Annotated in this window: 57 protein-coding genes (1 of these 57 only partly in view); 30 read left to right on the forward strand and 27 right to left on the reverse strand. The window is 60.5% G+C overall.

The genetic code is table 11. From position 1 onward, the window contains the following. Positions 1 to 170: 170 nt before the first annotated feature. Both ABAC402_RS21175 and ABAC402_RS21180 read right to left on the reverse strand, forming a co-directional pair. The gene (locus tag ABAC402_RS21175) at positions 171 to 503 is read right to left on the reverse strand and encodes a hypothetical protein (RefSeq protein WP_235079884.1); all 333 of its coding nucleotides are present in this window, start codon (positions 501 to 503) and stop codon (positions 171 to 173) included. A 131-nt stretch (positions 504 to 634) separates the two neighbouring features. Continuing rightward, positions 635 to 964 (reverse strand): DUF1491 family protein, encoded by a 330-nt coding sequence (locus tag ABAC402_RS21180; RefSeq protein ID WP_023447594.1) that lies wholly within the window; start codon positions 962 to 964, stop codon positions 635 to 637. Positions 965 to 1,046: 82 nt separating this feature from the next. Between ABAC402_RS21180 and ABAC402_RS21185 the strand changes: the two genes are divergently transcribed. Further along, positions 1,047 to 1,991 (forward strand): hypothetical protein, encoded by a 945-nt coding sequence (locus tag ABAC402_RS21185; RefSeq protein ID WP_023447595.1) that lies wholly within the window; start codon positions 1,047 to 1,049, stop codon positions 1,989 to 1,991. A 190-nt stretch (positions 1,992 to 2,181) separates the two neighbouring features. On the opposite strand, the gene ABAC402_RS21190 is transcribed toward ABAC402_RS21185, so the two are convergent. After that, positions 2,182 to 3,960, reverse strand: a complete 1,779-nt coding sequence (locus ABAC402_RS21190) for a HAMP domain-containing sensor histidine kinase (RefSeq protein ID WP_023447596.1) — start codon at positions 3,958 to 3,960, stop codon at positions 2,182 to 2,184. Between the two features lie 383 nt (positions 3,961 to 4,343). Here ABAC402_RS21190 and ABAC402_RS21195 point away from each other — a divergent pair, with 383 nt between their 5' ends. From ABAC402_RS21195 to ABAC402_RS21220, 6 genes are all read left to right on the forward strand, one after another. Continuing rightward, positions 4,344 to 5,129, forward strand: coding sequence for a HAMP domain-containing sensor histidine kinase (locus tag ABAC402_RS21195; RefSeq protein ID WP_023447597.1), 786 nt, complete (start codon positions 4,344 to 4,346; stop codon positions 5,127 to 5,129). A gap of 79 nt (positions 5,130 to 5,208) precedes the next feature. Continuing rightward, positions 5,209 to 5,622: a SufE family protein gene (locus ABAC402_RS21200; RefSeq protein ID WP_031234962.1), complete on the forward strand. Its 414-nt coding sequence runs from the start codon at positions 5,209 to 5,211 to the stop codon at positions 5,620 to 5,622. A gap of 52 nt (positions 5,623 to 5,674) precedes the next feature. Next, the gene (locus ABAC402_RS21205) at positions 5,675 to 5,869 is read left to right on the forward strand and encodes a hypothetical protein (RefSeq protein WP_023447599.1); all 195 of its coding nucleotides are present in this window, start codon (positions 5,675 to 5,677) and stop codon (positions 5,867 to 5,869) included. Positions 5,870 to 6,084: 215 nt separating this feature from the next. Further along, positions 6,085 to 6,741, forward strand: a complete 657-nt coding sequence (locus ABAC402_RS21210; protein ID WP_023447600.1) for a pyrimidine 5'-nucleotidase — start codon at positions 6,085 to 6,087, stop codon at positions 6,739 to 6,741. Between the two features lie 134 nt (positions 6,742 to 6,875). After that, entirely contained in the window at positions 6,876 to 7,724 is an 849-nt protein-coding gene (gene dapD / locus ABAC402_RS21215) for a 2,3,4,5-tetrahydropyridine-2,6-dicarboxylate N-succinyltransferase (protein WP_023447601.1), read from the forward strand. Next, on the forward strand, positions 7,724 to 8,215 hold the full coding sequence (locus ABAC402_RS21220) for a DinB family protein (protein WP_023447602.1): 492 nt from the start codon (positions 7,724 to 7,726) through the stop codon (positions 8,213 to 8,215). Before dapD ends, ABAC402_RS21220 begins: the two co-directional genes overlap by 1 nt. On the opposite strand, the gene ABAC402_RS21225 is transcribed toward ABAC402_RS21220, so the two are convergent. Together ABAC402_RS21225 and clpB are read right to left on the reverse strand one after the other, a co-directional pair. Beyond that, complete coding sequence (locus ABAC402_RS21225; RefSeq protein WP_023447603.1) at positions 8,206 to 8,559, reverse strand: hypothetical protein; 354 nt, start codon at positions 8,557 to 8,559, stop codon at positions 8,206 to 8,208. The two genes, ABAC402_RS21220 and ABAC402_RS21225, sit on opposite strands and share 10 nt — an antisense overlap. A 262-nt stretch (positions 8,560 to 8,821) precedes the next feature. Then, positions 8,822 to 11,401 (reverse strand): ATP-dependent chaperone ClpB, encoded by a 2,580-nt coding sequence (gene clpB / locus ABAC402_RS21230; RefSeq protein ID WP_023447604.1) that lies wholly within the window; start codon positions 11,399 to 11,401, stop codon positions 8,822 to 8,824. A gap of 160 nt (positions 11,402 to 11,561) precedes the next feature. On the opposite strand from clpB, the gene ABAC402_RS21235 reads away from it, so the two are divergent. Then, positions 11,562 to 11,846: a hypothetical protein gene (locus tag ABAC402_RS21235; RefSeq protein ID WP_023447605.1), complete on the forward strand. Its 285-nt coding sequence runs from the start codon at positions 11,562 to 11,564 to the stop codon at positions 11,844 to 11,846. Further along, a complete protein-coding gene (locus ABAC402_RS21240; RefSeq protein WP_023447606.1) occupies positions 11,843 to 12,649 on the forward strand; it encodes an SDR family oxidoreductase in 807 nt (268 codons plus the stop codon). Before ABAC402_RS21235 ends, ABAC402_RS21240 begins: the two co-directional genes overlap by 4 nt. Here ABAC402_RS21240 and ABAC402_RS21245 read toward each other — a convergent pair. From ABAC402_RS21245 to ABAC402_RS21255, 3 genes are read right to left on the reverse strand one after another with little or no spacing between them, the layout of a single operon-like run. Next, positions 12,646 to 13,026: a type II toxin-antitoxin system VapC family toxin gene (locus ABAC402_RS21245; protein WP_023447607.1), complete on the reverse strand. Its 381-nt coding sequence runs from the start codon at positions 13,024 to 13,026 to the stop codon at positions 12,646 to 12,648. The genes ABAC402_RS21240 and ABAC402_RS21245 overlap by 4 nt on opposite strands. Beyond that, the gene (locus ABAC402_RS21250) at positions 13,023 to 13,319 is read right to left on the reverse strand and encodes an AbrB family transcriptional regulator (protein ID WP_155847256.1); all 297 of its coding nucleotides are present in this window, start codon (positions 13,317 to 13,319) and stop codon (positions 13,023 to 13,025) included. The genes ABAC402_RS21245 and ABAC402_RS21250 overlap by 4 nt, the downstream gene beginning before the upstream one ends. Before the next feature lie 54 nt (positions 13,320 to 13,373). Further along, positions 13,374 to 14,135 (reverse strand): carboxylesterase, encoded by a 762-nt coding sequence (locus tag ABAC402_RS21255; RefSeq protein ID WP_023447609.1) that lies wholly within the window; start codon positions 14,133 to 14,135, stop codon positions 13,374 to 13,376. Between the two features lie 41 nt (positions 14,136 to 14,176). Here ABAC402_RS21255 and ABAC402_RS21260 point away from each other — a divergent pair, with 41 nt between their 5' ends. From ABAC402_RS21260 to ABAC402_RS21280, 5 genes are all read left to right on the forward strand, one after another. Then, the gene (locus ABAC402_RS21260) at positions 14,177 to 15,373 is read left to right on the forward strand and encodes a glycosyltransferase family 4 protein (RefSeq protein WP_023447610.1); all 1,197 of its coding nucleotides are present in this window, start codon (positions 14,177 to 14,179) and stop codon (positions 15,371 to 15,373) included. Between the two features lie 129 nt (positions 15,374 to 15,502). Further along, positions 15,503 to 16,024, forward strand: a complete 522-nt coding sequence (gene infC, locus ABAC402_RS21265) for a translation initiation factor IF-3 (protein ID WP_031234966.1) — start codon at positions 15,503 to 15,505, stop codon at positions 16,022 to 16,024. Positions 16,025 to 16,460: 436 nt separating this feature from the next. Further along, on the forward strand, positions 16,461 to 16,748 hold the full coding sequence (locus tag ABAC402_RS21270; protein ID WP_023447612.1) for an RNA-binding S4 domain-containing protein: 288 nt from the start codon (positions 16,461 to 16,463) through the stop codon (positions 16,746 to 16,748). A gap of 87 nt (positions 16,749 to 16,835) precedes the next feature. Then, positions 16,836 to 17,174, forward strand: coding sequence for a ferredoxin FdxA (gene fdxA / locus ABAC402_RS21275; protein ID WP_023447613.1), 339 nt, complete (start codon positions 16,836 to 16,838; stop codon positions 17,172 to 17,174). Positions 17,175 to 17,616: 442 nt separating this feature from the next. Then, a complete protein-coding gene (locus ABAC402_RS21280; protein WP_023447614.1) occupies positions 17,617 to 18,135 on the forward strand; it encodes a CarD family transcriptional regulator in 519 nt (172 codons plus the stop codon). Between the two features lie 55 nt (positions 18,136 to 18,190). Here ABAC402_RS21280 and ABAC402_RS21285 read toward each other — a convergent pair whose 3' ends face one another. Next, complete coding sequence (locus ABAC402_RS21285; protein WP_023447615.1) at positions 18,191 to 19,231, reverse strand: sigma-54-dependent Fis family transcriptional regulator; 1,041 nt, start codon at positions 19,229 to 19,231, stop codon at positions 18,191 to 18,193. Between the two features lie 305 nt (positions 19,232 to 19,536). Between ABAC402_RS21285 and ABAC402_RS21290 the strand changes: the two genes are divergently transcribed. The 4 genes from ABAC402_RS21290 to ABAC402_RS21305 all read left to right on the forward strand — a co-directional run bounded on the left by ABAC402_RS21290 (position 19,537) and on the right by ABAC402_RS21305 (position 23,751). Further along, positions 19,537 to 21,054 carry an aldehyde dehydrogenase family protein gene (locus ABAC402_RS21290; RefSeq protein WP_023447616.1) on the forward strand — a complete coding sequence of 506 codons (1,518 nt, stop codon included), beginning with the start codon at positions 19,537 to 19,539 and terminating at the stop codon, positions 21,052 to 21,054. A 311-nt stretch (positions 21,055 to 21,365) separates the two neighbouring features. Further along, on the forward strand, positions 21,366 to 21,785 hold the full coding sequence (locus tag ABAC402_RS21295; RefSeq protein ID WP_031234967.1) for a hypothetical protein: 420 nt from the start codon (positions 21,366 to 21,368) through the stop codon (positions 21,783 to 21,785). Positions 21,786 to 21,923: 138 nt separating this feature from the next. After that, positions 21,924 to 22,214, forward strand: a complete 291-nt coding sequence (rpmB, locus tag ABAC402_RS21300; protein ID WP_023447618.1) for a 50S ribosomal protein L28 — start codon at positions 21,924 to 21,926, stop codon at positions 22,212 to 22,214. A gap of 127 nt (positions 22,215 to 22,341) precedes the next feature. Next, positions 22,342 to 23,751, forward strand: coding sequence for a glycoside hydrolase family 140 protein (locus tag ABAC402_RS21305; RefSeq protein ID WP_023447619.1), 1,410 nt, complete (start codon positions 22,342 to 22,344; stop codon positions 23,749 to 23,751). 431 nt (positions 23,752 to 24,182) lie between these two features. Here the strand turns inward: ABAC402_RS21305 and ABAC402_RS21310 are convergent, their stop codons facing one another. The 4 genes from ABAC402_RS21310 to cobS all read right to left on the reverse strand — a co-directional run bounded on the left by ABAC402_RS21310 (position 24,183) and on the right by cobS (position 29,274). Continuing rightward, positions 24,183 to 24,557 carry a hypothetical protein gene (locus tag ABAC402_RS21310; RefSeq protein WP_023447620.1) on the reverse strand — a complete coding sequence of 125 codons (375 nt, stop codon included), beginning with the start codon at positions 24,555 to 24,557 and terminating at the stop codon, positions 24,183 to 24,185. Between the two features lie 228 nt (positions 24,558 to 24,785). Continuing rightward, positions 24,786 to 25,703, reverse strand: coding sequence for an esterase-like activity of phytase family protein (locus tag ABAC402_RS21315; RefSeq protein ID WP_023447621.1), 918 nt, complete (start codon positions 25,701 to 25,703; stop codon positions 24,786 to 24,788). Positions 25,704 to 26,201: 498 nt separating this feature from the next. Continuing rightward, entirely contained in the window at positions 26,202 to 28,067 is a 1,866-nt protein-coding gene (cobT, locus tag ABAC402_RS21320; protein ID WP_023447622.1) for a cobaltochelatase subunit CobT, read from the reverse strand. A 205-nt stretch (positions 28,068 to 28,272) separates the two neighbouring features. Continuing rightward, positions 28,273 to 29,274: a cobaltochelatase subunit CobS gene (gene cobS / locus ABAC402_RS21325; RefSeq protein WP_023447623.1), complete on the reverse strand. Its 1,002-nt coding sequence runs from the start codon at positions 29,272 to 29,274 to the stop codon at positions 28,273 to 28,275. Between the two features lie 193 nt (positions 29,275 to 29,467). Between cobS and ABAC402_RS21330 the strand changes: the two genes are divergently transcribed. Next, positions 29,468 to 29,869, forward strand: a complete 402-nt coding sequence (locus ABAC402_RS21330; RefSeq protein ID WP_031234968.1) for a nuclear transport factor 2 family protein — start codon at positions 29,468 to 29,470, stop codon at positions 29,867 to 29,869. A gap of 155 nt (positions 29,870 to 30,024) precedes the next feature. Here ABAC402_RS21330 and ABAC402_RS0119490 read toward each other — a convergent pair whose 3' ends face one another. Continuing rightward, entirely contained in the window at positions 30,025 to 30,474 is a 450-nt protein-coding gene (locus tag ABAC402_RS0119490; protein WP_031234969.1) for a GFA family protein, read from the reverse strand. 90 nt (positions 30,475 to 30,564) lie between these two features. Between ABAC402_RS0119490 and ABAC402_RS21335 the strand changes: the two genes are divergently transcribed. Further along, entirely contained in the window at positions 30,565 to 31,272 is a 708-nt protein-coding gene (locus tag ABAC402_RS21335; protein WP_023447626.1) for a GNAT family N-acetyltransferase, read from the forward strand. A 113-nt stretch (positions 31,273 to 31,385) separates the two neighbouring features. On the opposite strand, the gene ABAC402_RS21340 is transcribed toward ABAC402_RS21335, so the two are convergent. Continuing rightward, positions 31,386 to 32,048, reverse strand: coding sequence for a J domain-containing protein (locus tag ABAC402_RS21340; RefSeq protein ID WP_023447627.1), 663 nt, complete (start codon positions 32,046 to 32,048; stop codon positions 31,386 to 31,388). A gap of 65 nt (positions 32,049 to 32,113) precedes the next feature. Between ABAC402_RS21340 and ABAC402_RS21345 the strand changes: the two genes are divergently transcribed. Together ABAC402_RS21345 and ABAC402_RS21350 are read left to right on the forward strand one after the other, a co-directional pair. Further along, the gene (locus tag ABAC402_RS21345) at positions 32,114 to 32,392 is read left to right on the forward strand and encodes a BolA family transcriptional regulator (protein ID WP_023447628.1); all 279 of its coding nucleotides are present in this window, start codon (positions 32,114 to 32,116) and stop codon (positions 32,390 to 32,392) included. A gap of 51 nt (positions 32,393 to 32,443) precedes the next feature. Continuing rightward, the gene (locus ABAC402_RS21350) at positions 32,444 to 33,748 is read left to right on the forward strand and encodes a TadE/TadG family type IV pilus assembly protein (RefSeq protein WP_023447629.1); all 1,305 of its coding nucleotides are present in this window, start codon (positions 32,444 to 32,446) and stop codon (positions 33,746 to 33,748) included. A 1-nt stretch (position 33,749) separates the two neighbouring features. Here ABAC402_RS21350 and ABAC402_RS21355 read toward each other — a convergent pair whose 3' ends face one another. Beyond that, entirely contained in the window at positions 33,750 to 34,679 is a 930-nt protein-coding gene (locus ABAC402_RS21355; protein ID WP_031234971.1) for a polysaccharide deacetylase family protein, read from the reverse strand. Positions 34,680 to 34,961: 282 nt separating this feature from the next. After that, entirely contained in the window at positions 34,962 to 35,327 is a 366-nt protein-coding gene (locus ABAC402_RS21360; protein WP_023447631.1) for a hypothetical protein, read from the reverse strand. Positions 35,328 to 35,491: 164 nt separating this feature from the next. On the opposite strand from ABAC402_RS21360, the gene ABAC402_RS21365 reads away from it, so the two are divergent. Then, the gene (locus tag ABAC402_RS21365) at positions 35,492 to 36,694 is read left to right on the forward strand and encodes an aromatic amino acid transaminase (RefSeq protein ID WP_052025236.1); all 1,203 of its coding nucleotides are present in this window, start codon (positions 35,492 to 35,494) and stop codon (positions 36,692 to 36,694) included. A 19-nt stretch (positions 36,695 to 36,713) separates the two neighbouring features. Next, positions 36,714 to 37,754, forward strand: coding sequence for a 4-hydroxyphenylpyruvate dioxygenase (gene hppD, locus ABAC402_RS21370; protein ID WP_031234973.1), 1,041 nt, complete (start codon positions 36,714 to 36,716; stop codon positions 37,752 to 37,754). Between the two features lie 308 nt (positions 37,755 to 38,062). On the opposite strand, the gene ABAC402_RS21375 is transcribed toward hppD, so the two are convergent. Beyond that, positions 38,063 to 38,839 carry a molybdopterin-dependent oxidoreductase gene (locus ABAC402_RS21375; protein ID WP_023447634.1) on the reverse strand — a complete coding sequence of 259 codons (777 nt, stop codon included), beginning with the start codon at positions 38,837 to 38,839 and terminating at the stop codon, positions 38,063 to 38,065. 1 nt (position 38,840) lies between these two features. After that, positions 38,841 to 39,443, reverse strand: coding sequence for a cytochrome b/b6 domain-containing protein (locus ABAC402_RS21380; RefSeq protein WP_023447635.1), 603 nt, complete (start codon positions 39,441 to 39,443; stop codon positions 38,841 to 38,843). Between the two features lie 109 nt (positions 39,444 to 39,552). Here ABAC402_RS21380 and ABAC402_RS21385 point away from each other — a divergent pair, with 109 nt between their 5' ends. Next, a complete protein-coding gene (locus ABAC402_RS21385) occupies positions 39,553 to 40,017 on the forward strand; it encodes a DUF4442 domain-containing protein (RefSeq protein ID WP_031234974.1) in 465 nt (154 codons plus the stop codon). 54 nt (positions 40,018 to 40,071) lie between these two features. Further along, positions 40,072 to 40,839: a hypothetical protein gene (locus ABAC402_RS39005; protein ID WP_023447637.1), complete on the forward strand. Its 768-nt coding sequence runs from the start codon at positions 40,072 to 40,074 to the stop codon at positions 40,837 to 40,839. On the opposite strand, the gene ABAC402_RS21395 is transcribed toward ABAC402_RS39005, so the two are convergent. Both ABAC402_RS21395 and ABAC402_RS21400 read right to left on the reverse strand, forming a co-directional pair. Continuing rightward, positions 40,836 to 41,465 carry a glutathione S-transferase N-terminal domain-containing protein gene (locus ABAC402_RS21395; protein WP_023447638.1) on the reverse strand — a complete coding sequence of 210 codons (630 nt, stop codon included), beginning with the start codon at positions 41,463 to 41,465 and terminating at the stop codon, positions 40,836 to 40,838. The two genes, ABAC402_RS39005 and ABAC402_RS21395, sit on opposite strands and share 4 nt — an antisense overlap. A gap of 231 nt (positions 41,466 to 41,696) precedes the next feature. Continuing rightward, positions 41,697 to 42,191, reverse strand: a complete 495-nt coding sequence (locus tag ABAC402_RS21400) for a DUF4148 domain-containing protein (protein ID WP_023447639.1) — start codon at positions 42,189 to 42,191, stop codon at positions 41,697 to 41,699. A gap of 186 nt (positions 42,192 to 42,377) precedes the next feature. Between ABAC402_RS21400 and ABAC402_RS21405 the strand changes: the two genes are divergently transcribed. The 3 genes from ABAC402_RS21405 (at position 42,378) to ABAC402_RS21415 (ending at position 46,673) form a co-directional block, all read left to right on the forward strand. Next, the gene (locus ABAC402_RS21405; protein ID WP_040409740.1) at positions 42,378 to 43,562 is read left to right on the forward strand and encodes a phosphoserine transaminase; all 1,185 of its coding nucleotides are present in this window, start codon (positions 42,378 to 42,380) and stop codon (positions 43,560 to 43,562) included. A gap of 124 nt (positions 43,563 to 43,686) precedes the next feature. Beyond that, complete coding sequence (locus ABAC402_RS21410; RefSeq protein WP_031234978.1) at positions 43,687 to 44,976, forward strand: adenylosuccinate synthase; 1,290 nt, start codon at positions 43,687 to 43,689, stop codon at positions 44,974 to 44,976. 515 nt (positions 44,977 to 45,491) lie between these two features. Beyond that, positions 45,492 to 46,673 (forward strand): hypothetical protein, encoded by a 1,182-nt coding sequence (locus tag ABAC402_RS21415; protein WP_023447642.1) that lies wholly within the window; start codon positions 45,492 to 45,494, stop codon positions 46,671 to 46,673. A 433-nt stretch (positions 46,674 to 47,106) separates the two neighbouring features. Here the strand turns inward: ABAC402_RS21415 and ABAC402_RS21420 are convergent, their stop codons facing one another. Beyond that, positions 47,107 to 50,637, reverse strand: coding sequence for a TonB-dependent receptor (locus ABAC402_RS21420; protein ID WP_023447643.1), 3,531 nt, complete (start codon positions 50,635 to 50,637; stop codon positions 47,107 to 47,109). Positions 50,638 to 50,913: 276 nt separating this feature from the next. Here ABAC402_RS21420 and ABAC402_RS0119510 point away from each other — a divergent pair, with 276 nt between their 5' ends. Next, complete coding sequence (locus ABAC402_RS0119510) at positions 50,914 to 51,783, forward strand: response regulator (RefSeq protein WP_162148492.1); 870 nt, start codon at positions 50,914 to 50,916, stop codon at positions 51,781 to 51,783. A gap of 54 nt (positions 51,784 to 51,837) precedes the next feature. Here the strand turns inward: ABAC402_RS0119510 and rpoH are convergent, their stop codons facing one another. The 5 genes from rpoH to murC all read right to left on the reverse strand — a co-directional run. Then, entirely contained in the window at positions 51,838 to 52,740 is a 903-nt protein-coding gene (gene rpoH / locus ABAC402_RS21425) for an RNA polymerase sigma factor RpoH (protein ID WP_023447645.1), read from the reverse strand. A gap of 271 nt (positions 52,741 to 53,011) precedes the next feature. Next, entirely contained in the window at positions 53,012 to 53,326 is a 315-nt protein-coding gene (locus ABAC402_RS21430) for a hypothetical protein (RefSeq protein WP_023447646.1), read from the reverse strand. Next, on the reverse strand, positions 53,323 to 54,165 hold the full coding sequence (folP, locus tag ABAC402_RS21435) for a dihydropteroate synthase (RefSeq protein ID WP_023447647.1): 843 nt from the start codon (positions 54,163 to 54,165) through the stop codon (positions 53,323 to 53,325). Before folP ends, ABAC402_RS21430 begins: the two co-directional genes overlap by 4 nt. Before the next feature lie 168 nt (positions 54,166 to 54,333). Continuing rightward, positions 54,334 to 55,239, reverse strand: a complete 906-nt coding sequence (gene murB, locus ABAC402_RS21440) for a UDP-N-acetylmuramate dehydrogenase (protein WP_023447648.1) — start codon at positions 55,237 to 55,239, stop codon at positions 54,334 to 54,336. Then, on the reverse strand, positions 55,236 to 55,650 hold the final stretch of the coding sequence (gene murC / locus ABAC402_RS21445; RefSeq protein ID WP_023447649.1) for a UDP-N-acetylmuramate--L-alanine ligase. The gene runs 1,019 nt beyond the window's last position; only the last 415 of its 1,434 coding nucleotides appear in the window; its start codon lies beyond the right edge, outside the window; it ends in the stop codon at positions 55,236 to 55,238. The genes murB and murC overlap by 4 nt, the downstream gene beginning before the upstream one ends.

Here is a 55,650-nt window from a genome sequence, read left to right on the forward strand (position 1 = left end):
AGTTCGCTTTTTTTCAGCTCAAGCGCCGGACTAGGCGCCCCCCATGGCTCCTCGCAAAAGCTCGGGCGCCCAAAGAACGTTCTCTGGCGCGCTTGCCAACCCACGATGAGTCAAGATTTTCGCGGGTTGGTATAAGTCGACCTGAGACCGGCCCCGAGGCCGGTCTTTTCTTATGCCGCCATACGGTGCCAGACGGCGTGATCCACTTTTTGCGCATCCAGCTGGCCGCGCTTCTGCTGATCGAACATCATGCCCATGGCCATTTCGTTCAGCGACTTGAAACTGGCATCGACATTGCCGGGATTGCCATTGGCCGCCGTGACAAAAAACTGGGCAGCATTGACGCGCGGCATCTTCAGATGAATCAGATAGGCCAGGCGCCGGGCGCGCTCGGGGTTCTGGCGGTGGGCAAAAGCGTCTTCCGCGAACATTTCCTTACCCAGTTGGGCTATGTACTCAATACTGAGCGCTGTAAAGCGCTCGGCGTCGAGAGGCTGCATCATGCGCGAGGGTTCTATTTCCAGGATTATATCGTTCAACAGGAAGTACAAAGGGACGCCTCGCTACTGGTTGGGCGATCACTTTCTCACAAAGCGTTTTCTATCCGGTGTAGGAAGACGGTTAACACGCGCGTCTACTTCAAATCGACCTTTTCGGTGAGGAAATGACGGCCTTCGACATCCTCGATCTCGATCACCCATATGTCGGGATCGTAGCGGATCTGGCGCGTAATCCAGGCATCGAGATCGGGTTCACTGACCGTCTCGAGCGGCCGCATCCATACGGTCTCATCGCCATTGGTCACTTCGCGCAAGACGTAGGCGTCGCGCGTGCGCAGGTTAAGCACTTTTATGACCACGGAACCGGCGCGGGCATCGCCCTTGCGCGTTATGTGGGCGAAGCTGCCGGCCTGGTCGATCCGCCGCAACAAGGCCCCCACCCAGAGATCCGCCGATAACAACATATTCTTAACCCTGTTTCCCAACCGGCCATAAACCCTGATGGCCTATAGATGGCTTTAGAGTTCTCTTTTCCGAAGCGATCCTGTGGCCCTGACCTGCAAATCCGTCCTGATGGCCGTCGCGTCATGGCTTATGCTGTCCGCCCCGACGGCCATGGCCGAAGGCGACATCGGCACGATCGCGGTGAAGCGCTATTTCCTGAAAGAAGTCAATGCCCGCTGCGGCCTGCTGGACGACGCCACGGCACGCGCCCTTTCCGCTGGCTACGTCCAGGCGCGCAACAGCGCCCTGCGTGCAGGCTACGATATGGCCGATCTCAGCCCGTGGCTGGCCAAGGCGCGCAGCGCCGCCAGGGCTGCGTCGTGCAGCGCCCCGGAAGTCACCGACGAAGCCAATCTGGCGCGCGGCGGCTTTCGCCGTTTTCTGGCGCTGTCGACGCTCGACCTGCCGACCGGCCGCACGGCCTGGAACGCCATCCGCTCTGCCGGCAGCGAAAGCCGCTGGCGCCTGGTCCAGTACCAGAACGCGCCCGGCATAGACGCCGCCCTCGGATTGTACGGCGCCGTCGACCGCTACAGCTTCGCCGTAATGGCCCGGTTCAAGGACGGTGCCCGGCCCTACAGCGCCCGGCTTCTCGTCCGCGATCCGTCGGTTGTATCGGTGGGCCTGATCAATCCTGCAGCTTACGACATCAGCCGCCAGGCGCCGATGGGCCTGTCCGAGTCGGGCGCGATCAGCTTCATGGCGCGCGCCGCCAGCACGACTACGGCCAACCTGGCGCCCTATGTGACGGCAAATTCGGCGGGCTTCAGTCTGACCGGCAAGTATGTTGGCGACCAGAGCCCGGTGGAGGCCATGCGCTTTGACTTCCCGTCGCGGGCCTTTCCGGCGATTGGCCGGCTGGATCCGCGCGAAGACATTGTCGTGGTGTTCGAGTGCGAGGACGGCCCGCGCTATGTCCGGTTCGAGGTCGGCGATTTCGTCACCGGCCTGACCTGGCTCAACCTGCCGTCGGGCTGGCAGGCCTGACGCCGTCGTGAAGCTGAAAGTTCGCAGCGTTGGAACCGCGAATGAACGCGAATAAGCGCCAATAGGAGAGCGCCAGAGGCGCTCAATGCATGCCTTGAAACGCTGGTAGAAGTTATTCGCGCCTGTTCGCGTTCATTCGCGGATCCAACTATAAACCGGAGGCCGCTACGCGGCAGGCGCAAACTCCCACCTAACTCTTCGGCGGCCGGATCACAAAGTCGCCAAAGCCCGTCAGGCTTTCCGGCGTATGGGTGTAGTCCTCCAGCGGATTGACCGCCGCCCGCATTGTCGCTTGCGAGCCCGCTTCCGGAGAAGCCAGCGGCGCGCCGTCCATCAAAACCGCGCCCTGCCCCACCGGAAGGATAACCGACACCCTGGTGCCTTCACCCAATGTACTGGCCAGGATCATGCGGCCGCCATGCAGGTGCGCCATTGCCTTGACCAGGGACAGGCCCAGGCCGGTGCCCATGGCCTTCTGTTCCGCCGGACCAGCCTGTTCGTAAGGCTGACCCAGGCGGTTGAGATCGTCCGGCGCAATGCCGATGCCCGTGTCGTGTATGGTAATCTCAACCTCATCGATGGTGTGCCCCAGAATCAGGGCAACCTCACCGCCCCTGGGCGTGAACTTGACGGAGTTGGACAGGAGATTGAGGCAGATCTGCTTGATGGCGCGTTTATCGGCCGTAACCGGCAGGGGCGAAACCGGCATGGTGCTGGTGATCTCAATCGCCTTATCATGGGCCGCCGCCCGGATCAGGCGCAGGGCCGCCGACACTGGCTCGCGCAGGTCGAAGCTTTCAAGGCTGAGCTCGTACTTCTGGGCCTCGATCTTCGACATGTCGAGCACGTCATTGATCATATCGAGCACGTGCTGGCCGGATTCCCAGATTAGCTGGGCATACTCGGTATACTTCGGCGACAAGTCGCCGAACAGCTTCTGACGCATGATGTCGGAGAAGCCGATGACCGCATTCAGGGGCGTGCGCAGTTCGTGTGACATGCTGGCCAGGAACTGGGTTTTGCTCTGGTTCAGCGATTCGGCCTCGGCGCGCGCGGCTTCCAGCGTCACTTCACGGGCATGGGCAAGTGAGGCGTCGCTCAAGATTCCGTGCAAGCGGTTGTCTCCACCCCGGCGCAGGCTCAAGGACACATAGTGGTCCATGGCACCGTGCGGCATAAAGCCAATCTCGGCGCGGCCGGTGACGGAGGCCTGCTCAAGCGCGGCCTTGACCGCCAGTCGGTCGGGGGCATGGGCTGAAGCCGACAGGCCGAGGCTCATCAGCGAATTGAGATCCAGCCCCGGCGGCGCCTCACCATAGGCTGAAATCACCTTGCCCTGGCCGTCCAGGCAAAGGACCAGGTGCGGCTGTTCGGTCAGCATGCGCAGCAAGCGGGCCCGCGCGTCTTCGGCGTCATGCACGCGGTCGACGCGGGCGCGCAGGGCTGGCAGCAGGCCTACCCCCAGGCCGATGGCCACGGACAGCACCGATATCAGCGACAACCAGAAGGATTCCTGCGGATCGGGCAGACGCACCCCCTGCCACAAAGCCATCATGACCGCGATCAGAGCGGCCACAACCGACAGAGTGGCGGCCAGCGATATCAGCCGGCGCTGGTTCAGCACCACGGCAGCGATGATCGGGCTCAACACCCAGGTCGCGCCAGGACCAGCAATACCGCCGGTCAACAGCACAGCGATCACCGAACAGGCGGTCCATATCCAGATCAGGGTCTGACGCCAGGCCGGCGAATCACGGCTAAGCAGAATCACGGCGCAGGCGCCCGGTACAGTCATGGCGACAAGAGCGCCGGAGACCAGCGGCGAGGCCGGCATGAACAACAGGCGCAGGAGGCCCAGCAGCATGACCGACGACCAGCCGAGGTGCCACAGGATCACACCCAGCCGCAAGCCGCTTTCCGTCCCGGGGGACGGTGACAGGACGTCCTGGAAATAAGCTTTGAACGGCACGCTGGTGAGACTTTCCTGATCGGGCCTTTGGCCCCAAAACCGGACAACAATAAACTCCGGCGCGGAAAAGACGAAAACAATCGCGCCGCACGGGAATAGCCAGGGCGCGATCCTATCGATTGGAATCAGATTAGCGTCCTGGCTTGGCCCAGTGTCGCACGTTTTTTCCGAAAAATGGCGTCCCTTTATCGGGACGTCTCTTTTGCACCAAAAGCCTGTAACTTAAGGTTAATCCCGACATGCCATAGTGCGATATGTCGTAGAGCGGGATGTGTTTTGACGGAATCAAAAAACCCGCTTTAAGTTTTTGTTTTGTCGCGCAATTTATCCGAAAAGTGCTGAACACTTTGGCGGATGGCGCTCTCATCACCCGGATGCCTAGCATGTCCCTTCCGCTGCCCCAATCGCCGGAAACCGAGTCGTGGACACAGGCCCAGGGCGAAGCTCCAGCCTGGAATCTCGACCCGCGGCGCAGCCCGGACAAGGACATTGCGCGTAAATCCTTTCTGCGCATGGTCAGCCATGAGCTGCGCACGCCGCTTAACAGCATCATCGGCTTTTCCGAAATCCTTCGCCAGGAACTGTACGGTCCGCTGGGTTCACCACACTACGTCGAGTACGCCAACATCATTCGCGACAGCGGCACCAAGCTGCTGACCCTGTTCAACGGCTTTATCGAGATTGTGCGGCTGGAAAGCGGGGGCGATCTGAAGCCGGTCCCAGAACAGGTCCTGCCCTATCTCGAAGAAGCCGCCGGCAAGCTCAAATCCGTCGCCCAGGACCGCGGCGTGCGCCTTGAGGTCAAGCTGCGGGACGAAGATATCTACGCTATGTTCGATCCTCGCGGTCTGGCCTCTTGCCTTGATCAACTTCTGCACAACGCCATCGACTTCACCGCCGACGGCGTGGTCGAACTGGACGCCCGCTGCTCGGGTGATCAGGTCGACGTCTGGGTCTTCAACCGTGGCGACGCCCCCGAACAAAGCGACATCGAGCGTCTGATGCTGCCCTTCGAACAGGGTGACGGCCATGTCAGCCGTACCCGCGAAGGCGCCGGCCTGGGCTGGGCCATCGTCAAGCTGAACTGCCAGGTCATGGGCGGGGTGTTCCGCGTCATCTCGCGCCCGGGCGAAGGCCTGAAGGCCATCATCCGCCTGAAAGCTGCCTGAAAGCTGCCTGACTTCGGATCGCGAGTTTTCTTTCGGCTATGGCTTGAACCGGAGGGTACGGCCCGCCTATATGCCGGTCATGTCTGCACAGCTGCAAGCCCGCCTCACTACTTTGCTCGAAGAGTTCGAACTGTTCGACGACTGGGAAGAGCGCTACCGCTACATCATTGACCTGGGCAAGGATATGCCGCCGCTCAAAGCGGAAGAGCGCAACGACGCCACACGCGTCCTCGGCTGTGCCTCTCAGGTGTGGCTGGTCATGGATCCGTCGCCAGACGACGCGCTGCGTTTTCGCGGCGAGTCGGACGCCTTTATCGTCAAGGGGCTGATTGCCATCCTGGTTCGGCTGCTTGACGGTCTTCCCTGCCACGCGGTCCAGAGTTTCTCGATCCGTGACACCTTGCATCGTCTCGGCCTGGATGAGGCCTTGTCATCCCAGCGCACCAACGGCCTGGTCTCCATGGTCGAACGGTTGAAGAAAGCGACGGCTTGACAGTCGCGCTCGCCTATGGAACAAATAGTGAACATCTTATGGAGCATTCGCCATGGCCACAGTTTTCGATCTCAAAGCCTGCCTTAAGTGGACGCGCATGGATGCGCGCGACGCCGTGCGCGACCTGAAGCTGATCCTCGACGAGAAGGATTTCCTCAGCCTGTTCGCCGGGGTGGCGGAACAGGGTTTCTACCAGGGCCTGGATGCGCTTGGAAACTCTGTAACCGTCCACGTCGTGGCAAGCTGAAATCATCCCTGGCCTTCACTGCGCCTCGTCCTGGCTAATGCCCGGATGTATCCCGGCTATGTTCCCGGGAGCCTGTGTCCCCGTGCTCGGCCTGGCTGGCAGAGGCCTTGGGAACACCAGCGGAATTGCCGCCTTGTGGGCTCTGACGGCTTCTGATAGGTGATCAGACCTTGCTAAGGAAAGCTTTGAAATTCCTGCCAACGAGATCGATCGCCTTGCCCCCTCCCCCTTCTTTCGCCCATGTCGACACCTGGATTTTCGACTTGGACCAGACCTTGTATCCGCACGAGGCCGAGGTCATGGCCCTGATCGAAGGCAAGATGACCGCCTTTGTGGCGCGCGAAACCGGCCTGTCCCAGCCCGAGGCCTATGCTCTGCAGAAAACCTATTTGTTCGAACACGGAACGACCCTGGCCGGACTGATGGCGCACCACGGCGTCGAACCGCGCCGCTTCCTCGACGAGGTTCACGACGTCTCGCTCGACACCCTCGTGCCGGATCCAGAACTCAACAGCCTGGTGAGCAGCATGGAGGGGCGGCGGATCGTTTTCACCAACGGCGACCAAAATCATGCTGTTCGCATCCTGGAAAAGCTGGAGATGACCGACTTGTTCGATGGCGTCTTCCACCTCGAGCACGCCAACTATGTCCCCAAGCCTAACCTGTTGACGTTTGAACTGATGATGAAGGCGCACATCGTCAACCCCAAGACCGCCGCCTTCTTCGAGGACAGCCCAAAGAACCTCAGACCCGCCTTCGATCTCGGCATGAAAACCATCCTGGTCGGTCCCAAGGCGGACGGCAACAGCGATCCGTGGGTCCACTTCCGCGGCCCCAATCTCAAGTACTTCCTGCGCGATCATTTTGCGTAAACTACGTGTTGCAACGCGGGGTGCAGAGCTTTATGGGACAGGCCGAAAACACATTTTGACAGCCTGGTGCTTCGCGGCTTCAGGACGTTTCGTGTCCTACCGCTTCGCTGCTTCAGGACGTTTGGAGTCTGCCCATGTCTGACCTCGCCGCCTTCAAGGATGATATCGAAGCCGCCTGGGAGGTCCGCGATACGCTGAACCCCGACTATCGAGGCGCCTATCGCGAAGCCGTCGCGGGTGCGCTCGAACTGCTCGACAGCGGGCGCTTCCGCGTCGCCGACAAGGTCGACGGCGTGTGGCACACCAATCAATGGCTCAAAAAGGCGGTGCTGTTGTCGTTCCGTCTCAATGCCAACGAACTTATGCACACCGGCCGCGGCTTGTTCGAACAGGCACCTCTGGGGCCCTACTGGGACAAGGTGCCGAACAAGTTTGCCAAGTGGGGCGCCGAGGACTTCCAGAAGGCCGGTTTCCGCGCTGTACCGGGCGCCCTTGTCCGCCAGGGCGCCTATATCGCCAGGAACGTCGTGCTGATGCCGTCCTTCGTCAACATCGGCGCCTATGTCGATGAGGGCACCATGGTCGACGGCTGGTCCACCGTTGGTTCCTGCGCCCAGATCGGCAAGAATGTGCACCTCTCGGGTGGCGTCGGTATCGGCGGCGTGCTGGAGCCGTTGCAGGCAAATCCGACCATAATCGAAGACGATTGTTTCATCGGCGCACGGTCCGAAGTGGCCGAAGGCGTGGTGGTCGAGCAGGGCTCGGTCCTGTCGATGGGGGTTTACCTGTCGGCCTCGACCCGTATCGTCGATCGCGCCACCGGCGAAGTTTTCCGCGGCCGTGTACCGGCCTACTCGGTCGTCGTGCCGGGGGCCTTGCCCGATCCGAAGGGCGGTCCATCGCTGTACTGCGCCGTCATCGTCAAGCGCGTCGATGCGCAAACGCGGTCCAAAACTGGCATCAATGAACTGTTGAGGGACTGATGGATAGCGCTACGCTCGACGCCCTGGCCGGATTTCCGGATCAATTGGAAGCGCATTATGGCGCCATTCCGGAAGGTTTCGAGCTGTGGACGCCGCAGTCATGGCAGGGTTGCCCCAGCGAGTTCTATTCGGCGCTGGAACAACTCTGTCACGTGCGCGATATCGAGATTGATGGCTACCACGTTCGATTTGTCCGAACACTGAAGGAAGATCACCCATTCCTGCCCGGTGTCGACGGCGACCGTCTGAAGATCGACCGCGGCTATGCCGATTGTTTCGCGCCGGATGTGTTCGCGCAGATCCGCCGGGCGCGTGAGGAAACATTAGTCTTGCTGGCGACGGTCTCGGCTGAACAATGGCGGAGGACCTGCGATTTCGACAATTATGGCGCAACGAGTCTGCGCGGGCTGGTGCACTATCTGTGCAGCCATGACCAGCAGCATCTGGCCGGCTTGCAGTGGCTGGCGGGGAAGATAGCTTCTCAGGTCTGACGTTCGGTGCCGTCGGTGCCGGGGGCGGCAAAGCCGGTTGCTTTGAACCTGGCGATGTCGTCGGTACGGGTGTTTTCCACCGTCCAGAAGGTCGTGAAGTCGGGATTGTCGACGACCATACCGGAGAATTTCAGCTGATAACGTCCGGGTGAAGCCGGGCTCAGGTTGTCCGTATCCGGCGGCAAACGGAAAAGGCCGGATTTATCGAACTTCTCGATGACGATGCCTTTGAGGTCGCTGATATGGACGATGCGGCCATAGGTCTCGTACCTGTCGACCGGACGTTCCTGGTTGTCCACGAACAGGACACCAACGACCAGGGTTTTGCCGATAAACGCGTCCATAGTTCTCCAACTCCGATGCACGTGACGGGTGGTTGCAAGTTCGAGGCCGAAAACCGTCGACGAAAGAGGTGTGGGGTCCGCAACCCCACGAAACCTTGTTATCTTTCCTTTCCCTGCTCCGATCGGGGCAGGCCCCAAACGCCGTTAGAGCGGGATGTGTTTTGAGGGAATCAAAATCCCGCTCTACGTTTTTCTTTTCTCGCGCAATTTTTCCGAAAGCGGGAACGCCCGTGCGGTGACGTCCACACTATCGGATTGCTCTTTAGTTAACGGTGGGCTTGCCGATCGTCAGTTCTTCGCCATCGAAGCCGACCTGAATGACATCGCCATCGCCGAACGCACCGGCCAGGATCCTGCGCGCTATGCCGTCAACCAGGGTTTTTTGAATCACCCGCTTCAGCGGGCGGGCGCCATAGGCCGGGTCATAACCCCTGTCCGCCAGGTAGCTTAACGCCGCTTCGTCAATACTCAACGTCATCTCACGGTCGGCCAGCAGCTTCTCCAGCCCCTTGAGCTGGATGCGGACGATGTCATGCATGTGTACCTTGTCCAGACGGTGGAACAGGATCATCTCGTCGATGCGGTTCAGGAACTCCGGCCGGAAATGCCGCCGTACCGCATCCAGGACCAGCGGCCGCACCGCTTCCACCGAAACATCCTCAGCCATATTGACCAGCACATCCGACCCCAGGTTCGACGTCATGACGATCAGCGTATTGCGGAAATCCACGACTCGTCCCTGGCCATCGGTCAGGCGACCGTCGTCCAGCACCTGCAGCAAGATGTTGAACACGTCCGGGTGAGCTTTTTCGACTTCGTCGAACAGCACGACTTGATAGGGCCGGCGGCGCACCGATTCCGTCAGAGCCCCGCCCTCGTCATAACCGACATAGCCCGGCGGCGCGCCGATCATCCGCGAGACCGAGTGCTTTTCCATATATTCCGACATGTCGAGCCGGGTAATCGCCGTCTCGTCGTCGAAGAGGAACTCGGCCAAAGCCTTGTTGAGCTCGGTCTTGCCGACACCCGTCGGCCCCAGGAACAGAAACGAGCCGATCGGCCGGTTGGGATCCTTCAGACCCGCCCGCGCCCGGCGCACGGCATCGGACACGGCCGCCAGGGCCTCATCCTGGCCGACCACCCGCTTGCGCAACTCGTCCTCCATGCGCAGCAGCTTGTCGCGCTCACCTTCCAGCATCTTGTCGACCGGGATACCGGTCCAGCGCGACACCACCTGGGCGATCTGCGACGCATCGACGACTTCCGGCGTCAGCGGTGCCTCCTGCGAAGCCGTCTCCGCCTTGGCCAGTTCCTTTTCCAGCGAGGGGATGCGGCCGTACAGGATCTCAGATGCCTTCTGCAGGTCGCCGGCGCGTTGGCTGTTGGCCAGTTCGATCCGCGCCCGGTCCAAGGCTTCGCGCGCTCGGGCCGCCGAGCCGACCTTGTCCTTTTCCACCTTCCACCTGTTGGTCATGTCCAGCGACTTGACCTCCAGCTCGTCCAGTTCGTCAGTCAGCTTGTCCAGCCGCGCCCGCGAGGCGGCGTCGGTTTCCTTGTTCAAGGCCTCGCGCTCGATCTTTAACTGTACGATACGACGATCGAACTCGTCGAGTTCTTCCGGCTTGGAATCTACCGCCATACGCACGCGCGAGGCCGCTTCGTCGATCAGGTCGATCGCCTTGTCCGGCAGGAAACGGTCGGCGATGTAGCGGTTGGACAAGGTCGCCGCCGAGACAATGGCGGAGTCGGAGATGCGCACCCCGTGGTGGACCTCATACTTTTCTTTCAGGCCGCGCAGGATCGAGATGGTGTCCTCGACTGTCGGCTCTGAGACGAAAACCGGCTGGAAACGCCGGGCCAGGGCGGCGTCCTTTTCGACGTGCTTGCGGTACTCGTCCAGGGTCGTCGCGCCGACGCAGTGCAGTTCGCCGCGCGCCAGGGCGGGCTTAAGCAGGTTCGACGCATCCATAGACCCCTCGGACTTGCCGGCGCCGACCAGGGTGTGCATCTCATCAATGAAGAGGACGATCTCACCTTCGGCCGCCGTGACTTCGTTGAGAACAGCCTTCAACCGCTCTTCGAACTCACCACGGTATTTCGCGCCGGCGATCAGGGCGCCCATGTCGAGCGAGAACAGCTTCTTTTCCTTCAGCGATTCCGGCACGTCGCCATTGACAATGCGTTGGGCCAGGCCCTCGACGATCGCAGTCTTGCCGACACCAGGCTCGCCGATCAGGACGGGATTGTTCTTGGTCCGGCGCGCCAGCACCTGAATGGTGCGGCGGATTTCTTCGTCACGGCCGATGACCGGATCGATCTTGCCGGCAGCCGCTGCCTCGGTCAGGTCGCGTGCGTATTTCTTCAGCGCATCGAAGCCACTCTCGGCTGAGGCAGAATCGGCCGTCTTTCCCTTGCGGAAGGCCGTCTGGGCTTCCTTCAAGGTCTTGAGATTGAGATTGGCCGCCTTGAGGATTGTGGCACCATCCGCGGTGTTCAACGCGGCGCCCAGAAGGCGATCAGCCGTGACGAAACTGTCGCCGGCCTTTTGCGCCTCCGTCTCCGCCTCATTGAACAGCTTGGCAGTGTCGTTTTGCATGTAGAGCTGGGTATTGCCGCCGGAAACCGAGGGAATCTTATTGAAGGCACCATCGACCGCACCCATGAAGGCTTCGGCATTGCCGCCGGCCAGGGCGACCAGGCGCGAGCTCAGGCCGTCCTTGTCCTCGGTCAGCGCCTTCAGCACATGGACCGGGGTGAAATACTGATGGCTGCTGGCCTGGGCCAGGCTCTGGGCACTTTGGATAAGCTTCTGGGTTTTTTCGGAATATTTTTCGATGTTCATTAAGGACTCCCCTGACGGCGGATGGATTTCGGCGGTCCTCGAAGGCAAGCTACCGCCATGGCACGGGATATGGTGTGGCTTTCACGCCACACAAGGGTGCCGTTCCAAGGAATAGGAAATTCGCTGGCGTGCGCCGCACAATCTGCTTATAAAAACTTCCATGAAGGTACTGGACGACAAGATATTCTACCCGCTGGCCACCGTGATCGCGATCCTCATGATCGCCTTCGCTATGTCGTGGCCGCAGGGCCTGGGCACGCGCTCGCCGGCGCCGTTCGGCCATGCTGAGCAACTGCCCGACTACTACCGAATGGTCAAGGAGCGCGATGCCCGCTTAAAGCGTGAAGCTGTCGAAAAGGCCGAGCGCCGGGCCGAGCAGGCCTCACAGACCTTGGCCACAGACCCTGCCGTTTCCGAGGTCGCCCAAAGCGTTACGGCGGAGTGAATCTGCTCGTCTTCGGTTACGGCTTTATTGGCGCGGCCTTTGCGCGCAACCTGCCCGATGCCCGCATCACCACCACGGCCCGCGATCCCGGAAAGCGCGCAAACCTGCTAAACCAAGGCGTAACGGCTGTCGATCCAGCCGACCTTGGCGCCCTGCGCGGTGCCTTCGCCTCTGCCGATGTCGTCCTGGTCACGCCTGCCCCCGGCGATGAAGGCTGTCCCGCCTTTGCCGCCTTGCAACCGGCCCGTTCCGCAAAATGGATCGGATACCTGTCGACCACCGGCGTCTATGGCGACCGCGACGGCGGCTGGGTATGGGAAGACAGCGAACTTTTGCCGACCTCCGCGGAAGGCCGCCGGCGTGTCATGGCCGAACAACAATGGCTGTCGGTCGGCGGACAGGTCTTCCGATTGCCAGGACTGTACGGCCCCGGCCGCAACGTCATCGAACGTCTGAAGGACGGTACGGCACGACTCATCCACAAACCCGGCCATGTCTTTTCGCGCCTGCATCACGACGATTGCGCGACAGCACTGCTGGCCAGTCTGAGCCGTCCACGGGCCGGCGGCATCTACAATCTTTGCGACGACGAACCGGCGCCGGCCGATAAAGTGCTGGAATATGCTGCCGGATTGACTGGCCTGGCCCTGCCCGGACCGACCGCCTGGGACGATCCGCGCTTTCCGGCCATGCAGCGCTTTTACCGCGACAACAAACGCGTTTCGAACGCCCGCGCCAAGGCCGAACTGGGCTGGTTCCCGTGCTATCCGACCTATCGCGACGGCCTGAAGGCGCTGGTTTAGCGGATAACCTGAACTTCAATATCCAGGCCGAGCTTCAGCCACGCCCTATCGGTCGTCAGCACCGGCAGCCGCTCAAGTCTCGCCGTCGCCAGACAGGCCCGATCGCCGAGTGAAAGGCCAAACTGACGTGTTGGTGCGCGCAATTCACCGGTGATAAAGGCGTGGGCATCGTCAAACGGAACAATCCGGATCGGTAACCCGCCGACCAGGCGTTTGACTTCGGCGGCATCCAATCCCTTTTCCCGGCTTTTGGTATAGACCTCGGCAAGGTTGACGGTGCTGATGACGGCCCCCGGCAGGGCGGCCATGACCTTGTCACTGCCCGGCTCTTTCAGAAACAGCGCCAGCATAACCGACGCATCCAGAACCACCGTCATTCGCGCTCCGCCTCAGCGCGGCGTTCAGCGATTAGTTCGTCGACGATCGAGCTTTCACTTCGAAAGGGCTCGAACATCTTCTGAATCTTCTCCAGCGCCACGGCCGGGCTGTATAGCCGAAGCTCACCGTCAATCAGTTCAGCATTAACTCGGCCATCAGCCCCCAGCTTCATCGCCCGACGCAGTTCTAACGGAATCAAGACACGGCCGTCTGCGCCGATCTGGAGCTGCTGTTGAAAAGGTGCAACCGGCGCTTCGGAAAAACCGTCCGGCATTTTTGAAGATTTTGCCATTACACCGCCACCATCTGGGAGTCATGCCGACAATGGCATATCTCTAATAAAATGTCAATTTCCGTGCAATTCGGCAACCATCTGCACCAACAAGGCCAGATCCTGGTCCCGCGACAGCCGGTGGTCGCCATCCTTGATCAACTGGATCTGCGCATCGGGCGTCGAGAACGCCTCCAGCAGCCGGACGCCATGCTGCCACGGCACAATATCGTCCTTCATGCCGTGCAGGATCCGCACCGGGCCATCGAACGCAATCGGTGCGTTCAGCACCTCATGGCCTGTGGCCTCATCGAAAAACGCCTGGCTCAACGGCACAGGCCGCTCATAGCCAGGCATCATGTAAACGCCGGTAGTTTCCAGTTGCCGCTGGCCTTCCGGTGACAGGCTTGGCAACATCAGCTTGGTGGCGAAATCCGCCGCCGGCGCGATAAAGCCCGCCGCCTGGACCTTGCCCGGCCGTTCGCGGATCAGCAGCGACAGCATATGCCCGCCCATGCTGGAGCCCACGGCCACTACCGGTCCTTCCGTGAGGCTATCCGCCACTGCCAGCACATTGTCGCGCCACCGGCCGACGCGGGCTTCTTCGAAAACCCCGCCGGTTTCCCCGTGCGCGAAGTAATCAAAGCAGAGAAAATCCCAGCCACGGGCCGCTGCGACGGAGCTGATTGCGGCGATCTTGCTGCCGTTCATATCGGACAGGAAGCCGCCCAGCCACAGGATGGTCGGTCCGTCACCGCGCCGGTGACGATAGGCGATGCGGTCGCCCCCAGACGACTCAAGAAAAGAGGGGGTATCGCGATAGGAAGACGTCAACATGGTCTTGACTTAAAACGCCCGGAGACGGCACACAAGGCTTTATGACCACCTCTTCCTTCACCGGCTGCGTTTTGCAGGTCGTGCCTGAACTGGATACCGGCGGCGTCGAACAGACCGTGCTCGACGTCAGCGCCGCCATTCTGAAGGCCGGCGGCCGCTCGATCGTCGCTACCAAGGGCGGCCGGCTGGTCGAAAGCCTGCAGAAAGCCGGCGCCACCGTGGTCCTGATGCCGGTCCACAGCAAGAACCCGCTGACCCAGTTCAAAAACCACAAGGCTCTGCGCGCGCTGATCCGGCGCGAAAAGGTCGATATCGTTCATGTCCGTTCGCGCGCGCCGGCCATGGCCGCCATCGGCGCAGCCCGCGCCGAAAAGATCCGCAGCGTCGCCACCTACCACGGCATCTACAACGCCAAATCGGGCCTCAAGCGCTGGTACAACAGCCAGATGACGCGCGCCGACATGACCATTGCCAATTCGGACTATACCCGCGACCATATCCTCAAAACCTATAACCACGCCCTGCCCGAGCGCGTAATCAGCATCCCGCGCGGCGTCGACCTGCACCGCTTCGACCCGGAAGGCTTCGACGTCCGCAAGATCATGAAGCTGGACGAGGCCTGGGGCACCGGCAACAACGACACCCGCAACCGCTTCCTGCTGGCGGCGCGGCTGACGCGCTGGAAGGGCCAGGTCCTCATCATCGAAGCCGCCAACCTGCTGAAACAACAGGGCATAACCGATTTCCTGATCCTGATCGCCGGCGACGATCAGGGCCGCACCGAGTACCGTGCCGAACTCGAAAAGCTGATCGATAGCCATGGCCTTCAGAACCAGGTCAAGCTGGTCGGCCATGTCAGCGACATGCCCAGCGCCTACAGCCTGTGCCACTTCGCCCTGGCGCCATCTCTGGAACCCGAAGCCTTCGGCCGCACGGCGGTTGAGCCCCAGGCCATGCAGCGGCCGCCGCTTGCCGCCGCCCATGGCGCCACGGTCGAAACCGTGGCCGACGGGATAACGGGCTGGCTGGTCAAACCGGGCGACGCGGCAGCCTGGGCGGATGCGATAAAGATCGCCATGGCGCTTTCGGACGAGGTGCGATTTGACATGGGCGTGGCCGGCCGTGCCCATGTCAAGGCACACTTCGGCCTGGATGGGATGTGCGAACGCACCCTTGATGTCTATCGGGCGTTGCTTATATTAACTTCGCGCAAATACAACAGTCGCGTTAATTCCTGAAAATTTAACCGCTTCGGCATATTAGGAATTGCGGTCAGGGCCTCCTTTCGGCATAATCCCGCGCGACTCTTTTGAGAGCCTCACCCGTTACCATTAACTATCGTAGGAGAACGACCTATTCGTCGCCCGATCCAAGCCCCGCCTCCCAAAGACGGCCCCCGCATCAACCAGGACATCAAAGTCCCCCGCGTATTGTTGATTGACCAGAACGGTGAGAAGCAAGGCATCATGCCTACTTCCTCCGCGCTCGAAGCCGCAGAAGAAGCTGGCCTGGACCTCGTCGAGGTCTCTCCCACTGCTGATCCTCCCGTCTGCAAAATTCTTGACTACGGCAAGTTCCGCTTCCAGGAACAGAAGAAGAAGGCCGAAGCCCGCAAGAAGCAGAAGGTCGTCGAGATCAAGGAAATCAAGCTTCGTCCCAACATCGACATCCATGATTATGAGGTCAAGGCCAAGGCCATGACCCGCTTCTTCGAGGAAGGCGACAAGGTCAAGGTGACCCTGCGTTTCCGTGGCCGTGAAATGGCGCACCCGGAACTGGGCATGAAGCTGTTGAACAAGGTCAAGGCCGACTTCGAGCCCACCACCAAGGTCGAATACGAGCCTCGGATGGAAGGCAAGCAGATGATCATGATTTTGGCGCCAAAGTAGGCGCTTGAAGGTCGATCCCGATCAGCCCCGCTTCGGCGGGGCTTTTTCGTACGGGAAACCGAAGCACACATGTGGATTCTCGGATATCCTGAACCTCCGCGCAGCGGAATTTCATGTTAAGTCGTCCACAGATTACACGGATCGGAAGGATTTGGCGCGCTTCGCACGGATTAAGCCTCCAAAAATCTGTGTAATCTGTGGACCCACTTTGAGTGCATGCCGCTGCGCGGCGGATTCATACCAACCCTCGATGACCTTGACTCATCGTGGGTTGGCAAGCGCGACTGCGCGCCCGAGCTTTTGCGAGGAGCCATGCGGCGCTTGAGCTGAAAAAATGCGAATACCAAGCGTCATTCTTTATGAGGCTTGGTATCAGGATCGGCACCGACTGCGTTCCAGTCTTTACAAGCCCGTCCCCACCAACCATATCCTCGCCATGACCGAAACCGCACAATCCGTTCGTATCGATGTCTGGCTGTGGCGCGCCCGTTTCTTCAAGACGCGCGCCTTGTCGGCCCAAATGTGCGACTCAGGCCATGTCCGCTTGGAACGCTTTGGCCTGGTTAACAGGGTGGTCAAATCGTCGCAGGCGATCAAGCCCGGCGACCGGCTGATTTTCGCCCTCGGATCGCGTCTGATCGATGTCGAAATCCTCGATACGGGCGAGCGCCGCGGACCGGCACCGCAGGCCCAAACCCTCTATCGGGCTAACGTTTCCGATTAGAACAAATGGCTTTATCGTCAGCGGCATAGGGTTGACATTGCGGGCTTAAGTTTGCATGACGCACCCATTCGAAAAGGCCTGAGTGCTATGACCTATATTGTCAAAGACCCCTGCATAAAGTGCAAGTTCATGGACTGCGTCGAGGTGTGTCCGGTCGATTGCTTCTATGAAGGCGAGAACTTCCTGGTCATCAACCCGGACGAATGCATCGACTGCGGGGTCTGCGAACCCGAATGCCCGGTCGACGCCATCAAGCCGGACACAGAAGACGAGGGCACCAAGTGGTTGGAAATCAACACGAAATATGCCGCCGTCTGGCCGAACATCTCGAAAAAAGGCACGCCGCCTGAGGACGGCGAGGACTTTGAGCGCGAAACCGGAAAATTCGAAAAATATTTTTCGGAAAAGCCCGGCGAGGGTAAATAAATACCACGCAACCTGCGTAAACGGTTGAATCCGGACTGTTTGCGTTCGCGTCCGGCAGGGGCTTACCGAGACTTTATCTTGTCGCAAAATTGTGATATATACTTTTGTATTGCAAGAGTCGCTTGGGCCCTGCCTGTCCTTCGGGACATATTCTGGACCTCCACGATCCGCGCATATCTTCGTATGTTTTATGCGTTCAGACCGGGCTTCTTATCCCAGCCTGTGACGCGCCATCGACGCAGGTCGGATGCCAACCTTGTCTTAGTCAGGAAGTAGCGCGCACATAAAGACCAGAAGGGCAGTACCTTCCCGGTCAGTTTTTTTGTGCGCACTCGACATGTCTGCCCCCTCCCCGGTGCAGGCCTGCCAGCTTCTGACACTCCGTTCAGACTATGGTTAACATCCGCGTCCGGTCACAACCTTGAGCGAAAGGGACGCACCCATGTCCGCAGACACCCTCACCCTCTCCCGTTTTGATTTCTCCGTAGGCGACAAGGTCGTCTATCCGGCGCACGGCGTTGGTACCGTTGCTGCCGTCGAGACTCAGGAAGTGGCTGGTTACGCTCTGGAAGTTTTTGTCGTCACCTTCGACCACGAAAAGATGACACTGCGCGTCCCAACCAAGAAGGCCAAGACCGCCGGCCTGCGCCACCTGGCCGCGGACGCCGTCATGTCGCAGGCGCTGGTGACTCTGAAGGGCCGCGCCCGTATCAAGCGCACCATGTGGTCTCGCCGCGCTCAGGAATATGAAGCCAAGATCAACTCCGGCTGCCTGGTGTCGCTGGCCGAGGTCGTGCGCGACCTGTACCGTTCGGACAGCCAGCCGGAACAATCCTACTCCGAGCGCCAACTCTATGAGTCGGCGCTTGACCGCATGGCCCGTGAAGTCGCCGCGATCGAAAAGATCGACCGTGACGCCGCCGTTGCCCTGCTCAACAAGAACCTGACCAAGGCGGCGTAAGCCGTCCGATTGTCGGATACGAGAAGAGCCTCTCAGGTACGCCTGGGAGGCTTTTCTATTGTCCCGCCATCCGGCGGTAAATCGTGCTTCGGTGAATTCCCAGTTGACGGGCTGCCGCGCTGACGCTGCCATTGTGGACGGCCAGGGCATTGCGGATAGTGGCCAGTTCCAGATCCACAAGCGACGACGTTGCCAGCGCAAGCGGCGCATGGGCTAAACCGTCATCATCCAGGCGGGCAACGAACTCTCGCCCGTCACGCCCGTGCAATGACCCGCTGCTTAAGGCGGCAGCGTTGAACAGGTCTTCCAGGTGCAGGCTATCCAGGCCATCCCAGCTGCGCCCGACCAGGGACAGGCCGCGCCGGTTGGCGGCTACCACGACACCGTCGCGAAACACCAGGATGCCCTCGCGCGCGGCGCCCAGAAGCGCCGGATCGGTCTGGAACCGCAGGGTCTGGCAGCCTTCGAAGCCGCCGCGAAACAAGCGATGCTCGATCTGCTCCACAGCCATGCGCACCATGCCCAGCATCTGTCCGGCCGGCAGGGTCGACGGCGTCGAGATATCCAGTACACCTAAGGTGGCGCCGCGCGGATCGATGATCGGCGTGGCAGCACAGCTCAAATTCTGGTGGCCGCGGAAATAGTGTTCGGCGCCATTGACCACGACGGCGCGACGTTCGGCGATCGCTGTTCCGATGGCATTGGTGCCTGTGCCATCCTCGCTCCACTGGGCGCCCGGCCGCAAAGCCACCTCCGCCGCCCGCCCGGCAAAGGCGGGGTCTCCCACGGCATCAAGGATCTCACCCCTGGCATTGGTCAGGACGACGATGCCGGCCAGCTCACGCGCCTCGCCATACAGAGCATCCAATTCCGGCCGGCAGATCCGGCGCAAAGCTTCATGGCGTTCCTGCAGCACCTTCAGCTCCGATCGCGTCGGCGCGGCAAAACCGGGCGTGGCGGACTCGTTCAATCCCATATCGGCGCAACGGATCCACGACCGCAGAATGGCATGGCCAATCTGGTCGACAGGCAGGCCCTTGCCCGCAAAGAAGGTCTTGCGGGCGGCTTCGATCTGAGACGGCTGGGCAGGGATCAAGTCCCGCCTCCCTGGTCTGTTGTTAATGCAACGGATTGAATGCCCATCGCCGCCCGGGCGCAAGCCAATTCGCACGTGATCACAGCAAGATTGATCCGGACACACGCCCCAACCGTCGCAATTTGCGACACCACCGCGACAACCGCCGCGGGGCGCGACACCCAGGCGCAAAGCTTGCGAAAAACCCGGTCAATCCGCTGCTCACACCTCCTGCCGCTGTTGCCGGACCCGGCCGTTTGGGCGCAGCCTCATCGTCAAGCTGGACGGGGCACAACCCGCCGTAATGACCCACAGGAGGATCACAGATGACCAAGTTCGAACGCCTGATCGACGCCGGAACCCCATTCCGCACGCGCTATGGCAACTATATCGGCGGCGAGTGGATTGAGCCGGTGCAGGGCCGCTACATGGACAACCTGTCGCCGGTCAATGGCCGCAAGCTGTGCGAAGTCCCGCGCTCCACGTCGGAAGATATCGACCTCGCCCTGGACGCCGCCCACCGCGCCAAAGACGCCTGGGGCCGGACCTCGGTCACAGAACGCTCCAACATCCTGCTCAAGATCGCTGACCGTATCGAAGCCAACCTGCCCCTGATCGCCGAGGCCGAAACCTGGGACAATGGCAAGCCGCTGCGTGAAACCACGGTTGCCGATATTCCCCTGGCCGTCGACCATTTCCGCTATTTTGCTGGCTGCATTCGCGCCCAGGAAGGCTCGATCGGCGAGATCGACAACGACACCGTCGCCTATCATTTCCATGAGCCCCTGGGCGTGGTCGGTCAGATCATTCCGTGGAACTTCCCAATCCTGATGGCGGCATGGAAACTGGCGCCCGCCCTGGCCGCCGGCAACTGCGTTATCCTTAAACCTGCCGAACAGACTCCCGCCTCGATCCTGGTGGTAGCTGAACTGATCCACGACCTGCTGCCGCCGGGGGTGCTCAACATCGTCAACGGAACCGGCATCGAAGCCGGCAAGCCCCTGGCCCAGAGTCCGCGTATCGCCAAGGTCGCCTTCACCGGCTCGACAGCGGTCGGCAAGGAGATCATGCGCTATGCCGCCGACAACGTGACCAACATTACCCTGGAACTGGGTGGCAAATCCCCCAACGTCTTCTTCGCCGATGTCATGGCTGAGGACGACGCCTTCCTCGACAAGGCGCTGGAAGGATTCGCCTTCTTCGCCCTCAACCAGGGCGAGGTCTGCACCTGTCCGTCGCGCGCCCTGGTGCACGAATCCATCTACGACCGCTTTATGGAAAAGGCCCTGGCCCGTGTGAAGGCGATCACCCAGGGCGATCCGCTGGATATGGGCACAATGATCGGCGCCCAGGCGTCACAAGAACAATACGACAAGATCCGCCGCTACCTCGAGATCGGTCGCAATGAAGGCGCCAAAGTTCTGACCGGCGGAGATATCACCCGGCTTGGCGGCGACCTCAATGACGGCTTCTACATCCAGCCGACGGTCTTCGAAGGCCACAACAAGATGCGCGTCTTCCAGGAGGAGATCTTTGGCCCGGTCGTGTCGGTAACCACCTTCAAGACCGTCGAGGAAGCCATCGAAATCGCCAACGACACGGTCTACGGCCTGGGCGCCGGGGTGTGGTCGCGCGACATGAACCTGGCCTACCGCGCCGGCCGCGGCATTCAGGCCGGCCGCATCTGGACCAACTGCTACCACGCCTACCCCGCGCACGCAGCGTTCGGCGGCTACAAGCAGTCGGGTATCGGCCGCGAAACCCACAAGATGATGCTGGGTCATTACCAGCAGACCAAGAACCTGCTGGTCTCCTATGCCCCGCAGAAACTGGGCTTCTTCTGAACCGGTATTCCGTCCGTGTCGTCGAGCCAGCCCCCGGACATCGTTCCGGGGGCTTTTTTTGTGGCCCGATCGACACAGTTACAGGTTTCATTTTCAACCATATTGCCTCGCACGGTATTTCCGGCATATGTCCGCCGCCTGTTCAACCTTCCTGTCTGGAGACTCACCGTGAAAATCACCGTGAACGGCGCACCGCCCCCGTCTCCCGCGACGAACCCGTCTTCCGTGGCGAACTAGCGCCCGAGGGCGCTTCATCTGTCCCAAAATCAAGACTCAGGAAGGTGCGCCGCAACCCGCGGCGCGATTACATCATGTATGTGCGGTTTGTTACGCCGCTCCGCGACCGAACCACGGGCGCGGAGACGGGCTTTTTTCGTGCGTCCTGGTACTTGCGCGAGGTCGGTTGTCCGGACTGGATCCACCGCGAACTCGATCTGCAATTCGACTGGTTTAACGCGCACCTGCCGATCCCCGGACGGGTCGGCCGCCATTTCAAGCGACGCGGCAGCGTCTATGGAGTGTGCTGGTTCCAGCCGGACGCCACCGAATGCATCCAGCGGGCACGTTACTGCGCCTGGCTGGTCAGCGAAGGCGGCGTTCCCGTCCAGGCGATCAAGCTGGCGCAGCCGCGCGAAATCATCTGGCGCGACGACTATCAGTTGGTCGTCCGGCCTGATCCGGACACCCCACTGGCCTTCAGCGGCAGGCGCTTTCGTTCGCTCGACAGTTAAGGCTGGCAAGGACAAGACCGCAAAAATGCGGTTTTGCCCTTGACCTCTTAGCCTGCGTTGGTTATGGAACGCCCCTCCTGGCGGCCCGAGGACCTCTGGCCGCCACATCCTGTTATCTTTACTCGAAGGTAGAAACCCATGTCGCGTCGTTGCGAACTCACCGGTGTCGGTCCCATGGTCGGCCACAGCGTGAGCCACTCAAATGTCAAGACGAAGCGCCGCTTCCTGCCGTCTCTGCGTCAAACCGCCCTGCAGTCCGATGCCCTGGGTCAGTCTTTCCGCCTGAAGATCTCGAACGCAGCCCTGCGCACGCTCGACTTCCGCGGCGGTCTGGACACCTTCCTGGTCAAGGCCGATGATGCTGATCTGTCGCTACGCGCCCGTCGCCTGAAGAAGCAGATCAAAGACAAACTGGCCGTTAAGGCCTAAGGTTTCCGATCGTAAGTTTTCTGGTGGTCTCAGGACCGAGCATTCCAAGAGCCCCGGCCCGCAAGGTCCGGGGTTTTTTGTTGCCGCATTTCCGGATAGGCTGCTCCCAAAACACCGGGAGAGAACCATGCGCCTGATCGCCCTCGCCGCCATCCTCGCGGCCTTAGCCGTCCCCGCTGCGGCCAAGCCGCTACCTCCTTTGTCAGTTTCGCCCAATGGCCATTATTTCGTCACCCCAGATGGAAAGCCCTTCTTCTGGCTGGGCGACACGGCATGGGAACTGATCCATGCCGCCACACCCGATGAGCAGACCTATTACCTTAAAACCCGGTCGCGCCAAGGCTATACGATTGTCCAGACCGTTGTCCTGGGTGAGGTTGACGGTCTGCGCAAGCCAACACCCGATGGCCTGACACCCTTTCAAAATGACGATCCGTCCAAACCCAACCTGGCCTATTTCGACCGCGTCGCGGAGGTGGTTGAACGCGCGGAGACCCATGGCCTTTATGTCGGCCTGCTGCCAACCTGGGGCGACAAGGTCACGACCATGTGGGGGACAGGACCGCAGATTTTTCCGCCATCCGACCCGGGCCGGGCCGAAGCCTATGGCCGCTTCCTGGCCGGGCACCTCAAATGCCGAAGCAATATCGTGTGGGTTCTGGGTGGCGATCGCCCGCCCGAACATGACGGCATCGATTATCGTCCGGTCTGGGCCGCCATGGCCAAGGGTATCGCTACCGCCTGTGGCCGAGATCCCTTGATCGCCTATCACCCCAATGGCGGCCCGCAAGGCACCTCCTATACCCTGGCTGATGCCGACTGGCTGGATATCCACGGCATGCAGAGCGGTCACGGCGGTGGCCACGACGTGCCTGTTTGGGAGATGATCGCTCACGACTTTACCTTGGCCAGACCCAAGCCGACCCTGGATCTGGAACCCAATTACGAGGACCATCCCTACAATTCCTGGCCACGCTGGGACGCATCTACCGGTTATTTTGACGACTATGATGTACGCAAACAAACCTACCGATCGGTGTTTGCCGGCGCCGCTGGCGTTACCTATGGCCACCATTCGATCTGGGGCATGGTGGGTCCGCGCAACGATGTCATCAACCATGCCAAGATGGACTGGGTGAGCGCCCTGCACCGGCCGGGTGGCCGCCAGATGATGTATCTGCGGGACCTGATCGAATCGCGACCGCAACTGGACCGCATTCCCGACGACAGCCTGATCGTTGAGGGCCAGGGCAGCGGCAACCTGCATATGACGGCGACGCGCGATACCGCCGGCACCTATGCTTTTGTCTATATGCCGCTCAACGATCGAATGGTGACAATCGATCTTTCGAAACTCAATGCGTCCCTGCTCCGTGTCTGGTGGTATGATCCGCGCACCGGTTTCGCGACCTGGGTCAGCAATATGAGCAACAGCAAGGGGGCGCTGAAGATAAAAAGTCCGCCAATCGGCCCCGACTGGATTCTGGTGCTGGATGACGCCGCGATGGGGTATCCGCCGCCAGGCGCCAAGCCCTGACGCGTCCGGTTCCGCGGCTTGCCAACAGGAGGTGCATCACGGTCAGCAAGCCTTGGCTTGGCTTCCATCTTTCCTCACCACGCCTGGCCGGTGTCTGCACGAGAGGCAATTATACCTCCCCGCGAGTTTGGGCGTGGAACCGTTTTAGGCTGTAGGCCGACGTAGTTTCTGCCGTCGGTGGATCTGGAAACGACGGCAAGTCGCCCCAGCATCAGTTTTGCGTCGCTTCATTGCGCTTCACTCTGTTCATGGCCTCTCTGGCCAGTGAACAGAGACGGAGCTAGAGCGGGATGGCTTTAGGCAGAATCGCCATCTCGCTCTAAGTTTTTGTTTTGTCGCGCAATTTATCCGAAAACGGGAGCGCCCGTGCGGGTGCGTCACACTTTATCGGATTGCGCTATAGGGGTTGCATCGCTTCACACTCGACGGCATCAGGCCCTCGTGCGTCGCCAAACGTGCACATAGGCGGCGCCGATGGTGATCTCTCCAACAATCGCGAGCCAGATACCTGGTTCAGCGTATCCGCGCGCGAATTCAAAGGTTCCCATCGCAGCCAGACCCAACATCATAACGGCTAAGGCCAGGCATATCGCCTTCTGCACCGCGGGGTCCCCAGTTTCTCTCGTGAGCCATACGATCAAGGCCAGTCCCAAAAACAGTACGCCGGCCCGCCTCGCCATGAAATCACCAAGCGCATGAGGGTCCAAGCCAAAAAGCCAGTAAATCGGTTGCGGGAAAAAGACGAGCGTAGCGCAAAGAATGGTGAACAAAAGCGCAGTGGCGCTCGAAACAGATCTAAACGACATGAGCGAATCCAGAATACATTGCGTTCATCTTAACAATCCTGAACTGCGCACCCCTTGTAAACAAAAAATACAGCTACTCATTGTCGCATCGAATGAGGCCTGGTATCCGGATTTTTTTAGCTCAAGCTAGAGCGGGATGAGTTTTGATGGACTCAAAATCCCGCTCCAGGTTTGTGTTTTATCGCGCAGTTTATCCGAAACGTGCGTCAAACTTTATCGGACAGCGCTCTAACGCTTCCAGTCGAACATCAGCAGTCTGGGCCGGCCATCATCCTGCAGGCTGTCGGAGATCAGGTACAGGCGGTAGCCACTGTCGGTTTTGACCGCCGCCACGCCTTCATAGTTGTCAGCGACCGCCAGCGGCACGCGCGCCAGGTCGTCGATCTTGACCAGACGGCCGTCCTTCAGCCGCAATCGGGTCAGGATCGCGCGCGGCGTGCTGAAGGGGGAATAGAAGCGATACAGCGCCAGCACCTCGTCGTCGCGGCCCGGGAGCGGCGCCAGCGAGACCAGCTTGTACATAAACCCCGGCACTGCCGGCCCGTCGATAGCCTTACAGCCGGGCGCCGCCGTGCCGCACAGCCAGAAGCCGCCTGACTCGGCGCCGGCCAGCAATTGCCCACCGACATAGGCCAGCCCCTCCAAACCCTCATTATTGGGCAGGCCTGGCAAACCAGGCACCGCCAACTGAGCTGGCGTTCCGTTCCAAGCCACACCAGGCTTGTAGACCATGATGCGGTGCATGCGCTCATAGCTGACGTAGCGCGTACCGTCCGGCGCCAGCGCCAGGTCCTCGGCATCGTTATAGTCGCGATTGATCGAGGTCTTGCCGTCGCGGTCACGCAGGAGATCGATTCTAACCGCACCGCCGCCAAGGGAAAAGCTCACTACGGCGCCAAGGTCACTGAGCGCGGTTATCTGGCCATCGGCCGTGACCTCCAGGTCAGACAAACCCATGATCTGCGACGTGCCGTGGGCGAAAATCTGGTAGCCACCGGCATAGCTCACCCGCGCATTCAATGGTTTCGGATCAGCCGCCTTCGGCAAGGGCTGCAAAGTGACGCGCTCGCTACCATAGGGGCGCAGTTCGGCCTGGACAGGCCAGGCGAGCAAAAGTGCCGCGATCGTCAGGTTCAGCCATCTCATGATCGGTCTCAGTTTGTAATCCATCTGACTTGCTGATATCATCTATTGATGCAAACTGAATCTATAGAATACGAAGTCGGTCTTTATCCGCGCGGCCCCAACAGCTGCCTATGGAAGATCTGGCCGAAAGCCGGCGGCACCATCGTTGCGACCGGAGTCGAAAAAAGTTGGGCCGAAGCTCAACGTGCGTCAAAACGGGCGAAAGAACGCCTCGACGCCAAGGGCGCTTAGAGCGCAATCCGATAAAGTGGACGCCACCGCACGGGCGCCCCCGTTTTCGGAGAAATTGCGCGACAAAACAAAAACTTATACCAACCCTCGATGACCTTGACTCATCGTGGATTGGCAAGGGCGACTGCCCGCCCGAGCTTACGCGAGGAGCCATGAGGCGCTTGAGCTGAAAAAATGCGAATACCAAGCGTCATTCTTTATGAGGCTTGGTATGAGAGCGGAGTTTTGAGTCCATCAACACGCTTCCAGCTCCAGAGTCCGCCAACGTCACTTTTCCTGGAACAATTCGGTAAGCTTATCCATCAGCCCGCCGGCGAGATGTTCCACATCTATCAGGGTCAAGGCGCGCTGGTAGTAGCGTGTGACGTCGTGGCCGATGCCGATGGCGACAAGTTCGATGCGCCCGGCCTGCTTCTTGGGCCCGCCTTCGATTTCGGCGATCACCCGGCGGAGGTGGTTTTCAAGATAGTGGCCGTTGTTGACGCTCAGGGTCGAGTCGTCGACCGGCGCGCCATCGGATATCACCATCAGGATCTTGCGCTGCTCGGGCCGGTTGACCAGGCGTGAATGGGCCCATTGCAGAGCTTCGCCGTCGATGTTTTCCTTCAACAGGCCTTCGCGCATCATCAGGCCCAGATTCTTGTGCGTCCGGCGCCACGGCGAATCCGCTGCCTTGTAGATGATGTGGCGCAGGTCGTTCAGCCGCCCCGGACCGGCCGGCTTGCCTTCGCGTACCCACTTTTCCCGCGACAGCCCGCCCTTCCACGCCTTGGTGGTGAAGCCCAGGATCTCGACCTTGACACCGCAGCGTTCCAGGGTCCGCGCCAGCACGTCGGCGCAGATGGCGGCCACCATGATCGGCCGCCCGCGCATCGAGCCGGAATTGTCGAGCAACAGCGTCACCACCGTGTCGCGGAATTCCGTGTCCTTTTCCTGCTTGAACGACAAGGGGGCCGACGGATCGACGATCACCCGGGTCAGCTTGGCGGCGTCCAGCACGCCTTCTTCGAGGTCGAACGACCACGACCGGCTCTGCTGCGCCATCAACTTACGCTGAAGTTTGTTGGCCAAACGCGACACCACGGTCGCCATATTGGCCAGTTGGGCATTCAGGAACCCGCGCAGCCGCTCCAGTTCCTCAGGCTCGCACAGCTCCTCGGCGGCAATCACCTCGTCGAACTGACGGGTGAATACATCGTAGTCCTTCCTGACCTTGTCGGCAAAGGGCGCTTCGTCGCGGACATCAGCCTCGCCCGCCTCGCCGTCGGGAACCTCGTCGGTCGAGTTTTCGGACGCCATCTGCGGGTCGCCCGACATCTGGGTGTAGTCTTCTTCGCCCTCCTGGGCCTGTTCCTGGCCCTGCTGGTCGGGCTCGGGCTGGTCTGGCTGCTGCTCGCTGTCGTCAGGCTGTTCGTCTTGTTCGGCGTCGTCCCGGGGGCTGTCGCCGTCGTTCTCACCTTCGTCGCCCTCGTTCTGCTTCTCTTCCTCGGCGTCAAGGCTGTCGTCGACAAGGTCCAGAGCGGTAAGCACCTGGCGTGCCTGTTGGGAGAAGGCTTTCTGGTCGTGAATAAGTCCGGCCAGTTTTTCCAGACCATCGCCGGTCTTGTCGGCGATCTCGTGGCGCAGCATATTCACCACGCGTTGGACCGAGGGCGGCACGGGATCTCCGGTTACCACTTCACGCGCCATCAGGCCCAGTATCTCGGGCAGGCCCAGTTCGGACTTGTCTTCCTTGCGCATCAGGCCCGAGCGTTCAAGATCGTTTTCCAGCGCCGCCTGCAAGTTCAGCCGCACGCCTGCCATGGCACGGGCGCCGATGGCTTCAAGGCGCGCGGCTTCCAGAGCATCAAACGCTTGGCCGGATTGGTGATCACGCGGCCTTGCACGGGCATCAATGGCAGCGTCATGATGGGCGCGGCGCAGCGCCATGCGATCTGCCTGGCCGCGGATTCGCTGGGCCAGCTTGGGTGCCAGGTCGCGCGGCGGATGCGGCAGAATCAGCTTCTGCCCGTCAAGGCGCGGTCCGTCGGAGCCGAAGACGACCTCCAGGTCAGCATCCTCCGCCAGGGCGCGGGTCGAATGGATCAGCGCCTTCTTGAACGGTTCGCTTAGAATGGTCGGCTTTTGCGCCATGGGATACAGCGGATCTTTCTAAACTTCTCCTCCCGATGTCTTCCATAGGGAGGTGGCGAGCAAGTGAGCCCCCTTATGGGGCGAAACGCGTCGAGGCGGAGGGGGCCTTTCACCGCCCACAAGATACCCTCCACCGCTTCCTTGCGCGGCAGGCGCAACTCGCTTACCGCTCACCCCCTCCCTACGTTCAGTAGGGAGGAGAAAATCAGATAACCTTCACTTTCAGGGCGCTTTCCTTGACGTCGGTACCGAAGGCGCGCTGGTAGAATTCGGCCAGGGTATGGCGCTCCAGTTCGTCGCTCTTGTTGAGGAACGACAGGCGGAAGGCCAGTTCCGGATCGTTGTTAAAAATCAGGGTGTTCTGCGCCCAGGTTATAACCGTCCGCGGCGACATGACGGTCGAGATATCGCCATTGGAGAAGGCCGAACGCGACATGTCGGCCACGCGCACCATGGCCTCGATCATCGGCTTGCGCTGAGGCGTGTCGAACTCCGGCACCTTGGCCAGGACGATCTCGACCTCGGCCTCGTGAGAGAGATAGTTCAGCGTCGTGACCAACGACCAGCGGTCCATCTGGCCCTGGTTAATCTGCTGGGTGCCGTGGTAGAGGCCGGTCGTGTCGCCCAGACCAATGGTGTTCGTGGTCGAGAACAGCCGGAAGAACGGGTTCGGCTTGATGACCTTGTTCTGGTCCAGCAGGGTCAGGCGGCCCGAAGCCTCCAGCACGCGCTGGATGACGAACATCACATCGGGGCGGCCAGCGTCGTATTCGTCGAACACCAGGGCGACCGGGCGCTGCAATGACCACGGCAGAATACCTTCGCGGAATTCGGTGACCTGCTGGCCGTCCTTCAACACGATGGCGTCCTTGCCGATCAGATCGATCCGCGACACGTGGCTGTCCAGGTTGACCCGGATCATTGGCCAGTTCAGCCGGGCGGCGATCTGCTCGATGTGGGTCGACTTGCCGGTGCCATGAAAGCCCTGGACCATAACGCGGCGATTATGGGCAAAGCCGGCACAGATAGCCAGGGTAGTCTGCGGGTCGAAGCGGTAGGCGGTGTCGAGGTCCGGCACATGCGAATCGCGGTGAGAAAACGCCGGAACCATCATGTCCGAATCGACGCCGAAGACCTCACGGATGCTCACCTGTTTATCCGGTGCGAAGGTCAAAAGCGGATCTGGATATTCGAGTTCGGCGGACATGGCGGGGTCAGGCTTTCGGGACGATTTGACAGCACGATTTGGCACAGGGAAGGATCGTGATTTCAGCTAAGACTTTGCCGCCACCGACACAACCCAAATGTTCACCGACGGCCAATTTTGTCGCCGTGCGGACGATCCGAGTGGTGTATACAGGGTCCCGACCAACGGCCCGGAAAACCCCACGGAAACCACCATGCCCCAGGACAGCAACCGCGAACTGATCCTCAGCTACTACAAGGCACTGGAGGCCGGCGATGGCGACGCCCTGTTCGCCCTTTACGATCGCGCCGTTGTTCAGACCGAATGGCCCAACCCGCTGAAGCCAAGAGGCGACCGGCGAGGTCTGGAAAAGCTGCGCGCCGATTTCGAACGCGCCAAGGGCGTTCTGAGATCCCAAACCTATGATATCAAGACTCTGCTGTGCACAGACGACTACGCCGCCGTTGAAGCGACCTGGGAAGGCGTGGTCGCCATCCCGCTGGGCAAGCTGGTGCCGGGCGACGTCATGACGGCGCATATTGCAACCTTTTTCACCTTCCGCGATGGCCGGATCGTCAACCAGCGCAACTACGATTGTTTCGAGCCTTTCCGTTAGAGCGCGACGTGTTTTGGTGAAATCAAAGTCCCGCTCTTCGCTTTTGTTTTGTCGCGCAATTTATCCGAAAACGGGAGCGCCCGTGCGGGTGCCACACACCTTATCGGATTGCGCTGGTTGACGATCCGGCGATCGCGGCCTGCGCCGGGTGACGATCACGATTCGTCCGGATACTGGTAGCTGACCAGTTTGTCGAGGAAGGGTGCGGCTTCCAGGTCATCCATGGTCTCGCGCACCGGCCAGTCATTGACTTGATCCATCCACGGTATACGGCCTTCGACGCCATACTGAATATCCGGTACAATGGCCTGCGGGTGGTCGAAGGCGCCGATGGCCAGGGCCACGCCGTCGGGCGCTTCATAGGTCAGGGGGGTGCCGCATTTGGGGCAAAAACCGCGCTTTACCAGGTTGGAACTTTGGAATCGTGCCGGCTCATCTTTCGTCCAGGTCAGGCTGGCTTCGCGTACCGATACCAGCGGTGCAAAGACATTACCGAAGGCCTTCTGGCACATGCGGCAGTGGCAAACCGATGGCCGGCCCAGGGTCCCGGTCACCTCGAATCGCACCGCGCCGCACTGGCATCCACCCCTGAATAGATCCGTCATGTCCATCTCCGTTTGCACGTCTCTACTTCATGCTGTGACGGTTTGCGACAGCATCTTGACGGACGTCCCAGCCCCTCCTATCCCGGCGCGATGCACCCACTCAACAATCCCGTCTGGCATGCCCTGACCAGCCGCCACGCCCATTTGGCGCAGGGCCGGGCGCCTGTATTGCGCTATCCGCCGGAGGTTTCGCCGTTTGCGGCGCTGGAAACATCAGATGCGGTTGAACGCCTGGGCGAGGTGATCCCTGGAGGCGGAAATGCCCTGATCTGGGCCGACGCGGTGCTGGAAGCACCGGATGGTCTGGAACGGCTGGTGGCCTTTCCTGTCTTGCAACTCATTGCCGAAGATTTCCGTCCCACCGCCGTGACCATTGAAACGCGGCAGCTGACGCCACAGGACGTACCCGCCATCCTGACCCTGACGGAACTGACGCGGCCGGGACCGTTCGGGCCGCGCACCATCGAGAAGGGCTATTTCGCCGGCACCTTCGACGATGGCCGGCTGGTGGCCATGGCCGGTGAACGGATGTGCCTGCCGGGCTTTACCGAGATCACCGCCATCTGCACCCATCCCGATTACCAGGGCCAGGGCCTGGCGCGGCAGATGATGGCGGTAATCGGTCGACGCATCGTGGCGGAAGGCCGCACGCCCTTCCTGCATTCTTTACCGGACAATGCTGCGGCGATCCGGGTCTACGAAAGCGCGGGTTTCAAACCGCGAAAAATGTGGCAGGTCAACCTGTTCGGCCGCGCTGGCGCCAGCACGGACAGCGACGGCTATTTTAAAAACAAATAGCACCGGCGTGTAAAACTGCGAGATTTGAGTCGCATGGCAGGAGGTGAGCGCCAGCCTGTATGGACATAGAGGCCAGCGAAACCGACGAGCTAGCCGGCCAAAGACCGCAGATTTTACGTAAGGTTCATCTTTTTCAGGACTTTATAGGCCTTGATCACTCTTTGCAGCTTATCCTCAGCCGAACGGTCACCGCCGTTATTGTCCGGATGGCAGCGCTTGAGCAGTTCAGTGTAGCGCACGCGGATGACCTCGGCGGCGACTCCGACCTCCAGGTCCAGGTCGGCAAAGGCTTGCCGCTCGATCTTGCCGTACTGGCGCTGGGCCGGGCCGGCTTCGTCGCGCTTGGGCTTGGCACCCGCGCCGAACACTGAATGCGGATCGTAGAAACCCTTGGACTGGGTACCCTTGGCGGAAATATTGGCAGCTTCACGTGACAGGCGCGAAGCCCGGAATGCCCAGGTCGGCCGGCCACCCGTCATGATGGCTTCACGATGGCCGCGCGCCTCACCTTCGCTCATACCCGCAAAGAAGTTCCAGTTCTTATTGTATTCCGAAGCGTGAGCGACGCAGAAATTGTAATATTCATTCATCATTTCGCGCGACTTCGGCGCTCTCGCCGTTGCTGCCTTATGGCATTCCGGCCACTCGCACGGCTTTTGGCCAGCTTTCAGATGCAGTACATCGTCCTCAGGCCGCCGCACATGTTCCTCGCCCTCCTTGGGCGGTCGGATGCGCATGTCCATGAATTTGGGCTTGTACTTAAATCCTTCGCTCATATGATGAAGCTTACCCTTAAACGTAACAAAACATCGAAGATCTACACGGCGAAGAGGGCCGAAATATGGGAAGTGTCGCGGACCGCATCCGATCGAAGCTCGAACAGGCCTTCACGCCACAGCGCTTGGAGATTCTCGACGACAGTGCCAAACATAGTGGACATGAGGGCGCGCGTGAAGGGGGCGAGAGCCATTTTTCCGTGATCATCGTGTCAAATCGCTTTGACGGCCTAAGTCGAGTGGCGCGCCAGCGCCTCGTCAACACGGAATTGGCGGACGAACTGGCCGGTCCTGTGCACGCTTTGGCACTGAAAACCCTGACGCCGGCCGAATCGAACGGTTGATTAAGCTGTTTATGGCATGCTTTCAGCGACTAAAAATGCTGGGACGCAAGCGTGCTGAACGGACTTAAAAGATTCCTCGGCGACAAGCGCGGCAATGTCGTCATGATCGTGGGCCTGGCCCTTCCGATCGTGCTGCTGGCCATCGGCGGCGCCGTTGACTTCAGCCGCGTGGGTCAGCTGAAAAAGGAATTGCAAGACGCGGCCGATGTCGCCAGTGTCTCCTCGATTGCCGTCAACTCCTATGCCTACAAGGCCAACGTCAAGGGCCACAGCAGTTTCAAGACCGGCGAAGACCAGGCCAAAGCTGTCTTCAATTCCAATGTCAAGAAGCGTAGTGACCTGACCAACCTAAAGTTCAAGGCCTCAATTCATAAAAAGTCGACCAACCTCGTCTCCGACGTGTCTGTGACCGCGGACTACAAGCCGTATCTTCTGGGCCTGATGGGCATGAGCCGCGTCCCGATCTCGGTCAAGTCGACCTCGGCCTCGACCTTCCCGCCCTATATCGACTTCTACCTGCTGCTGGACAACAGCCCGTCCATGGGAGTCGGCGCCACCACCAAGGATATTAACACCATGGTGTCCAATACCTCGGACAAGTGCGCCTTTGCCTGCCATCAGATGGACAAGGCCGGCAAAGACTATTACGCTCTGGCCAAGAAGCTGAAGGTGACCACGCGGATCGACGTGGTGCGGCAGGCCACCCAGAACCTGATGACGACGGCCGGCAATACCCGGTCCCTGACCGATCAGTATCGCATGGCCATCTATCATTTCGGTATGGCGGCAGACGCAATCGACGCCAAGAACCCGCAGCCCTATCTGATCAGTTCTCTGACCGCCGATCTGGGCACGTCTGCGACCCATGCCGCCAAGATCGACCTGATGACCATTCCTTATCAGAATTACAATTCCGACCGCCAGACCAACTTTCAGTCAGTCCTGTTGGGCATGAACAAGATCATACCCTCGTCAGGGGACGGCGCTTCGGCCTCCAAGCCGCAACAGGTACTGTTTTTCGTCTCGGACGGCGCCAATGACGGTTATGACTGCGCCTACTCCAACGGCGCCTCGTGCCGACGTATCACACCGCTGGACACAACCCAGTGCAAGGCGATTAAGGCCCGGGGCGTCAAGATTGCCGTGCTGTACACCACCTATCTGCCTTTGCCGACCAATGCCTTCTACAACGCCTATCTGGCAAAATATGTTACGCCGACGTCGCAACTGGCCCTCAAGATGCAGGAATGCGCGACCGAAGGACTCTATTTCGAAGTCGGCCCAGATCAGGGCATTTCCGACGCCATGAATGCCCTGTTCACCAAGGTCATTTCGTCAGTCCGCATTTCATCCTGACCTATTGGCACATACCCATGATCGGGCCGACATCGTTCAGCGAAGCGATCGAGCCGTCGTCGATCTTGATGCCCTTTTCCTGCGCCACCCGCTCCAGCATGGTGCCCTGGGCCGCCTTCGGTCCGGTGAAGTCATAGGCCGGGTCGCTCTGGGCCTGCTCCAGCGTCACATATTCCGCGCCTTCGGCATCGAAGGCCGTCAGAACCTCAGGTAGCATCTCTCCGGTGAAGGCCCCAACATGGATCAGTAGGACATGCGGAATATCGCGGCCGTAAATCTTTTGCGACAGGCCACGCGCCCGTTTCACGGAAGCCACGACGTCGCTCATGTATTTTTCGCGCAGAGAGGCGACCGCCGCCGTATCACCCCTGGCCGCGCAACGCGCATAGGCGTCGGTGTAGGCCCAGTCATTGAAGGTGATGGTGACGTCAGCGATCCGGTAGCCCGTGTCCTTGACAAACTGCATGATCTCGCCATGGCCGGCATCGCTACCGGCGTTCAGGAAGGGAAAGCGCAGCCAGTGCCAATCTGCGTCCCCCATGTAGGACTTGAGGATCGGTTCATTGCCTTCGATATCACCCTTGAAGGCCGCAACCGTATTCTGCGAGGCGCTCATATGGGTGAAGCCATGATTGCCCAGCGGATGACCAGCCGCCCGCCATGACGCAAGGACCGTCTCGGTTGAAGGATCCTCAATCAGGCTCTTGCCGTTAATAAAGCCCCAGGCCTCCTTGACGCCGTGCACCTTGAAAGCGTTAAGGAAGTTGTCGCCCACCTGCTGACGTGTGGTTCCCGGCGGCAGGGCGCCATGCACCGTCAAGTCATCGACAGTAATCGAGACCTGGAACTTCGGCTTGTCGCCGGCAAGCGCCGGGCCGCAGGCCATCACCATCAGTGCCGCGCTGGCAGCCAACAGGCGGGAAAAGGTCATCGGAATCTCCTCGCATACGGGCTCTGGGCGGCCGTTGCCGTCACCTTGCCGCGCTTTGACCACCGCCGCAAGACGCAGATCCAGCAAACCAGGGCTTCGATTGTCATCACGCGCTGACAACAGCGCGAAAATCCCGTGAATCGCTATCACGAGCGGCGTCTCTATGGGCGCCAGCATGACTTCGTTCTGGCGCCGGCTTACGCCCACTCGCAAGCGTCGAAGCGCCTGACTACCGTCCGCTGCCTCCTGGCTGTTTCAGGCCTTGCCTTTGCAGACACGGCGCTATGCTGCGCGGGTGGCACCGGCGAACCGGTCGGCCGCGGCCCGCGTCAGCGCTTCCAGTTCCACGAAACGGTCGGGATTCTGATCGTGGAAGACAAAACAGGTCTTGCTGGTCGACAGCCGCTTGAGGCCCTCGGGCACGATCAGGTCGCGGCCCTCTCTGGCTGCCAGCGGCGGCAAGTAATAGGATACATTGCTACCACTCAGACGAACGGAACCGAACCAAACCGGATCCTTGGCATTCATGACGTCGCGTGCCACATTGAGGGTGAGTTCGCCCAGCGCGTCCTTGGCTATCTGCATGGTCGGCGCGGCGCGCACCATCAGACCGCGCAGGGCGATGTAAAGCGGATAATGGTCAGACATGTGTACTTTTCCCGTATTGAAAGCCGATTCACGGGCCTTTGAGTTCCGACCATAGCGCGAAAGTACAAAAAAATTCCAAACAACATTGCCAGATCGATGATACAGGTTTAGTTTCAAAAGATACGATTATACGCCCAACGTCTGGTGCCCTGATGAAACCTGCCATGAGTTCCAACCGCCTGGATATCCGCCCTGCGCCAGGCCTGATGGACACCCTGGACGAGCAGCCGCTCGACCCGATGCTGATGGTCTTGCATCTGCTGCGCAGCGATCCACGCCCAAACAAGATCGATCTTGGCATCGGCGTCTATCGCGACAACACGGGCTGCACCCCGATCCTGCAGGCGGTGAAGTCGGCTGAGCGCCATCTGGTCGAAACCCAGACCAGCAAGGACTATCTGTCACCGGAAGGCGATGCCGGCTTCGTCGCCGCGCTTGCGCCCATCGTCCTGGGAGACGGCATCGGCGGCGAAACAATCTGGGGCATGCAGACGCCCGGAGGCACTGGCGCCCTGCGCCTGGCGGCCGCTCTGCTCCATCGTACAAACCCGGAATGCCGCGTCTGGATCGGCACACCAGGTTACGTAAACCACGCCATGCTGATGCAGGCCGCCGGCCTCGAAGTCGTCGACCATCCCTTCTTCGACAAGCCCAGCCAGACGCTTCTGTTCGATGCCATGATGTCGGCGCTGCACGAGGTCCGCCGCGGCGACGCCATCGTTTTGCAGTCGGGTTGCCATAACCCCACCGGTGTCGAATTCAGTCACGACCAATGGCGTGACCTTGCTGCCTTCCTCAATGACCGCGGCGTCGTGCCGGTGATCGACATGGCTTATCAGGGCCTGGGTGCCGGGCTCGACGAAGACGCCTGGGGCCTGCGCCATGTCCTCGACCATGTGCCCGAAGCCCTGGTTTGCGTCTCCGGCTCGAAGAATTTCGGCCTCTACCGCGACCGCGTCGGTGCGCTGTGGGTCCAGGGCACCAACGCCGGCAGCGTTCGCCGAGCCCGTACCAATCTGAACCTGATGGCCCGCACCCTGTGGTCGATGCCGCCCGACCATGGCGCCGCCGTGGTCCGCACGATCCTGGACACGCCCGCGCTCGCCGCCCAGTGGCGCGCCGAGCTGGAGACCATGCGTTTACGTATTGCCGGCCTGCGCCATGATTTGGCCACGGCCGTCCCTGAATTTGAGACCGTAAAGACACAGTCCGGCATGTTCAGCCTGCTGCCGCTCGACCGGGACCAGGTCACCTGGTTGCGAATCGAGCACGGCATCTACATGGTGGAGTCTGGCCGTATCAATATCGCCGGATTGAACGAGGGCAACCTCCCGGTGTTTGCGAACGCCTTGCGGTCCGTTTTGTAAGAACCCTATGGAGACGGTGATGAACACACCTGTTAATCCCCTGGGTCTGGACGGATTCGCCTATGTCGAATTCACCGGCCCCGACACCACGACCATGACGCAGCAGCTGGAACTGCTGGGCTTTACCGCCGCCATGCGTCACCCGTCGCTGGATATCGTCCTGTACCGCCAGGGCCGTATACGGTTTGTGGTCAATCACCTGGCCACACCGCACGCCCGAGCCTTCGCGGCCGAACACGGTCCATCGGCGAGTGGCATGGCCTTCCACGTCAAGGATGCCGCGAAAGCTTACGACCTGGCGCTGGACAACGGCGCACGCACGGCCACGGTCGCCGGCCTGCGTCCGGATTTTGTGCTGGAAGGTATCGGCGGCTCGCTGCTGTACCTTGTTGACGGCGATCCCTTCGCCGGCTGGGCGCCAATCCCGGGCGCCGATGAGGCGGAAGCCCGCAACAGCGTCGGGTTCGACGTGCTCGACCACCTGACGCACAATGTGAAGCGCGGCGAGATGCGCACCTGGTCGGAATTCTACCGTCAAATCTTCGGCTTCGAGGAGCAGAAGTATTTCGACATCAAGGGCCAGGCGACCGGACTGTTCAGCCAGGCGATGATCGCCCCCGACGGCGCCATCCGCATTCCGCTGAACGAAAGCCAGGACGACAGCTCTCAGATCGAGGAATTCCTTCGCCAGTATAACGGCGAAGGCATCCAGCACATCGCCCTGACCACGCCCGATATCTATGCCACGGTGGAAAAACTGCGCGCCCGCGGGGTGAAGCTCCAGGACACGATCGACACCTATTACGACCTGGTCGACAAGCGCGTTCCGGGCCATGGCGAGGACCTGGACCGCTTACGCAAAAACCGTATCCTGATCGATGGCGACACGGGCGACGAGGGTATCCTGCTGCAGATCTTCACCGAAAACACCTTCGGGCCGATCTTCTTCGAGATCATCCAGCGCAAGGGCAATGAAGGCTTCGGCAATGGCAACTTCCAGGCCCTGTTCGAGTCGATCGAGCTGGATCAGATCCGCCGCGGCGTCATAAAAGTCGCCTGAACCGTATGGTTAAGACGGTGATTCCCCACCACATATAGGAGTGAACAAGGCGGCAACACGGCGATGTCAGTGATTCTTACACGGTTTGTTTCCGCACCGTTCAGAGGGGCGGCGGAATCCCGTTAATCTTATCCTCCACCGCGTGCGGGGGAGGTGTCGAGCAAGCGAGCCCATCTTCGGGCGAAGCGCGTCGAGACGGAGGGGGCGTTCCGAGCTCCTGGCTCCCCCTCCGCTTCGACGCGCTTCGATCTGCGATCTTCGCTTGCTCAGCACCTCCCCCGTAAACGGTGGAGGATAAGACAGTTATCTCAACTCCCACCGAACCAGTTGTACCCGACATCCTCCCAGTAGCCGCCGGGATAGTCGTTGGTGACGAAGATCTCGGTGATGTGCTTGGGGTTCTTGTAGCCCAGCTTGGTCGGCATGCGCAGTTTCATCGGGAAACCATACCAGGTTGGCAAGGTCTGCCCGCGAAACGTAAAGGCCAGGATCGTCTGGGCGTGCAGGGCTGTCGGCATATCGATCGAGGTGTGATAGCCGTCGGCGCATTTGAAGCCGATGTATTTGCACGTCACATCGGCGCCCACCCGCTTGAGAAATTGCGAAAACACCACCCCGCCCCACTCGCCGATGGCGCTCCAGCCCTCGACGCAGATATGGCGGGTGACCTGGCTGACCTGTGGCAAGGCATAAAGCGCCGGCAGATCCCACGCCCGCTTGTCGGCGATCTGACCCGACAGCTGCAGCCGGAAGCTTTCGGCGTCGACCTGCGGGACCTTGGCCAGGGGATAAAAGGCATTGAATGGAAACGGATTGGCAATTTCGGATCGCGGATATTCCGGCGCCATATCGTTCGGATCGAACAGGGCCGCCTGGACGTCGTCATTGAAACGCGAAATCCGCTCCAGGATCTTTTTGATCGACTGTTCGTCGCGGATCAGAATGCCGGTGGCCAGCGACAACCCGCCGAGCGTCAGCAGATTGCCGAGCAACCGACGCTTGCCCGGGTCTTTCAGCAGGCCGTTGGCCTCCTTCAGGATGGCATCCTTGTCGCGTTCGATTTCAGGCGGAAGTTTCCGGTCCATCTCAGCGTCCCCACAACATGGCTTTGATCGTCTTCGGCACCAGCAGCGCCATGACGACGTGGACAACAATAAACCCGCACATCACCACCATGGCGATGAAATGGATCAGGCGCGCCCCTTCATAATCCCCCAGCAAGGTACGCAGGGTCGGGAACTGAACCGGCTTCCACAGCACCAGGCCGGAGCAGATAAGCACCACGATATCGAGCATGACGAAGAGATAGGCAGCCTTCTGGACGTAATTATAGACGCGCAGGTCGGCGTGGCTCAGCTTGCCGGTAAAGGTGTCCTTCAGGTCGCGAAGGATACCGCCCGGCGACACCGGCCAGAACTGGCGCTTCCACCGACCGGTGACGGTCGCCATAATCAGATAGAAGGCGGCCACGCCCCAAAGCAGCCACATGGCCGCGAAGTGCCACATGATACCGCCGCCCAGCCAGCGGCCTAGGGTAACTTCGCGTGGAAACTTGAACCCCATAAAGCCAGTGGCGTTATAGATCTGCCAGCCGCTGAGGATCAGGATGATGACGGCGGCCGCATTCAGCCAGTGCACCATGCGCAGCCACCACGGATGGATGGACGTCCTGTCGCTATCGTCTGTCATGCGCCCTCCGCTTTCTCTCACTCTAACATGATACGCTCCACAACGAAATCGGGTTACATGACTTGAATTTTGTACTGACTTGCATATAAATAGAGGCGGAGGACACACCATGGCCCACGCAAAAATGTTCAAGATGATAAACTGGTATCCGCCCATGCTGGGCGCCGGTATCAAGGTCATCGCCACCAATGCCGATGTGACCTCAATCACGGTGGAAATGAAGCTGCGCTGGTGGAACAAGAACATCGTCGGCACCCAGTTCGGCGGCAGCCTGTACATGATGTGCGACCCATTCTTCATGGCCATACTGATGACCAATCTCGGCCGCGACTATGTCGTCTGGGACAAGGCCGCCTCGATTCAGTTCCTGAAACCGGGACGCAAGCACGTCCGCGCCATCTTTCACATTCCCCACGACGAGATCGACCGGGTACGCGCCCTGGCCGATGCCGGTGAGAAGGTGACACCACACTACGATGTCGATATTCTCGATACCGATGGCGTGCTGGTCGCCCGTGTGCACAAGGTGTTGTATGTCCGCCGCAAGCCTGCAAAAGGTGAACAAGCGATCTGAGTTTCGTTTCCAGACTTCGGCGAACGTGGTAGCGTGATCACAAAGGGGACGATCATGAAGCTGTCGCGCTTGGGTATGTTGGGGCTGCTGGTGGTCGTTGCAGCCTGTTCGTCCAAGCCTGTCCCACCTGTCGCGGTCCAGGCCGTCTTGCCGGTGCCGCCCTCACCGCCGGTAGAAACCGCACGTATTCACGACAGCGAAACCGCCGCTCTGGCGGCCTATCCCAAATACGCCCGGCGCGACGGCGGCAAACTTATCCTCAGCTATGACGGCCGCGACATTGCCCGCCTGACCAGTTCACCAGCGACAGACTGCGAGGGCTGGGAGACCTGCAGCCTGTGGAGCTTTGCCGGGGTGGTCCGCCTGACGGAAGGGCCGGTGATCGTGGTCCGGCGCGAACACGGCGAGGGCGAAAACTACGTCCTGTTCGATCGCAGGGGCCATCGTGAATGGCTGATGGGTCCACCCCTGGCGTCGCCAGACGGACGCCACGTCGCAGCGGGGCTGATGTCGTCAATGATTTCGACCGGCCTGACCGAAATCGTCGACTGGCAATCCACACCGCACCGCTTCCAGGACAGTGAAACCTCGTGTCATCCGGTGGCCTGGCAAAGCGCATCACACTTGAAGCTGTCGTGCAATCGCGACGATGACGGGGAAACACCGCCGTTCGATGCCGAAGCTCATTTGGTTGGGGGCGTCTGGCAACTGGTGGCCAAACCGCAAGTTGCTGCGTTCAAGCCGCGCCCGTTGAGGGACAAGGCAACGCAGGCTGAGGGCGACGCCTGGGAACAGGGCAAGGGTGTCGAGATCTTGCCTTAGGGCAGTAGGAACCCCCTCTGGACGGCCGGACGTTCACCCACCCTGTCGAGCCAGGCCAGGACGTGCTGCCGCTTTTGCAGCATAGGTTCGACGTGGTCCTTGACGCGGATACGGTACTGAGCGACCCAAGGCCAGATCGCCATGTCGGCAATGGTGTAGTCGTCACCGCCGACATAGGGGACTTGCGCCAGACGGTTGTCGAGTACGCCCAGCAGCCGATCGGCCTCCCTGGCGTAGCGCTCAATACCCTTGGGTGTCTGTTCCTTGTCGGACGTCACCCACCAGCCCAGTTGGCCGAACATGGGACCTAAGCCGCCCATCTGCCACATCAGCCACTGGATGGCGGTATAGCGCGCCGGACCAGACGACGGCAGGAACAGGCCGTACGTGTCGGCCAGATACATCATGATGGCACCGGATTCGAACAGGCTCAGCGGCCCGCCTTCGGCCTCATCGTCGACAATCGCCGGAATCTTGTTGTTGGGCGAAATCCTGAGGAAGGCCGGATCGAACTGCTCGTCCTTGCCGATATCGACCGGATGGATGTGATAGGGCACGCCCAGCTCTTCCAGCAGGATGGTCAGCTTGCGGCCATTGGGGGTGCCCCAGGTGTACAGTTGGATCATGGTCGGCTCCTGTCAGGTACCGCTTCAATTGGGGGTATCTTTGGCCAAGGCAATAGCACCCAGAGCCTGAAACGGGGGAGAGGGAATTTTCATCGCCTTCCGCCGCTCACGACGCACAAAAAAGACCCGGAGCCTGCGGTGAGGTGCAGACTCCGGGTCCATGGGGACCAAAACGAACGGGTTTACGGGGCAGCCATCCGTTCCGACCCTTGACCGGCCGGTAGGGGGGAATTACCAGCGGTTATAGTCGCGACGCTCGTAACGGATCTGGCCGGACAGACTGTCCAGGCGGTTCTCCAGCGTTGCCACTTCCTGGCGGTTCAAGCCGCGGCCCGAACGCTCGTAGGAACGCTTCAGAGAGACGATGTCGCGCAGACGGTATTGCAGGCGCTCACCTTCGCGGCGGCTAATGGAGCCATTGCGGCGGCCTTGCTGGATGCGGTCACGCAGGTTGTCGATACGGTTTTCAATCCGGAACTCGGCACGGTCGTCCCAGCGGCCACCGCCGCGATGATCGTCCCAGCGTCCGCCCCGGTCCCCGCCACGATCCCCGCCACGATCATAATCGCCACGGCCACCGCGGTCATAAGAGTCCCGGCGATTGTCGCTGTCCTGATAGGCGGCGACGGTGACCCCAGCCCGGGTATCGGCAAAGGCCGGGGCGGCCATAGCGGTCAGGGTCGAGGCTGCAACGGCCAGGGCGATCAGGGTATTGCGGGTCTTCATGGTCTTTCTCCTTAGGTGCTTATGTCGGTCGCCGTTCCTTCAGCGATGAGGCCATAATGGCACGGTGGAACTGAGCCCAACCTGAACGGTGCGGTTCATTTTCAGTTCACGTGCCTTTCACCTGTTTGTTGACCCCGAAAGGGTTTTGGCGCATGACCACGGCAGAAATCCTGAGGAGCCCCGGACATGCCCCTTCCCGCCAGAAAGCCCGCCCGCGCCCCTGAACGGCCGTGGTTCTCCTCTGGTCCGACGTGCAAGCGTCCCGGCTGGAGCGTGCAGGCCCTGTCGGGTGCACCGGTCGGCCGCTCCAACCGCTCCAAGGTCACGGTCGCGCGCATTAACCAGGCACTGGACCTGACCCGCTCGATCCTGCAAATTCCGTCGGGCTACCAGGTCTTCATGACGCCGGGTTCCGACACCGGCGCGTTCGAAGCCGCGATGTGGAACCTGTTGGGGGCGCGCAAAGTGCAGCTGCTGGCATTCGAGAGCTTTGGTCAGCTATGGGCCGACGATGCCACCCAGCACCTCAAGCTCGACGCCGAGGTCCTGAGCGCTCCCTACGGCCGGCTTCCCGACCTGAGCCAGATCGATCCCCAGGCCGATCTGGTCTTTCCGTGGAACGGCACCACCTCAGGCGTGCGTTTGACCGATGGGGATTTCCTGAAGGGCCATGACGGGCTGGTCCTGTGCGATGCCACTTCGGCCGCCTTTTGCATGGAGTTACCGTGGCAGAACCTGGATGTCGCCACCTTCTCTTTTCAGAAGGCTCTGGGGGGCGAAGCCGGTATCGGCGTTCTCGTCCTGTCGCCGCGCGCCGTCGAACGACTCAATACCTTCGATTCGGGCCGGCCGATCCCCAAGGTGCTGCGCCTGAAAAAGGGCGACAAGGCTGATACCAGCATCCTGGGCGGCGACGCCATCAATACCTACTCCTTTCTGGTGGTCGAGGATTATCTCGATGCCCTGCGCTGGGCGTCTCTGGAAGGCGGCCTGGAGGGCCTGATCGAACGCTGCAACCGCAATTTCCGCACCTTGCGCGAATGGGTCGAGGCGACTGACTGGATCGATTTCGTCGCCGAGGTCGAGGCCCAGCGTTCGACCACCTCGGTGTGCCTGAAGTTTGCCGCGCCGGATATCACCGGCCGCCCGGCCGAATTCCAGGCGAAACTGGCGGCCAAAATTGGTTCCATTCTGGAGATCGAAGGCGTCGCCTTCGACGTCACCGGTTACCGCGCCGCCCCGCCGGGCCTGCGCATCTGGTGCGGCTGCACGGTCGAGGCCGACGACATCGACGCGCTTTTGCCCTGGCTGGAATGGGCCTATGCCCAGGCGCTGGAAGCTCTGAACGCGGAAGGTTTCGCCAACGCCTGAACCCTGTGTTGTTTTATCAGGTTAAAACGTTTTATGGGGTTACAAGCCCTGATTCCTGCTCTATAGGGTCGCACCGTTTGTTGACCGGGCGCATGGCGCCCGAAGAAAAGAACGGAGCTATCCCTTGGCAAATGTAACGGTGATCGGAGCCCAGTGGGGCGATGAGGGCAAGGGCAAGCTGGTCGACTGGCTGTCGAATCGCGCCGATGTCGTTGTGCGGTTCCAGGGCGGTCACAATGCCGGCCACACCCTGGTCGTCGACGGCACGGTCTATAAGCTCAGCCTGCTGCCGTCCGGTGTCGTCCAGGGCAAGCTGTCGATCATCGGTAACGGGGTCGTCGTCGATCCGTGGGCGCTGTTCAGCGAAATCGCCAAGGTCGAGGCGCAGGGCCTGACCATCACGCCGGACCTGCTCAATATCGCCGATAATGCCTGCCTGATCTTGCCGATCCACAGTGAACTCGACATCGCCCGCGAAGCCGCGGCCGGCGCCGGCAAGATCGGTACCACCGGCCGCGGCATCGGCCCGGCCTACGAAGACAAGGTCGGCCGCCGCGCCATCCGTGTCGCCGATCTCGAAGACCTGGACGCCCTGTCGGGCAAGATCGACCGTCTGCTGACCCACCACAATGCCCTGCGCCAGGGGCTGGGCTTGCCCGATGTCGACGTCGCCGCCCTGACCGACCAGTTGAAGGAGATCGCGCCGCGTCTGCTGCCCTATGCCCGCCCGGTCTGGTACGTGCTCGACAAGGCCCGCCAGGACGGCAAGCGCATCCTGTTCGAAGGCGCACAAGGCGCCCTGCTCGATATCGACCACGGCACCTACCCCTTCGTTACCTCGTCCAACACTGTCGCTGGCCAGGCCGCAGCTGGTTCGGGCCTCGGCCCCAAGTCGGTGGGCTACGTCCTGGGGATCCTCAAGGCCTATACCACCCGCGTCGGCTCCGGCCCCTTCCCGACCGAGCTGTTCGACGAGATCGGCAAGGGCATCGCTACGCGCGGCCATGAATTCGGCACGGTCACCGGTCGCGCCCGCCGCGTCGGCTGGCTGGACGCCGTCCTGGCACGCCAGTCGATCGCCATCAATGGCATTGACGGCATCGCCCTGACCAAGCTCGATATTCTGGATGGCATCGAAACCATCAAGGTCTGCGTCGGTTACAAGGTCGCAGACAAGGTGCTCGACTATTTGCCGGCCGGTTTCAAGGCTCAGCAGGGGATCGAGCCGATCTATGAAGAGCTGCCGGGCTGGAGCGAAAGCACCCAGGGCGCTCGATCATGGAAGGACCTGCCCGGTAACGCGGTCAAGTATGTCCGCCATATCGAAGAACTGATCGGCGCGCCGGTTGCCCTGCTGTCGACCAGCCCCGAGCGCGACGACACCATCCTGATGCGGGATCCGTTTCAGGACTGATATCGGTAAGCTACGACTTTGCCCTTCAACTACCCGCCAGCCGCAGCTGCGTCGGCGCGAAACGGAGTAGGCCCTGCGGCAGACGCTAGAGCGCAATCCGATAAAGTGGACACCACTTTTCGGAAAAATTGCGCGACAAAACAAAAACTTAGAGCGGGATTTTGATTCCATCAAAACTCATCCTGCTCTAGAGCGCAATCCGATAAAGCGGACGCCATTTTTCGGATAAATTACGCGATAAAACAAAAACTTAGAGCGAGATGGCGATTCTACCTAAAGCCATCCCGCGCCAGAGCACAATCCGATAAAGTGCTGCACACTTTATCGGATTGTGCTCTGGCGGACACTTACCACTGAAAGGACGCGTAAAGCTCAGGAAGCCGCCGCGAATACGGCCTCTTTGCGACTGCAAAGTCGCAATTTTTTTTCAATGATTTTAACTCTTTAGCGCAGTCTGAATATCGCCGAAGTATTTTCTGTAATCAATTGCGAAACCTTATCGAAGTCGGACGGATATGCCCAGAACGAACGCAAATATCAGTCCCGCCGGACGTCCGCGTCAATCCCCTTCCGGCCGCATCCGCTGTGAATTCAGGAACCTGGCTCATGCCGGCGGCAACGGCTCGACCAGCCGTATTCTCAACCTGGCCCGTATCGCCCTGGAATCCACCGACAGCAAAGAATACAGGGAACAGCCATTCTTCCGCCATTCGCAAATGAACAAGTCCGTCATCGTAAAGCATACGGTGCGGGCCAACGAGCGGGACCTGTTCGACCGCGACCGCCGGACGGTGACAAAGCTGATCCTGCCCTTCGATTCGCGCGACCTGAAGCTTGGCGGCAGTTCCGTCTTCGTCGGCCAGCGCGGATATAGCGATTTTTGCAGCCAGTTTTTTTCCGGAAGCGATGAGGCGATCGCGGCCGACAAGCAGCTTCTAGCTCACCTGGACGATATTCCGTCGCTCGATCCGTTCCTGGTGCGCGAATATGTCGCCCGCTTCGGCTACAAACCTGCGCCGTGCTACCTCAAGATCGCCCCTGACGATGTGGCGAACATGGTTGAATTCGCGAACGACGAAATATCCAAGCTGGTCCGTATAGCGTTCAAGAACGAGATCGTAGATGCATCCGTCCGCTTCGCCTCGCGCATCCTGTCGCACGACCTTGACAAGGAGTTGGACCCGTTGAAGGTCTCGCTGAAGTTGTCGGACCACGAGTTCTCGGACGGCATTTTTTCGTGGCGCGGCTTTCTTTACTTCAAATGGCGACATCTGCAGCTTCAGCAGGACCTGATCACAGTAACCAAGGGATTGACAGAACATCGCTCGCGCGGGTTCATAGATCCGGCGCAAGCGGATTACATGTCGACGACGCGCATGCGCATGATCGACAAGATTTTTGCCGCCCTCACCGATATCGGCAAAACCTTGGCAGTTTATGACCATGCTTACGACGCGCTGATCCGACGGGAAGACCCGACGTTTTTCCGCCAGTTCCTGCTTGATGGTCCGATCATGTTCTACGAACTCGGCGAAGGCATGGCGGTGCTGGACCATATCAGTTCTTTCTGGAACTACCGCATGAGCGGGGGCCGCTCCGCATTGCACCTTGATCCGCAGGATTTTGCCGACCTGCTGGCCGACTTCGACGAAAGCCTGTCGTCGATTGTGAACGAAGATGCCGTGTGGACGGTGTGACCTGCGGTAGTGGCGTCCGACATGACCAGCGCCGTCGACTGCCTAAACGTCCAAGTGGGAATCTGGCCCATGGGATGTCAGTGATTGTTGCGACCAGAGGCGCCAAGTCTGGCTAGAGCGCAATCCGATAAAGTGTGCAGCATTTTTCGGAACAATAGCGTTACAAAACAAAACTTTAGAGCGGCGCTTTGAGTCCATCACAACACATCCCGCTCTAAACCTTGTGTTGTGTCGCAAAAACTATAACCGCTCTTTCTTCGCGTCGTCGCGCGACATCCCCACGACCTCGCAGCGAGGCGTTCCTGAAAAGCGCCGAAAGAAACAAAGATGTTTCACGCGAAGACGCAAAGACGCAGGTAAAGACCATAGTCATGAGGACGGCAAAAAGGGCGCCCGACCGGGCGCCCTTTCCGTTTTCGCAGATCGCTGCCGATCAGAAGCTGTACTTCAGACCGACCATAACCGAGTTGAGCGTCGCTGCCTGGTTAACAGTCGGCGTCGTCAGGGTCGTCGACACGCCCGAGATACGGTAGCTGGCGCAGACCGGGCTGGCCCCCGTTACCGCATTACCGGCGGCATCACCGCAGGCCACACGGAACATCGGCGTGCCCTGACGGCCGTCAACACCATATTCCGCAACCGTGCCCCACTTCTTGTTGAGTAGATTGCCCAGGTTGAAGATGTCGACGGTCATGACGACCTTGTGGCCATCGAACCACGGCATCGGCAGGTCCTGGGCGATATGCAGGTCGAAGCGCTGGATCGACGGGTTGCGGCTGACACCCTTGGGCAGGATGCCGGTCGGCAGGTCGAACTGGGTGACAAGCTTCTGCAAGTTGGCCAGTTCAGTGGCGTTGGTGAAATAGACCGGAACACTACCGGTCATGAAGCCCAGGCCATTGCTGCCGGCGATCGCCGACTCGGTTTGCGGGATAAAGGCCAGCTGGTTGCCGGAAACCACCCCGAAGACCTGGCCGCGGGCGGCCGAGCCGGCATCCTGCATGTAGAAGTTCAGCGGGCGACCATCACGGATGTCGCCGAACAGGGTGAAGCTGGTCCTGGCGTCCTTGAACCATTCCACCTCGTAGGTCGCGTTGAGCTTGACTCCGCGATAGATTTCGAAGCTCGACTTCCCCCGGGTGGGGGCGTTGGGGTCCTCGCTTGAGAACTGGTCGCCGTAGTTCGACCCGCCGCAGCAGTCGGTGGTGGCGAATTCCGGCACGCCGCCATACTGGTTGGTCCGTTGATGGGTATAGGCAGCAAACAGATCAAGATGGTCCCTGTCCCAGATGACGCCGTCGAAGCTTTGCTGCGCCGAGAAGGCGATGGTCTCGCTCGAGGATTCGATCTCCGGATTGTAGGCCTGGATATCGTAGCCGGAGCCAGGATTTGCCAGGTCGTACAGGGCGCTGCCATCGGCGTTCGTGCCGACACCAAGGCCCGCCGTCGTGCGATTGGCGTAGATCGATTGGTTGTTGACAACTTGCGACGAGCCGGACGGCGCCGTCGAGGCGACAACGAGGCCGTCATAGCGGATACGACCGTCGGGCGTATATTGCTGAACGCCATTGAGCGTCAGGCGGCGGGCGCGAACATCACGGAAGGCCAGGCCGGTGTTGGAGCGGACCAGGACGGCGTCAATCCCCAGGACCGTGCCAAACGGAGTGGTGTAGTGGGTTGCCAGGTTCAGCTTCCAGTCCGACGGCATGTCGAAGCCCGAAGCCAGCGAGTTGGTGTTGGCGACGCGGACAAGACCAGGGTTCAGCGATAGAAGCGACGTACCGGACGACGGCACACCGGCAGCGAAGGTCGCATCGGCCTTGTTGATGTTCATCAGAGCCGAAACCGTCGCGTCGTTGGCGGCGAAGGTCGTGCCGGAATTGGTTTCGCGGAAGGTGCCGTCCAGCTGGCGCTGCAAGGTGAAGGTCGCCGTCAGGATGCCGGTATTGCCGAAACGGTTGGAAATAAAGACGTCCGGCAGGCCACCGGTGTAGAGGCCGAAGCTGGCCGAGGCGTCCAGGACGTCATTGTGCCACTTGATGCCTGCGCGCGGCTGCAAGACCGACAGGCCGTCATAATTGCCCTGGTTGCTGTAGCCGTTGCGGGCGGTAAAGTTGGGGTTGAGCGCCGGCTGGTCGTCCTGGGTCCAGAAGTCATAGCGCAGGCCGTAATTGACCGTGGTGTTGGTCCACGGATCGAAGGTGTCCTGGATAAACAGGGTGTGGTTCATATAGCTAAAATCGGCCGCCGCCTTGGACTTATCACCGGTCGGGTTGTTGTTGTAGAACAACTGGTCGACACGGCTGTCCTCGAACGACTTCTTGGAGTCGAAATAGTAGACGCCGTTGGCACCCTGGACGAACAGGTTATAGATGCCGATCTGCTTGCCCTGGTAACCGCCCTTGATAGCGTGGCCACCCGTGCGATAGGTGCCGGTGAAGGAGGCGCTGTTGTTGGTGGTCTTCAGAACATTGGCCTGACGGAACTGGTCGGGGCCGAAGTTCAGGGTCAGGCGGTTGATCGTGCAGGCATTGATCGCCCCGGCGCTGGTGGCGTCAGAGCACACCGACACGGCCGAGAAGCCCTGGCCGACCGGGGGCATCTGACCGCGCTGGTAGTTGCGCCAGGCCAGGCGTGCCTCCGTCGAGAGGTTGTCCGACCACTTCGAGTTCAGTTGCAGCGCGTAATTGTCCTCGTTTTCCGGCTGGGTGTACCAGTTGGTGTTGAGGTTCAGCGCCGCTGACGAGGCCGGCGAACCCTTCCAGACTTCGGAGAAGGCGTGGCGGTAGGTGAAGGAGGCGCGCTGGCCCTCCATGATATTCCAGTCGATCTTGGCCGAATATTTCTCGTCCTCGAACGGCGTCGTCAGGGGGATGGACCCGGGGTTCAGGTTGCTCGACGCAGCATAGGTGGCCCACGGCGCCAGCAGAGCATCGATGTCGGCCTGGGTGAAGGGGACACCGCCGTTGCGCAGTTCCGTGCCGAAGCCAGCGCCGGCCGGGCCCGCCGCGACCACCGAGGCCGAAGTGTATTTTTCATAAGACAGGGCGAAGAACAGGGTGTCCTTAAGGATCGGACCCGACACGAAGGCGCCGTAGTTTTCGTCCGGCACGAACAGCTTGACCTTGTTGGTAGCCTTGGTGACCGGATTATACAGTTCGCGACCGTTCCAGGCCTTGTTGCGCAGATAGGTGAAGACCGAGCCATGGAAATCGTTCGTGCCGGAACGCAGCACGATGTTGAGCGCACCGCCGGTAAAATCGCCCTCTTCGACGTCGGCCGGCACGGCCTGAACGGTCATCTGGTCGACAGCTTCGATAGAAATGGGGCCCAGATTGGTCGACAGACCACCCGTGTTCAGGCCGAAATCGTCACTCGAGCGGACGCCGTCGATGGTGATGCGGTTGGCGCGCGGGGCAGAGCCGGCGATATAGAGGCCGCCGGTCGGGCCGGTGCCGCGCGTATTGGCGTCCAGCTGGGTCAGCGGATCGCGGCGAGCGGCTTCGCGGATGTCACGCTTGTAGGTCACGACATTGCCAAGGTCCTCGCGGTTCATTCGCGTGCGCGAGCCCGGATTGGACAGGGTGGAGCGGCGGCCGACGACGGTAACTGTGGTCGTCGGCTCGTCCATTACGATGTCCAGCTTCTGCTGGTCACCCAGGGCCAGGAAAACGCCGTCGCTACGGCTGGGTGTATGGCCATTAGCCGCCACATCAACCTCATAGGGGCCGCCGACCTTAAGCCCGGAGACGTCATAGCGGCCTTCGGCGTCGGTGCGGCTGACGGCGCGCGTGCCAGAAGGCGTGTGAACGATGGTCACCGTGGCATTAGCGACCGGCACTCCGGTGGCATTGGTGACGACACCGCGCAGGGCGGCTGTGGTTTGCTGAGCATAGACGGCAGCCGGCGCAGCCGCCAGGAGCAACGCCACGGTTGCGGCGCCCAGCTTGTAACGATTGAACATGTCTTATCCCCTGATGGCGTGCGGGGTTGGGAGGGGCACGCATCGCAGGGAGTGGTAGACCCCGAATTTGAAAGTTTTTTGCGTTGCAACAAAAAATGTAGCGACATTGGCAAGATCGCCACACTCGCGATGAAGTCTTTATTTGGAAAGGACCTTCAGGCTTTTTTTACCTTAGTTTGGAAGCGGATTTTTACGCCTCTCCCGTAGAATGTCGGTGCGTTACGATGAAAGAACGGTATGTTCGCCCTCGATCCCCGCCTTCAAGCTAAGCTTCGTATGCATTTGAGCCGTGTCCTCATCCTTGAGGAGAACACGGCCTATGCCCGGATGCTGGCGGACATGTTGCGGTGCATCGGCGCCGACAATATCGTGGTCGAAACCGACGATCGCGCAGCGCTGGTCATGGCGCGCAAACTCAATCCGCAACTGATCCTGATAGACTACAAGAACGAGAGGATCGACGGCATTGCGTTCGTCAAGGCTTTGCGCCGCAGCGACTTCGCCTGCAGGAAGGCGCCGGTCATCATGATCAAGGCCGAGGTCACGCCGGCCCAGCTCAGCGAAGCGCGCAATGCCGGCGTCCACGAAATGCTGAGGAAGCCCTTCGCCTGGCAGGACCTGATGAGCCGACTGGAGAACGTGTTGTTCAAGACGCGCGACTGGGTCGAGGTCGCGTCCTATATCGGCCCCGACCGCCGCCGGTTCAACACCGGTGATTACAAGGGTGCGAAGAAGCGCAAATCCGAGGCCGACGGGTCACAAAGGGTCGCGGTCGAGGAAGCTGTGCGGCTGCTCAAGGCGTCGCTGGAATTGTTCGACGACGACGGCGAAGCCATGATGCGCACAGTGATGCAGCAGATGGCGGTCATGGTGCCAGCGGCCAGGTCGATCAAGGAACCGCGCTTCCTGGCAGCTGTGACGGCGATTATCGGCGATCTGAAACAGCATGTGCTGACCAAGGAACGCCTGGCGACCCAGGTCGAGCTGATGATCAAGGCGCTGGGCATGAATAAGTCCAGTGGCAACCAATGGGCTCACGACCTGTTCGCCAAGGGCATGGCCGACCAGGAAACCGATCGCCTCGCGGCTCAGCGTTTATCTGAGGATGTGGCACTATCCTCGGTCAGCAACGACTCAGCGGCGTAGGTCGGGCGAAATCATGCGACGGTAAGACCGTTGCTTCGCGGTTCCAATCCGCCTTTACGCCGCCTGGGACGCGGCCGTCATGGCCTTTTGCAGCTTCTCGAAGGCCCGAACCTCGATCTGACGAACCCGTTCACGCGAGACGCCAAAGCGTTCAGCCAGGTCTTCCAGGGTCGTCGGGCTGTCCTTGAGGCGGCGTTCGGTCAGGATTTCGCGCTCACGGGCATTCAGCTCACCCATAGCGGTTTGCAGGAGGCCCATGCGCAGCCCGTACTCTTCTGAATCAGCCAGTACGGTTTCCTGCGATACCTGCTTGTCGTCGACCAGCCAGTCCTGCCACTCCGACTCACCTTCTGAAGCACGGATCGGCGCATTCAGCGACGAATCCGGCGACGACATGCGGCGGTTCATGTTGATGACGTCGGTTTCCGAAACACCCAGCTTGGTGGCGATCTGTTCAACCTGTTCGTGGCGCAGGTCGCCTTCCTCCAGAGCCGAGATTTCCGACTTCACCTTGCGCAGGTTGAAGAACAGTTTCTTCTGGGCGGCGGTGGTGCCCATCTTGACCAGCGACCAGGACCGCAGGACGTATTCCTGGATCGAAGCCTTGATCCACCACATGGCGTAGGTGGCCAGGCGGAAGCCACGCTCCGGATCGAACTTCTTGACCGCCTGCATCAGGCCAACATTGCCTTCTGAGATGACTTCACCCACCGGCAGGCCGTAACCGCGGTAACCCATGGCGATCTTGGCCACCAGGCGCAGGTGCGAGGTGACAAGCTTATGCGCCGCCTTGGGGTCTTGATGCTCCTGCCAGCGCTTGGCCAGCATGAATTCCTCATCCTTGGCCAGCATCGGAAACTTCCGGATTTCAGACAGGTAGCGGTTGAGGCCGCCGTCCGGCGACAGCGCCGGCGTCGAGGACAGGTTGGACGTAGTCAGGGCAACGGAGCTGCTCATCGGCTTATCTTCGCTTTCAGGAATCCGATCGGAGAGATCGGGAGAGGAGGTCGTGTCGGTCATGAGCTCGGTACCTGGTCCGCGAGGGGGAAGCGCAGACGGACACAAGCTCATGCCCGACAACTGCGTTCAGATTTAGGAAGGGTTTTGCCAAAAAAAAGGCCCCTCCCCGCGACAAAATCTAAATTGTCACTTTAGCGTAGCACGCAGTGACCCGAGCCGGATGTCACAAGACGGTGAGTGCAGTGCAACAGATCGCGCGCGAACGGTGTCAAGGTTCCCGAATACCGTTCCAGTCCTCGCGTTTGAGGAAATACTGCAACATCCACACGTCCTTGCGCGTCCGGCCGCAGCGCGGGCAATGAAGTTCGCGCTTTTCGCCCGGCAGATAAAAGAAGCTGCCGTCGGAATCGGTGCGGGTGTCGACGTGCTTGCCACAGCGTGGACACAGAAAGAAAAACTGTGATACGGCGACGAAGAAAAAGGCGAAGGCGAACAGCAAGGGCGCGACGCCGCTGAGGCTGCCGATCAGGCACGCCAAAAGCAGAACGAAGTAGATCGCGGCGCGCCGGTTATAGCTTGTCATCCTGCTCCGCTGATCGCCCTCCACAGCCGCATGGCCTGTTTCATCTCAGCCACGTCATGTACACGCACCATCTTCGCACCTTCCGCAACGGCATGCAAATGGACGGCAACCGTGGCGCCGATGCGGTCGTCGGGTTGTGACGGTTCAGCACCTTCGCGCTCCTCAAGAGCGGCAATAAAGCGCTTGCGCGATGCCGCCATAACCAGCGGGAAGTCGTTCCCGGACAGGCGGCGGGTCGCACGAATCAGATCGAGATTGTGATCCAGGTTCTTGCCGAAACCGATGCCGGGATCGAGCCAGATGCGGCTTTTGGAAACGCCGGCCCTGATCGCGGCGCCGGCGCGTTCCAGCAGGTAGGATTCGACCTCGCCGACGACGTCCTCGTACCACGGGTTGGACTGCATGGTGCGTGGCTCACCTTTCATATGCATCAGAACGATGTCGCCGTTCAGCTTTGCTGCAATTTCCAAACTTTCGGAACTGTAGGACAAGGCACTGACATCGTTCCAGATTTGGGCTCCTGCCTTGAAGGCTTCCTCGGCCACTTCGGGCTTGAAGGTGTCGATGCTGAGCGCAATATCGGTCAGGCTTGACAAGGCCGAAATCAGCGGCACGACACGGTTGATTTCTTCTTCCAGGGTGACAGGCGCTGCACCCGGGCGGGTCGATTCACCGCCAATATCAAGCACGTCGGCGCCGTCCCGGATGAGTTGTTGCGCGTGTTCAAGCCCGGCCTCGAGACCGAAATGCCGTCCGCCATCGGAGAAGCTGTCAGGTGTGACATTGACCACACCCATGATCAATGGTCCTCGGGCGGCATAGAGATCAAGCAGCAACATGAATTCACCTTCCAGGCGAAAACTAGCTTGATTCCTGAAACAAGGAACTCCCCTGTTTTCGAGGCTGCATCCACCGCGAAGCCGCATCACGCAAAAGGGTCCACAGATTGCGCATATTTCACATATTATTCAGAGACTTAATCTGTGAAATCTGTGTAATCTGTGGACCTACTTTACTTTTCCTATCCGCTTGATTTCCCAGTTGAGCGCGATGCCCAACTTGGCCAGGACTTCAGCACGCACGGCCTCGCCCAGGCCTTCCAGGTCGGCCGCGGTCGCTTCGCCGGTATTGATCATGAAGTTGGCATGCAACTCCGAGAACTTGGCGCCGCCATGCAGCTTGCCGCGCCAGCCGGCTTCGTCGACGCATTGCCAGGCTGAACGACCATCAGGGTTTTTGAAGGTCGAGCCGCCCGTCTTTTCGCGGATCGGCTGGGTCGTTTCGCGGCGGCTCGTGATTTCATCGATCCGCGCCTGGACGGCGGCAGGATCATCCGGCGTTCCCCGAAACGTCGCGCCCATCCAGACGATTTCGGCCGGAATATCCGTATGACGGTAGGTAAAACCGAAGTCGGCGTTCTGAAACTCACGGCGTGCGCCGGTCCGGTCATAGCCCCAGGCCGAAACCAGCACGTCCTTGGTTTCGCGACCATAGCAGCCGGCATTCATGGTCAGGGCGCCGCCAATCGTGCCGGGGATGCCGGCATAGAATTCCAGCCCGGCCAGACCGGCCTTGGCGGCGGCCTTGGCCACCATACTGTCCAATGCGCCCGGCCCGGCGGTGATGAATTCGCCGTCGATGGTAATTTCGGCAAATGCCCTGCCCGCCAGCCGGACGACTACGCCTTCGACGCCACCGTCGCGGACGATGACGTTGGAGCCAACCCCGATACAGGTCACCGGCACGACCGGATCGAGTTGACGCAGGAAGTCGCTGAGATCCTGAGGATCGGCCGGGATAAACAGCGCCTCGGCCGGACCGCCGACACGGAACCAGGTAAAGGGCGCCAGCGGCTCGCCGAACAGCACCTTCCCGCGCGTCGACGGAAGGGTCCAGGTCTTTGGCCAGGTCATTCCGCGGCTTTCAAGGCTTCGAGCTGCCCGGGCAAGGCGTAGGCCCACTGGGTGATGTCACCGGCGCCCAGGCAAACCACCAGGTCGCCCGGCCTGGCTTCGGCGACGACGATGCCTGCCAGGGCGGCCGGCCCATCCAGTGCGATGGCGTTACGGTGGCCGAAGCGGTGCAGGCCTTCGACCAGGGCGGCCTTGCTGACGCCGTCAATCGGAGTTTCACCGGCACTGTAGACATCGGCGACGATGACCGTATCGGCATCGTGGAAACACGACGAGAACTCGGTCATCAGGTCGCGCAGGCGGGTATAGCGGTGCGGCTGAACCACGGCGATGACGCGGCCCTGGCTAACCTGGCGGGCGGCCGTCAGTACGGCGGCGATTTCGACCGGGTGATGGCCGTAGTCGTCGATA

The organism is Asticcacaulis sp. AC402, assembly GCF_000495835.1.
In the GTDB taxonomy this organism is placed as follows: domain Bacteria; phylum Pseudomonadota; class Alphaproteobacteria; order Caulobacterales; family Caulobacteraceae; genus Asticcacaulis.

Bases quoted from the DNA above. Each gene is read 5' to 3' on its own strand.
- cobT (WP_023447622.1), bottom strand. From the start codon at position 28,067: ATGGCGCAAAAGCCGACCATTCTAAGCGAACCGTTCAAGAAGGCGCTG.
- clpB (WP_023447604.1), bottom strand. From the start codon at position 11,401: ATGAACATCGAAAAATATTCCGAAAAAACCCAGAAGCTTATCCAAAGT.
- ABAC402_RS21430 (WP_023447646.1), bottom strand. From the start codon at position 53,326: ATGACAAGCTATAACCGGCGCGCCGCGATCTACTTCGTTCTGCTTTTG.
- ABAC402_RS21225 (WP_023447603.1), bottom strand. From the start codon at position 8,559: ATGGACGCGTTTATCGGCAAAACCCTGGTCGTTGGTGTCCTGTTCGTG.
- ABAC402_RS21355 (WP_031234971.1), bottom strand. From the start codon at position 34,679: ATGACCTTTTCCCGCCTGTTGGCTGCCAGCGCGGCACTGATGGTGATG.
- ABAC402_RS21295 (WP_031234967.1), top strand. From the start codon at position 21,366: ATGTATGTGCGGTTTGTTACGCCGCTCCGCGACCGAACCACGGGCGCG.
- ABAC402_RS21195 (WP_023447597.1), top strand. From the start codon at position 4,344: ATGTCCCTTCCGCTGCCCCAATCGCCGGAAACCGAGTCGTGGACACAG.
- ABAC402_RS0119490 (WP_031234969.1), bottom strand. From the start codon at position 30,474: ATGACGGATCTATTCAGGGGTGGATGCCAGTGCGGCGCGGTGCGATTC.
- dapD (WP_023447601.1), top strand. From the start codon at position 6,876: ATGTCTGACCTCGCCGCCTTCAAGGATGATATCGAAGCCGCCTGGGAG.
- rpmB (WP_023447618.1), top strand. From the start codon at position 21,924: ATGTCGCGTCGTTGCGAACTCACCGGTGTCGGTCCCATGGTCGGCCAC.
- folP (WP_023447647.1), bottom strand. From the start codon at position 54,165: ATGTTGCTGCTTGATCTCTATGCCGCCCGAGGACCATTGATCATGGGT.
- ABAC402_RS21205 (WP_023447599.1), top strand. From the start codon at position 5,675: ATGGCCACAGTTTTCGATCTCAAAGCCTGCCTTAAGTGGACGCGCATG.
- ABAC402_RS21340 (WP_023447627.1), bottom strand. From the start codon at position 32,048: ATGAGCGAAGGATTTAAGTACAAGCCCAAATTCATGGACATGCGCATC.
- ABAC402_RS21260 (WP_023447610.1), top strand. From the start codon at position 14,177: ATGACCACCTCTTCCTTCACCGGCTGCGTTTTGCAGGTCGTGCCTGAA.
- ABAC402_RS21335 (WP_023447626.1), top strand. From the start codon at position 30,565: ATGCACCCACTCAACAATCCCGTCTGGCATGCCCTGACCAGCCGCCAC.
- ABAC402_RS21395 (WP_023447638.1), bottom strand. From the start codon at position 41,465: ATGATCCAACTGTACACCTGGGGCACCCCCAATGGCCGCAAGCTGACC.
- ABAC402_RS21280 (WP_023447614.1), top strand. From the start codon at position 17,617: ATGTCCGCAGACACCCTCACCCTCTCCCGTTTTGATTTCTCCGTAGGC.
- cobS (WP_023447623.1), bottom strand. From the start codon at position 29,274: ATGTCCGCCGAACTCGAATATCCAGATCCGCTTTTGACCTTCGCACCG.
- ABAC402_RS21310 (WP_023447620.1), bottom strand. From the start codon at position 24,557: ATGTCGTTTAGATCTGTTTCGAGCGCCACTGCGCTTTTGTTCACCATT.
- ABAC402_RS21330 (WP_031234968.1), top strand. From the start codon at position 29,468: ATGCCCCAGGACAGCAACCGCGAACTGATCCTCAGCTACTACAAGGCA.
- ABAC402_RS21365 (WP_052025236.1), top strand. From the start codon at position 35,492: ATGAGTTCCAACCGCCTGGATATCCGCCCTGCGCCAGGCCTGATGGAC.
- ABAC402_RS21290 (WP_023447616.1), top strand. From the start codon at position 19,537: ATGACCAAGTTCGAACGCCTGATCGACGCCGGAACCCCATTCCGCACG.
- ABAC402_RS21200 (WP_031234962.1), top strand. From the start codon at position 5,209: ATGTCTGCACAGCTGCAAGCCCGCCTCACTACTTTGCTCGAAGAGTTC.
- ABAC402_RS21250 (WP_155847256.1), bottom strand. From the start codon at position 13,319: ATGGCAAAATCTTCAAAAATGCCGGACGGTTTTTCCGAAGCGCCGGTT.
- ABAC402_RS21220 (WP_023447602.1), top strand. From the start codon at position 7,724: ATGGATAGCGCTACGCTCGACGCCCTGGCCGGATTTCCGGATCAATTG.
- ABAC402_RS21255 (WP_023447609.1), bottom strand. From the start codon at position 14,135: ATGTTGACGTCTTCCTATCGCGATACCCCCTCTTTTCTTGAGTCGTCT.
- ABAC402_RS21345 (WP_023447628.1), top strand. From the start codon at position 32,114: ATGGGAAGTGTCGCGGACCGCATCCGATCGAAGCTCGAACAGGCCTTC.
- ABAC402_RS21175 (WP_235079884.1), bottom strand. From the start codon at position 503: ATGATGCAGCCTCTCGACGCCGAGCGCTTTACAGCGCTCAGTATTGAG.
- fdxA (WP_023447613.1), top strand. From the start codon at position 16,836: ATGACCTATATTGTCAAAGACCCCTGCATAAAGTGCAAGTTCATGGAC.
- ABAC402_RS21405 (WP_040409740.1), top strand. From the start codon at position 42,378: ATGCCCCTTCCCGCCAGAAAGCCCGCCCGCGCCCCTGAACGGCCGTGG.
- ABAC402_RS21375 (WP_023447634.1), bottom strand. From the start codon at position 38,839: ATGGACCGGAAACTTCCGCCTGAAATCGAACGCGACAAGGATGCCATC.
- ABAC402_RS39005 (WP_023447637.1), top strand. From the start codon at position 40,072: ATGAAGCTGTCGCGCTTGGGTATGTTGGGGCTGCTGGTGGTCGTTGCA.
- ABAC402_RS21420 (WP_023447643.1), bottom strand. From the start codon at position 50,637: ATGTTCAATCGTTACAAGCTGGGCGCCGCAACCGTGGCGTTGCTCCTG.
- rpoH (WP_023447645.1), bottom strand. From the start codon at position 52,740: ATGAGCAGCTCCGTTGCCCTGACTACGTCCAACCTGTCCTCGACGCCG.
- ABAC402_RS21180 (WP_023447594.1), bottom strand. From the start codon at position 964: ATGTTGTTATCGGCGGATCTCTGGGTGGGGGCCTTGTTGCGGCGGATC.
- ABAC402_RS0119510 (WP_162148492.1), top strand. From the start codon at position 50,914: ATGCATTTGAGCCGTGTCCTCATCCTTGAGGAGAACACGGCCTATGCC.
- ABAC402_RS21270 (WP_023447612.1), top strand. From the start codon at position 16,461: ATGACCGAAACCGCACAATCCGTTCGTATCGATGTCTGGCTGTGGCGC.
- ABAC402_RS21415 (WP_023447642.1), top strand. From the start codon at position 45,492: ATGCCCAGAACGAACGCAAATATCAGTCCCGCCGGACGTCCGCGTCAA.
- murB (WP_023447648.1), bottom strand. From the start codon at position 55,239: ATGACCTGGCCAAAGACCTGGACCCTTCCGTCGACGCGCGGGAAGGTG.
- ABAC402_RS21245 (WP_023447607.1), bottom strand. From the start codon at position 13,026: ATGACGGTGGTTCTGGATGCGTCGGTTATGCTGGCGCTGTTTCTGAAA.
- ABAC402_RS21235 (WP_023447605.1), top strand. From the start codon at position 11,562: ATGAAGGTACTGGACGACAAGATATTCTACCCGCTGGCCACCGTGATC.
- ABAC402_RS21400 (WP_023447639.1), bottom strand. From the start codon at position 42,191: ATGAAGACCCGCAATACCCTGATCGCCCTGGCCGTTGCAGCCTCGACC.
- ABAC402_RS21315 (WP_023447621.1), bottom strand. From the start codon at position 25,703: ATGAGATGGCTGAACCTGACGATCGCGGCACTTTTGCTCGCCTGGCCT.
- hppD (WP_031234973.1), top strand. From the start codon at position 36,714: ATGAACACACCTGTTAATCCCCTGGGTCTGGACGGATTCGCCTATGTC.
- ABAC402_RS21380 (WP_023447635.1), bottom strand. From the start codon at position 39,443: ATGACAGACGATAGCGACAGGACGTCCATCCATCCGTGGTGGCTGCGC.
- ABAC402_RS21305 (WP_023447619.1), top strand. From the start codon at position 22,342: ATGCGCCTGATCGCCCTCGCCGCCATCCTCGCGGCCTTAGCCGTCCCC.
- ABAC402_RS21385 (WP_031234974.1), top strand. From the start codon at position 39,553: ATGGCCCACGCAAAAATGTTCAAGATGATAAACTGGTATCCGCCCATG.
- ABAC402_RS21360 (WP_023447631.1), bottom strand. From the start codon at position 35,327: ATGTCTGACCATTATCCGCTTTACATCGCCCTGCGCGGTCTGATGGTG.